This is a genomic window from Burkholderia sp. LFS061, assembly GCF_047978125.1.
Taxonomy (GTDB): Bacteria; Pseudomonadota; Gammaproteobacteria; order Burkholderiales; family Burkholderiaceae; genus Burkholderia; species Burkholderia pyrrocinia_C.
Genome location: NZ_JBFPFS010000027.1, coordinates 1 through 55,524 on the forward strand (window position 1 = coordinate 1; position 55,524 = coordinate 55,524).

General features: G+C 67.2%; 55 protein-coding genes and 2 tRNA genes (1 of these 57 only partly in view). 18 read left to right on the forward strand and 39 right to left on the reverse strand.

The window, feature by feature from the left end:
* A partial coding sequence (locus ACNQQL_RS22345) for an integrase core domain-containing protein (protein WP_416392691.1) occupies positions 1 to 428 on the forward strand: 428 nt, incomplete at its 5' end.
* 189 nt (positions 429 to 617) lie between these two features.
* Here the strand turns inward: ACNQQL_RS22345 and ACNQQL_RS22350 are convergent.
* Together ACNQQL_RS22350 and ACNQQL_RS22355 are read right to left on the reverse strand one after the other, a co-directional pair.
* Positions 618 to 694 (reverse strand) — tRNA-Arg (locus ACNQQL_RS22350).
* A 158-nt stretch (positions 695 to 852) separates the two neighbouring features.
* Entirely contained in the window at positions 853 to 1,683 is an 831-nt protein-coding gene (locus ACNQQL_RS22355) for an undecaprenyl-diphosphate phosphatase (protein WP_021157259.1), read from the reverse strand.
* A gap of 479 nt (positions 1,684 to 2,162) precedes the next feature.
* On the opposite strand from ACNQQL_RS22355, the gene ACNQQL_RS22360 reads away from it, so the two are divergent.
* From ACNQQL_RS22360 to ACNQQL_RS22380, 5 genes are all read left to right on the forward strand, one after another.
* Positions 2,163 to 3,074: an aldose epimerase gene (locus ACNQQL_RS22360; protein ID WP_347065741.1), complete on the forward strand. Its 912-nt coding sequence runs from the start codon at positions 2,163 to 2,165 to the stop codon at positions 3,072 to 3,074.
* Between the two features lie 133 nt (positions 3,075 to 3,207).
* Positions 3,208 to 3,909: a peptidoglycan DD-metalloendopeptidase family protein gene (locus ACNQQL_RS22365; protein WP_072435852.1), complete on the forward strand. Its 702-nt coding sequence runs from the start codon at positions 3,208 to 3,210 to the stop codon at positions 3,907 to 3,909.
* A 367-nt stretch (positions 3,910 to 4,276) separates the two neighbouring features.
* Entirely contained in the window at positions 4,277 to 5,896 is a 1,620-nt protein-coding gene (locus ACNQQL_RS22370; RefSeq protein ID WP_347065743.1) for an acyl-CoA synthetase, read from the forward strand.
* A 71-nt stretch (positions 5,897 to 5,967) separates the two neighbouring features.
* Entirely contained in the window at positions 5,968 to 6,291 is a 324-nt protein-coding gene (locus ACNQQL_RS22375) for a DUF2288 domain-containing protein (protein WP_034183291.1), read from the forward strand.
* Positions 6,292 to 6,301: 10 nt separating this feature from the next.
* A complete protein-coding gene (locus ACNQQL_RS22380; RefSeq protein ID WP_072435855.1) occupies positions 6,302 to 7,681 on the forward strand; it encodes an MATE family efflux transporter in 1,380 nt (459 codons plus the stop codon).
* A gap of 19 nt (positions 7,682 to 7,700) precedes the next feature.
* Here the strand turns inward: ACNQQL_RS22380 and ACNQQL_RS22385 are convergent, their stop codons facing one another.
* Entirely contained in the window at positions 7,701 to 7,877 is a 177-nt protein-coding gene (locus ACNQQL_RS22385; protein ID WP_347065746.1) for a hypothetical protein, read from the reverse strand.
* A gap of 136 nt (positions 7,878 to 8,013) precedes the next feature.
* On the opposite strand from ACNQQL_RS22385, the gene ACNQQL_RS22390 reads away from it, so the two are divergent.
* Positions 8,014 to 8,184 carry a hypothetical protein gene (locus ACNQQL_RS22390; RefSeq protein ID WP_174419115.1) on the forward strand — a complete coding sequence of 57 codons (171 nt, stop codon included), beginning with the start codon at positions 8,014 to 8,016 and terminating at the stop codon, positions 8,182 to 8,184.
* Positions 8,185 to 8,395: 211 nt separating this feature from the next.
* On the opposite strand, the gene ACNQQL_RS22395 is transcribed toward ACNQQL_RS22390, so the two are convergent.
* Positions 8,396 to 9,202 (reverse strand): GNAT family N-acetyltransferase, encoded by an 807-nt coding sequence (locus ACNQQL_RS22395; protein WP_072435856.1) that lies wholly within the window; start codon positions 9,200 to 9,202, stop codon positions 8,396 to 8,398.
* A 170-nt stretch (positions 9,203 to 9,372) separates the two neighbouring features.
* Positions 9,373 to 9,834 carry a phosphohistidine phosphatase SixA gene (gene sixA / locus ACNQQL_RS22400; protein WP_347065749.1) on the reverse strand — a complete coding sequence of 154 codons (462 nt, stop codon included), beginning with the start codon at positions 9,832 to 9,834 and terminating at the stop codon, positions 9,373 to 9,375.
* A 161-nt stretch (positions 9,835 to 9,995) separates the two neighbouring features.
* Here sixA and ACNQQL_RS22405 point away from each other — a divergent pair.
* Together ACNQQL_RS22405 and ACNQQL_RS22410 are read left to right on the forward strand one after the other, a co-directional pair.
* Positions 9,996 to 10,072: transfer RNA gene (locus ACNQQL_RS22405), tRNA-Pro, on the forward strand.
* A 293-nt stretch (positions 10,073 to 10,365) separates the two neighbouring features.
* Positions 10,366 to 10,800: a hypothetical protein gene (locus tag ACNQQL_RS22410; RefSeq protein ID WP_347065751.1), complete on the forward strand. Its 435-nt coding sequence runs from the start codon at positions 10,366 to 10,368 to the stop codon at positions 10,798 to 10,800.
* A gap of 86 nt (positions 10,801 to 10,886) precedes the next feature.
* Here the strand turns inward: ACNQQL_RS22410 and ppx are convergent, their stop codons facing one another.
* Complete coding sequence (ppx, locus tag ACNQQL_RS22415; protein ID WP_347065753.1) at positions 10,887 to 12,401, reverse strand: exopolyphosphatase; 1,515 nt, start codon at positions 12,399 to 12,401, stop codon at positions 10,887 to 10,889.
* Between the two features lie 279 nt (positions 12,402 to 12,680).
* Here ppx and ppk1 point away from each other — a divergent pair, with 279 nt between their 5' ends.
* On the forward strand, positions 12,681 to 14,744 hold the full coding sequence (gene ppk1 / locus ACNQQL_RS22420) for a polyphosphate kinase 1 (protein WP_347065755.1): 2,064 nt from the start codon (positions 12,681 to 12,683) through the stop codon (positions 14,742 to 14,744).
* Between the two features lie 129 nt (positions 14,745 to 14,873).
* On the opposite strand, the gene phoR is transcribed toward ppk1, so the two are convergent.
* From phoR to ACNQQL_RS22475, 11 genes are all read right to left on the reverse strand, one after another.
* Positions 14,874 to 16,193: a phosphate regulon sensor histidine kinase PhoR gene (phoR, locus tag ACNQQL_RS22425; RefSeq protein ID WP_072435859.1), complete on the reverse strand. Its 1,320-nt coding sequence runs from the start codon at positions 16,191 to 16,193 to the stop codon at positions 14,874 to 14,876.
* 57 nt (positions 16,194 to 16,250) lie between these two features.
* Complete coding sequence (phoB, locus tag ACNQQL_RS22430) at positions 16,251 to 16,952, reverse strand: phosphate regulon transcriptional regulator PhoB (RefSeq protein WP_027787869.1); 702 nt, start codon at positions 16,950 to 16,952, stop codon at positions 16,251 to 16,253.
* A gap of 32 nt (positions 16,953 to 16,984) precedes the next feature.
* On the reverse strand, positions 16,985 to 17,689 hold the full coding sequence (gene phoU / locus ACNQQL_RS22435; protein WP_034183285.1) for a phosphate signaling complex protein PhoU: 705 nt from the start codon (positions 17,687 to 17,689) through the stop codon (positions 16,985 to 16,987).
* 18 nt (positions 17,690 to 17,707) lie between these two features.
* Positions 17,708 to 18,556: a phosphate ABC transporter ATP-binding protein PstB gene (gene pstB / locus ACNQQL_RS22440; RefSeq protein WP_072435860.1), complete on the reverse strand. Its 849-nt coding sequence runs from the start codon at positions 18,554 to 18,556 to the stop codon at positions 17,708 to 17,710.
* 15 nt (positions 18,557 to 18,571) lie between these two features.
* Positions 18,572 to 19,465, reverse strand: a complete 894-nt coding sequence (gene pstA, locus ACNQQL_RS22445; RefSeq protein WP_347065759.1) for a phosphate ABC transporter permease PstA — start codon at positions 19,463 to 19,465, stop codon at positions 18,572 to 18,574.
* Positions 19,462 to 20,448, reverse strand: coding sequence for a phosphate ABC transporter permease PstC (gene pstC / locus ACNQQL_RS22450; protein WP_347065761.1), 987 nt, complete (start codon positions 20,446 to 20,448; stop codon positions 19,462 to 19,464). The genes pstA and pstC overlap by 4 nt, the downstream gene beginning before the upstream one ends.
* A gap of 94 nt (positions 20,449 to 20,542) precedes the next feature.
* A complete protein-coding gene (pstS, locus tag ACNQQL_RS22455; RefSeq protein ID WP_347065763.1) occupies positions 20,543 to 21,577 on the reverse strand; it encodes a phosphate ABC transporter substrate-binding protein PstS in 1,035 nt (344 codons plus the stop codon).
* 452 nt (positions 21,578 to 22,029) lie between these two features.
* Complete coding sequence (gene glmM, locus ACNQQL_RS22460) at positions 22,030 to 23,385, reverse strand: phosphoglucosamine mutase (RefSeq protein WP_347065765.1); 1,356 nt, start codon at positions 23,383 to 23,385, stop codon at positions 22,030 to 22,032.
* Positions 23,386 to 23,413: 28 nt separating this feature from the next.
* On the reverse strand, positions 23,414 to 24,355 hold the full coding sequence (gene folP / locus ACNQQL_RS22465; protein WP_347065767.1) for a dihydropteroate synthase: 942 nt from the start codon (positions 24,353 to 24,355) through the stop codon (positions 23,414 to 23,416).
* Positions 24,356 to 24,383: 28 nt separating this feature from the next.
* Positions 24,384 to 26,282, reverse strand: coding sequence for an ATP-dependent zinc metalloprotease FtsH (gene ftsH, locus ACNQQL_RS22470; protein ID WP_347065769.1), 1,899 nt, complete (start codon positions 26,280 to 26,282; stop codon positions 24,384 to 24,386).
* A 166-nt stretch (positions 26,283 to 26,448) separates the two neighbouring features.
* Positions 26,449 to 27,111, reverse strand: a complete 663-nt coding sequence (locus ACNQQL_RS22475) for an RlmE family RNA methyltransferase (RefSeq protein WP_034183277.1) — start codon at positions 27,109 to 27,111, stop codon at positions 26,449 to 26,451.
* A gap of 193 nt (positions 27,112 to 27,304) precedes the next feature.
* Between ACNQQL_RS22475 and ACNQQL_RS22480 the strand changes: the two genes are divergently transcribed.
* A complete protein-coding gene (locus ACNQQL_RS22480; RefSeq protein WP_204426107.1) occupies positions 27,305 to 27,832 on the forward strand; it encodes a YhbY family RNA-binding protein in 528 nt (175 codons plus the stop codon).
* A gap of 40 nt (positions 27,833 to 27,872) precedes the next feature.
* Here the strand turns inward: ACNQQL_RS22480 and ACNQQL_RS22485 are convergent, their stop codons facing one another.
* From ACNQQL_RS22485 to gloB, 8 genes are all read right to left on the reverse strand, one after another.
* A complete protein-coding gene (locus tag ACNQQL_RS22485) occupies positions 27,873 to 28,331 on the reverse strand; it encodes a DUF4149 domain-containing protein (protein WP_006497614.1) in 459 nt (152 codons plus the stop codon).
* A gap of 14 nt (positions 28,332 to 28,345) precedes the next feature.
* Positions 28,346 to 28,822, reverse strand: a complete 477-nt coding sequence (gene greA / locus ACNQQL_RS22490) for a transcription elongation factor GreA (protein ID WP_021163362.1) — start codon at positions 28,820 to 28,822, stop codon at positions 28,346 to 28,348.
* Between the two features lie 118 nt (positions 28,823 to 28,940).
* A complete protein-coding gene (gene carB / locus ACNQQL_RS22495; RefSeq protein ID WP_347065773.1) occupies positions 28,941 to 32,195 on the reverse strand; it encodes a carbamoyl-phosphate synthase large subunit in 3,255 nt (1,084 codons plus the stop codon).
* Between the two features lie 49 nt (positions 32,196 to 32,244).
* Positions 32,245 to 32,904 (reverse strand): leucine efflux protein LeuE, encoded by a 660-nt coding sequence (gene leuE, locus ACNQQL_RS22500; RefSeq protein WP_072435870.1) that lies wholly within the window; start codon positions 32,902 to 32,904, stop codon positions 32,245 to 32,247.
* 37 nt (positions 32,905 to 32,941) lie between these two features.
* Complete coding sequence (carA, locus tag ACNQQL_RS22505; RefSeq protein WP_072435871.1) at positions 32,942 to 34,087, reverse strand: glutamine-hydrolyzing carbamoyl-phosphate synthase small subunit; 1,146 nt, start codon at positions 34,085 to 34,087, stop codon at positions 32,942 to 32,944.
* Between the two features lie 390 nt (positions 34,088 to 34,477).
* Positions 34,478 to 35,695 carry an MFS transporter gene (locus ACNQQL_RS22510; RefSeq protein ID WP_347065776.1) on the reverse strand — a complete coding sequence of 406 codons (1,218 nt, stop codon included), beginning with the start codon at positions 35,693 to 35,695 and terminating at the stop codon, positions 34,478 to 34,480.
* Positions 35,696 to 35,858: 163 nt separating this feature from the next.
* Positions 35,859 to 37,427 (reverse strand): transglycosylase SLT domain-containing protein, encoded by a 1,569-nt coding sequence (locus ACNQQL_RS22515; protein ID WP_347065778.1) that lies wholly within the window; start codon positions 37,425 to 37,427, stop codon positions 35,859 to 35,861.
* Positions 37,428 to 37,578: 151 nt separating this feature from the next.
* Positions 37,579 to 38,385: a hydroxyacylglutathione hydrolase gene (gene gloB / locus ACNQQL_RS22520; protein ID WP_105392996.1), complete on the reverse strand. Its 807-nt coding sequence runs from the start codon at positions 38,383 to 38,385 to the stop codon at positions 37,579 to 37,581.
* A gap of 18 nt (positions 38,386 to 38,403) precedes the next feature.
* Here gloB and ACNQQL_RS22525 point away from each other — a divergent pair, with 18 nt between their 5' ends.
* Genes ACNQQL_RS22525 through dnaQ form a run of 3 tightly spaced genes read left to right on the forward strand, consistent with a single transcriptional unit; the run spans position 38,404 to position 40,429 of the window.
* A complete protein-coding gene (locus ACNQQL_RS22525; RefSeq protein WP_152855224.1) occupies positions 38,404 to 39,216 on the forward strand; it encodes a class I SAM-dependent methyltransferase in 813 nt (270 codons plus the stop codon).
* Positions 39,213 to 39,656: a ribonuclease HI gene (rnhA, locus tag ACNQQL_RS22530; RefSeq protein WP_072435875.1), complete on the forward strand. Its 444-nt coding sequence runs from the start codon at positions 39,213 to 39,215 to the stop codon at positions 39,654 to 39,656. Before ACNQQL_RS22525 ends, rnhA begins: the two co-directional genes overlap by 4 nt.
* 38 nt (positions 39,657 to 39,694) lie before the next feature.
* Positions 39,695 to 40,429: a DNA polymerase III subunit epsilon gene (dnaQ, locus tag ACNQQL_RS22535; protein WP_152855225.1), complete on the forward strand. Its 735-nt coding sequence runs from the start codon at positions 39,695 to 39,697 to the stop codon at positions 40,427 to 40,429.
* Between the two features lie 27 nt (positions 40,430 to 40,456).
* Here the strand turns inward: dnaQ and ACNQQL_RS22540 are convergent, their stop codons facing one another.
* Positions 40,457 to 40,789: a YnfA family protein gene (locus tag ACNQQL_RS22540; protein ID WP_034183266.1), complete on the reverse strand. Its 333-nt coding sequence runs from the start codon at positions 40,787 to 40,789 to the stop codon at positions 40,457 to 40,459.
* A 542-nt stretch (positions 40,790 to 41,331) separates the two neighbouring features.
* Here ACNQQL_RS22540 and proP point away from each other — a divergent pair.
* Positions 41,332 to 42,816 (forward strand): glycine betaine/L-proline transporter ProP, encoded by a 1,485-nt coding sequence (gene proP / locus ACNQQL_RS22545; protein ID WP_347065782.1) that lies wholly within the window; start codon positions 41,332 to 41,334, stop codon positions 42,814 to 42,816.
* A gap of 109 nt (positions 42,817 to 42,925) precedes the next feature.
* Here proP and ACNQQL_RS22550 read toward each other — a convergent pair whose 3' ends face one another.
* Together ACNQQL_RS22550 and ACNQQL_RS22555 are read right to left on the reverse strand one after the other, a co-directional pair.
* Complete coding sequence (locus ACNQQL_RS22550; protein WP_347065783.1) at positions 42,926 to 43,120, reverse strand: hypothetical protein; 195 nt, start codon at positions 43,118 to 43,120, stop codon at positions 42,926 to 42,928.
* Positions 43,121 to 43,315: 195 nt separating this feature from the next.
* A complete protein-coding gene (locus ACNQQL_RS22555) occupies positions 43,316 to 43,945 on the reverse strand; it encodes a glutathione S-transferase (RefSeq protein ID WP_347065785.1) in 630 nt (209 codons plus the stop codon).
* A 182-nt stretch (positions 43,946 to 44,127) separates the two neighbouring features.
* On the opposite strand from ACNQQL_RS22555, the gene ACNQQL_RS22560 reads away from it, so the two are divergent.
* Positions 44,128 to 45,351 (forward strand): polyhydroxyalkanoate depolymerase, encoded by a 1,224-nt coding sequence (locus tag ACNQQL_RS22560; RefSeq protein ID WP_347065787.1) that lies wholly within the window; start codon positions 44,128 to 44,130, stop codon positions 45,349 to 45,351.
* Here ACNQQL_RS22560 and ACNQQL_RS22565 read toward each other — a convergent pair.
* The 11 genes from ACNQQL_RS22565 to madL form a co-directional block, all read right to left on the reverse strand.
* A complete protein-coding gene (locus ACNQQL_RS22565) occupies positions 45,338 to 46,003 on the reverse strand; it encodes a phosphoribosyltransferase (RefSeq protein ID WP_347065789.1) in 666 nt (221 codons plus the stop codon). The two genes, ACNQQL_RS22560 and ACNQQL_RS22565, sit on opposite strands and share 14 nt — an antisense overlap.
* 125 nt (positions 46,004 to 46,128) lie before the next feature.
* The gene (locus ACNQQL_RS22570; RefSeq protein WP_072435882.1) at positions 46,129 to 46,650 is read right to left on the reverse strand and encodes a phospholipase D-like domain-containing protein; all 522 of its coding nucleotides are present in this window, start codon (positions 46,648 to 46,650) and stop codon (positions 46,129 to 46,131) included.
* A 117-nt stretch (positions 46,651 to 46,767) separates the two neighbouring features.
* The gene (locus ACNQQL_RS22575; RefSeq protein WP_347065791.1) at positions 46,768 to 47,700 is read right to left on the reverse strand and encodes an acyltransferase domain-containing protein; all 933 of its coding nucleotides are present in this window, start codon (positions 47,698 to 47,700) and stop codon (positions 46,768 to 46,770) included.
* Positions 47,697 to 48,563, reverse strand: a complete 867-nt coding sequence (gene mdcB / locus ACNQQL_RS22580; RefSeq protein WP_347065793.1) for a triphosphoribosyl-dephospho-CoA synthase MdcB — start codon at positions 48,561 to 48,563, stop codon at positions 47,697 to 47,699. Before mdcB ends, ACNQQL_RS22575 begins: the two co-directional genes overlap by 4 nt.
* A complete protein-coding gene (gene mdcG, locus ACNQQL_RS22585) occupies positions 48,560 to 49,228 on the reverse strand; it encodes a malonate decarboxylase holo-[acyl-carrier-protein] synthase (RefSeq protein ID WP_347065794.1) in 669 nt (222 codons plus the stop codon). Before mdcG ends, mdcB begins: the two co-directional genes overlap by 4 nt.
* Entirely contained in the window at positions 49,215 to 49,922 is a 708-nt protein-coding gene (gene mdcE / locus ACNQQL_RS22590) for a biotin-independent malonate decarboxylase subunit gamma (protein ID WP_347065796.1), read from the reverse strand. Before mdcE ends, mdcG begins: the two co-directional genes overlap by 14 nt.
* The gene (locus ACNQQL_RS22595; RefSeq protein WP_347065798.1) at positions 49,909 to 50,844 is read right to left on the reverse strand and encodes a biotin-independent malonate decarboxylase subunit beta; all 936 of its coding nucleotides are present in this window, start codon (positions 50,842 to 50,844) and stop codon (positions 49,909 to 49,911) included. The genes mdcE and ACNQQL_RS22595 overlap by 14 nt, the downstream gene beginning before the upstream one ends.
* A complete protein-coding gene (gene mdcC / locus ACNQQL_RS22600; protein WP_034183256.1) occupies positions 50,841 to 51,155 on the reverse strand; it encodes a malonate decarboxylase acyl carrier protein in 315 nt (104 codons plus the stop codon). The genes ACNQQL_RS22595 and mdcC overlap by 4 nt, the downstream gene beginning before the upstream one ends.
* Before the next feature lie 10 nt (positions 51,156 to 51,165).
* The gene (mdcA, locus tag ACNQQL_RS22605; RefSeq protein ID WP_347065801.1) at positions 51,166 to 52,812 is read right to left on the reverse strand and encodes a malonate decarboxylase subunit alpha; all 1,647 of its coding nucleotides are present in this window, start codon (positions 52,810 to 52,812) and stop codon (positions 51,166 to 51,168) included.
* Positions 52,813 to 52,943: 131 nt separating this feature from the next.
* Positions 52,944 to 53,711, reverse strand: a complete 768-nt coding sequence (gene madM / locus ACNQQL_RS22610; RefSeq protein WP_347065803.1) for a malonate transporter subunit MadM — start codon at positions 53,709 to 53,711, stop codon at positions 52,944 to 52,946.
* Between the two features lie 11 nt (positions 53,712 to 53,722).
* The gene (madL, locus tag ACNQQL_RS22615) at positions 53,723 to 54,118 is read right to left on the reverse strand and encodes a malonate transporter subunit MadL (RefSeq protein WP_034183253.1); all 396 of its coding nucleotides are present in this window, start codon (positions 54,116 to 54,118) and stop codon (positions 53,723 to 53,725) included.
* 328 nt (positions 54,119 to 54,446) lie between these two features.
* Here madL and ACNQQL_RS22620 point away from each other — a divergent pair, with 328 nt between their 5' ends.
* Positions 54,447 to 55,295: a LysR substrate-binding domain-containing protein gene (locus tag ACNQQL_RS22620; protein ID WP_072435890.1), complete on the forward strand. Its 849-nt coding sequence runs from the start codon at positions 54,447 to 54,449 to the stop codon at positions 55,293 to 55,295.
* Between the two features lie 175 nt (positions 55,296 to 55,470).
* A protein-coding gene (locus ACNQQL_RS22625) for a DUF4148 domain-containing protein (RefSeq protein ID WP_347065806.1) crosses the window boundary here: on the forward strand, positions 55,471 to 55,524 show its 5' end (the start). The gene runs 225 nt beyond the window's last position; the window shows 54 of its 279 coding nt (coding positions 1-54); it begins with the start codon at positions 55,471 to 55,473; its stop codon lies beyond the right edge, outside the window.

The following is a 55,524-nucleotide window of genomic DNA, read 5'->3' on the forward strand; positions in this document are numbered from 1 at the left end:
ACCTGAAAGCCTACGAGTCGGTCAGCCATGCCCGGCGTTCCATCGGCGAATACATTGAGCTGTACAACCGGAAACGACCTCATTCGAGCTTGGCGGATCAGACGCCGGATGGAGGCATACTCCGCGACGCTGCCTGCGATCAAGTCGGCAGCATGATTGCCTCGGACATTCCACTTAAAAATATCGAAAACCTGTCCGAGCGAGCGAGGCCACCTCTGACGTCGATGAATTCGATGAATGGGAGGCGTTCGCGCCGTACCCTGATCACGTTGTCCACGCCGCACATGAAGCCAGCGCCGACTCGGTCAATAGCTATCCGCCGTTCGGCCGGCGCGGTTCAGAATTCGATACGCTTTGTGACGAGATCACTCGTGAACTTCAGAAAGTGCCGTACTCGGAGCTGCTGGCAAGTGACTCAGTCACATTGACGGCGCCCAAACTGTCCAAGCTGCACGGGGCGCGAAAGCCGGGGAACGCACCCGGGTGCACCAAAGGCAAGCACAAGAATAGCTCACGGCGGTAGAATCCGTTCACACTCCATTCACACCGAACAGCGAATGGGGCCAACTTAACCGCAGTCGCTCTCGTGGATAAGTGCTTGAATAAGCGAAGAATTCTGGCCCGCCCTACACGATTCGAACGTGTGACCTACGGCTTAGAAGGCCGTTGCTCTATCCAACTGAGCTAAGGGCGGTCGGGGAGAAAAGACACGGCCTGACGCGGACCGCATTCGGCACGAGGCGTTGAGTAACGGCAACAGCGCAACAGCACCACCCAACGCCCCGAAACAAAACGAGCCCGAAATTATACCCGATCATCGCGTCACATCACGCGAAACCGGCCATCGCGGCATCAAACCGGCTGCGGATGCAGCATGAACCAGCCGAGACAGAACACACCGGCGATCACGCAATACACGCCGAACGAAGCCAGCCGGCCGCGCCCTTCGAAATAGCGCATCAGGAACCGAACGCTCAGGTACGCGGCGATCGCCGTCAGCACGCCGCCGAGCAGCGCATCGGCGAGCTGGTCGCGCGCATGGAACAGCTTCGGCAGTTCGAGCACACCCGCCGCGAAGATGATCGGCGTGCCGAGCAGGAACGAGAACTCCGCCGCCTTCTCGGCCGTCAACCCGGCGGCATTGCCGGCGATCATCGTCAGCCCGCTGCGCGAGAAGCCCGGAATCAGCGCGCCGATCTGCGCGAGGCCCACAAAGAACGCCTGCTTGAACGTCATCTTCTCGGGCGCCTGATGCGCGCGGCTGCGCTGGATGCGATCGCCGAGCCACAGCAGCACGCCATTCACGATCAGCGCGATCGCGACGATCCGCAGGTCGTGAAACACGCGTTCGATGCGCTTCTCGAGGAGCAGCCCGACGATGCCGGTCGGGATCGTCCCGATGATCAGCGCCCACATCAGGTGCCCGTCGTCGTTCTTGCGGCCGCCGAGCTGCGCGAAGAAGCCGCCGATCAGCGCGATCCAGCGCGCACGGAAGTACCACAGCAGCGCCAGCGCAGTGCCGAGATGGAGCGCGACGAGGAACGGCAGCAGTTGCGGCGCGTGCTTGTCGATATGCATGCCGAACAGCGCCGGCACGAGCAGCGTATGGCCAAGGCTGCTGACGGGGAAGAGTTCGGTGACGCCCTGCAGGACGCTCAGGAATACCAGAAACCAGAGACTCACGCGTCGGTCCTTTTAGTGGAGATTAAGCGGGAAGAAAGACGGACGACGCAATGCGCGTCCGAAAAAACGCGCCCCGATTATGCCGAGCCAGGATTACTGCGCCAAGGCATTTGGCCGGATATTGCGGCAATGCACACAAACGCTTGCAATTTGTAAGCGCACAGAAAGCAAAAAGCCCGCCATTTGCATGGCGGGCCTTTCGACTTCGGCAGGAATTGCCGTCAGCGGCCGAGCTGATAGAAAAATAATACCGTGCTGCCGGTGAACATGCCGAACAGTGCGATACCCATTGCCATTGCCAGATCCATGGCCCCCTCCACGAAGTGTCATGACCCGGCAACATCACCGGTTTAGAGGCATTATCCAGACCGTTGGCAGTGTTAAAAACTCGCAATTTCCCGAGAAGGGTTTTCCCCGACCCGCCGCGGCCCGATAATGGAGCGCGCCGTGTCCCGTCCACCCGCCCAACCCGATTCGCCATGCCGATCTTCCAGCAACACGACATTCACGAACTTCACGCCGGCCCGTCGCTCGTCCGGGTCGCCCCGCAATTCGGCGGCCGCCTGCTGTCATGGCACGTCGACGGCGAACCGGTCATCTTCTGGCCGGAAACGGCCGACTGGAGCAACCTCGCGCGCGTGCGCGGCGGCAATCCGCTGCTGTTCCCGTTCCTCGGCCGCCACCGCGTCGACGGCGAACTCGGGCGCTGGCGCGATGCCGCCGGCGTGGTCCGCGACTTGCCGATGCACGGCTTCGCGCGCGACCTGCCGTTCGCCGCGCACCCGTCGGCCGACGGCGCCGCCTTGTCGATGACGCTCGACGCGAACGACACGCTGCGCGCGAGCTACCCGTTCGATTTCCGGTTCGAAACGACCTACCGGCTGGCCGACGCGCATACGCTCGAAGTCGCGCTCACGACGACCAATCGCGGCGATACGCCGCTGCCCTACTACGCGGGCCACCACTTCTATTTCGCGTTGCCGCACGGCGAACGTGCCGACACGACACTCGAGCTACCGCCGACTCGCATCTGCCAGCAACGTGCAGACGGCTCGATCAGCCCGCTCGAACCCGGTGAAGCACGCTACAGCCTCGACGATCCGAACATCCTCGATCGCTTCCACTGCCTCGACGGCGAGCCGTCCGCACCGGTGCGCATCGTGATGCCGGGCCGCCGCCGCACGATCGAGATCGCGCTCGACGTGCCGGGCTCGATCCCGTGGTACGCGGTCACGACCTGGACCGAAAAGCCGGATTCGGACTTCTACTGCGTCGAGCCGTGGCTCGGCCTGCCGGATGCGATCCACAACGGCCTCGGGCTGCGCATGCTCGCACCCGGCGCGACCGAAACGGCCACGCTGCGAATTCGCGTAATCCCGCTCGCAGGCTGACAACGGGCGCGCCGAAACGGCGCGCGATGACCTCGACCAAGGCCCCAAACTGCGGTGCGCAGGTCGAACCCGTTAAAATCGGACGTTTTGTATTGCCTGCCGCGTCGTGCGCGGCAGGGTCTTGCGAGGTTCAATGTTCGGAACAACAACGAAGCGACTCTTCGCAGCCGCCTGCGCCGCCCTGCTCGTCGCGTGCGGCTCCGCGCCTGTCGGCCCCGGGTTCTACCGCGTCGAGCGCGGCGATACGCTCTACAAGATCGCGCGCGACAACCGCACGTCGGTACCAAACATCGTGCGCTGGAACCAGATGGCGAACCCCGACGCGATCGAAGTCGGCCAGGTGCTGCGCGTCGCGCCGCCGCCCGGCACGACGACGGCATCGACGCCGTCGACCACCGGTACCGGCAGCGCGGGCCGCGCCCGCCCCGCGCCTTCGGCGCCGGTCGAATCGGCCGTCAAGCCGGCCACGAGCATTTCGCTGGTCTGGCCGGCAGCCGGCAATGTGGTCCGCACGTTCGACGGCTCGAAATCCAAGGGTATCGATATCGCGAACTCGCCGGGAACGCCGGTGGTCGCGGCCTCGCCGGGCGTCGTGGTCTATGCGGGTAACGGGCTGCGCGGCTACGGCAACCTGATCATCCTGAAGCACAACGCCGACTACCTCACCGCATACGCGCACAACCGCGCGCTGCTGGTGAAGGAAGGCCAGTCAGTCACGCAGGGGCAGTCGATCGCGGAGATGGGCAACAGCGACAGCGATCGCGTCGCGCTGCATTTCGAATTGCGCTACGGCGGCCGCTCGATCGATCCGTCACGCTACCTGCCCGCGCGCTGAGCGCGCGACAGCCGGCGCGCGATGCCGGTGTGCATCGCGTGCCGTCTCGGGCAAAATCGGGAAGGTTGAATCAGCGCTTGCGCAGACGGCCGGTAAACCGGCCGGACAGCGGATCGACGTGGCGGGCAAACGCCACCAGCACGCCGATTCCGATCAGGCTGAACCCCGCAGCAATCAGAAACAAATCCATGGTCCTATCACTGTTGTGTCGTGATCTTATGCGTCATTGTGGAATCGTGCACTGAGCCGTGGCCATTGGACGAGTCCGAACATTCCCTATCAGCAGTCACCATTGTCGATTCGTCTGCATGAAACCCTGATGTAAGCCGTTCGCCCGACGCCACGTTCGACACCCAGGAGACCCGCGATGCTGCCCGCCGCCGACCGCTACGACGACCTGCTCTCCCGCTTCGGCTGGGCCGTTCCGGCCCGCTACAACATCGGCGTGGATGTCTGCGACAAATGGGCCGACGGCAGCGGGCGCCTCGCGCTGATCCACGAAACCGCGCAAGGCGACGTGATTCGACTCACGTTCGACGACCTGAGGAATGCTTCTAACCGGCTCGCGAACAGCTTCGTGCGCGCCGGCCTGCGACGCGGCGACCGGATCGGCGTCTTCCTCGCGCAGGGCCCGGAAACGGCCATTGCGCATCTCGCCGCGTACAAACTCGGCGCGATCGCGGTGCCGCTCTTCACGCTGTTCGGCGTCGATGCGCTCGAATACCGGCTCGCGAACAGCGAAGCATCCGCGCTCGTCACCGACGCGGCCGGCTACGCGAAAATCGCGCCGCTGCGCGCGCAACTGCCGGCACTGCATACCGTCTACTGCATCGGCGACGATGCGCCCGACGCGCCGGGCGTGCTGCGCTACGATGCGGCGCTGGCCGCCGAAACGCCCGACTTCGTGCCGGCCGATACGGCCGCCGACGATCCGGCGGTGATCATCTATACGTCCGGCACAACCGGCAAACCGAAAGGCGCGCTGCACGCGCATCGCGTGCTGCTTGGCCACCTGCCGGGCGTCGAGATGTCGCAGCAATGCTTCCCGCGCGACGCACGCCTGTTCTGGACGCCCGCCGACTGGGCGTGGATCGGCGGCCTGCTCGACGTGCTGCTGCCGTCCTGGCATCACGGCGTGCCCGTGCTCGCTCGCCGCTTCGAGAAATTCGACGGCGACGCGGCGTTCGCGCTGATGGCACGGCACGGCGTGACCCACGCGTTCCTGCCGCCCACCGCGCTGAAGCTCATGCGTACCGTCGCGGCACCGCGCGAACGCTACGCGCTGTCGCTGAAATCGGTCGCGAGCGGCGGGGAATCGCTCGGCACCGAGCTGACGGCCTGGGGACGCGACGCGCTCGGCGTGACGATCAACGAGTTCTACGGGCAGACCGAATGCAACATGGTGCTGTCGTCGTGCGCGGCGCTGTTCGATGCGCAGCCGGGCGCGATCGGCAAGGCGGTGCCCGGTCACGTGGTCGCGATCGTCGACGCGGACGGCACGCCGCTGCCGCCCGGCGTCGAAGGCCGCATCGCAGTGCGCCGCCCCGACCCGGTGATGTTCCTCGAATACTGGCGCAATCCCGGCGCGACACGCGACAAGTTCGCGGGCGACTACCTGCTCACCGGCGATACGGGCACGATCGACGCCGACGGCTTCGTGCGCTTCGTCGGCCGCGACGACGACGTGATCACGAGCGCCGGATACAGGATCGGCCCGGGCCCGATCGAGGACTGCCTGCTCACGCATCCGGCGGTGCGGATGGCGGCCGTCGTGGGCGTACCCGACGCGACGCGCACCGAGATCGTCAAGGCGTTCATCGTGCTGAACCCCGGCCACGTCGGCGACGATGCGCTCGTCAGCGCACTGCAGGCACACGTACGCACACGCCTCGCCGCGCACGAGTATCCGCGCGAGATCGCGTTCGTCGACAGCCTGCCGATGACCGCGACCGGCAAGATCGTGCGCCGCGCGCTGCGCGACGCGTAGCCGTCCGCCGCCCGCTCGGGCCGCCGGCCGGATGGTTTATAGTGGCGCCACGCAGTCTTTCCAAAAAACCGATGTCCTCTGAACGCCAATCCGCCGCGGGTGCGTCGCACAGCCCGCTCTACGCCAAACTCCTCGGCGAGACCGCCAAGATCGACTGGTGCGATCTCGAGCGCTTCTTCGCGCAGGGCAAGCTGCTGTCCGTCGCGCGCGACCTCGATCTCGTCAGCGTCGCGGAAGCGATCGCCGGCGACGAAGCCGAACAGGTCACGCGCTGGCTGTCTGCCGGCCTCGTCGCGCGCATGCCGGCCGAAACCGCGGCCGACTACGCGGCGCGCAACCCGGAGCTGTGGGCGGTCGTCGTGTCGCCATGGGTCTGCGTGCAGGAACGCGCCTGACGCGTCCGCCATGTCCGAATCCGCGTTACCTCACGGGGCCGGCACTGATTCGGCCACCGTCACGCATCGGCGCGTCCTCGCGCTCGCCTTCCCGATCGTCCTGGCGAACCTGACCCAGCCGATCCTCGGCGCCGTCGACACGGCCGTCGCCGGCCACCTCGACGGCGCGCAGTATCTCGGCGGCGTCGCGCTCGGCGGGCTGTTCTTCAATTTCGTGTTCTGGGGCTTCGGCTTCCTGCGGATGGGGACGACCGGCCTCGTCGCGCAGGCGCACGGTGCCGGCGATGATGCCGGCATCCGCCTGAACCTGCTGCGCGCGTTGATCGTCGCATTCGCGCTCGGTGCCGCGGTGCTCGCGCTGCAGGTACCCCTGCTGTCGTTCGCGCTGACCGCGCTCGGCGGCAGCGATGCCGTCCGCGCGACGGCGCTCGCGTACAGCCACGCACGGATCTGGAGCGCACCGTTCGCGCTCGCGAACTACGTCGTGCTCGGTTACCTGCTCGGCGTGCAGCGCGTCCGGCTTGCGCTGGTCGCGCAGGTGTTCATCAATGCGGTGAACATCGGCGCCGTGCTGCTCTACGTGTACGGCTTCGGCTGGGGCATCGCCGGCATCGGCGCCGCGACCGCCACCGCGGACGCGTGCGGCTTCGCGCTCGGCGCGTGGATGCTGTGGCGGCTACGGCCGCGCGGTCTCGTGCCAATCGCCGCGCGTGCGCTCGCCGACCGCGTGGCGCTCAAGCGGCTGATCGCGCTCAATCGCGACATCTTCCTGCGCACGCTGTGCCTGCTCGGCGCATTCGGCTGGTTCGCGCACCTCGGCGCGAAGCAGGGCGACGCGACGCTCGCGGCGAACGCGCTGCTGCTGAATTTCCAGACCTTCATGGCGTACGGCCTCGACGGCTTCGCGCATGCGGCCGAGGCGCTCGTCGGCGCGGCGGCCGGCGCGCGCGACCGCCGCGCATTCCGGCAAGCCGTGCGCGTCACGCTGTTCTGGTCCGCGCTCGGCGCGCTGCTGTTCGCGCTCGCTTACTGGGCCGGCGGCGGCTGGATCGTCGCGCGGCTGACCGATCAGGCCGAGATCCGTGCAGTCGCGCTGCGCTACCTGCCGTGGGCCGCGATCTCGCCGATCGTGTCCGTCTGGGGCTTTCTGCTCGACGGCGTGTTCATCGGCGCCACGCAGACGCAATCGCTGATGCGCGCGATGGTCGTGTCGTTCTCGATCTTCATCGCGGCCACGCTCGCCGCCGTCGGCACGTTCGGCAATCACGGCCTCTGGTTCGCGCTGCTGCTGTTCATGGCCGCGCGCGGCGCGACGCTCGCGCGCTACCTGCCGGGACTGTTACGGCGCATCGGCGCCGACGCGCACGCCGCACCCGCGGCCCGCGCCTGACGGCCGGCCAGGCCGACCGTTATTGCACGGGCTTCGGCGGCGGTGCGTCGAGCATCGACGGCGGCGTCATGTCGGTCGGCACGCCGTGATAGTCGGCCGGATCTTCCGGCGGGTGGCCGCGGCGGGCCTGACGAGGATCGCTGGCGCAGCCCGCGAGAAGCGCTGCGGCCAGCACGGCCAGCATGAAACGGGTCATCGGGTATGGCTCCGGAAATCGGCGCGCCCATCGCGCGCCAGGACCGCGCCGAGTCTAGCGGAAATCCGGTTTCGGGGTCGCGCCGCGCATGTCCTACTATGTACGCATGGCGCTGTGCCGTGGAAAGGAGGCTGCCATGTCGTCTGAGGAAATTGCGGGCCTGATCGGCCTGTTCATCGGCCTGATGGTGCTGGCCGCGCTGTCGTACTTCGAGGCGCGCGAATACAAGCGCAGCCATGACGGCGAAGGGATGATCCACCACTGGATGGCGGAACACCACCTGCTCGACTGGCGCCGCAAGCACTGAGCGAGCCGCCCTGCCGTCCGGCCCGCGTCGAACCCGGGCCGTTCGCGAACGTGCCATCCGGTGGCACGGCAGGAACCGTGCATCGTCGAAATTAACAGGGCGGGATACACGCACACTGTCCGAATACACGAACGCCGTCGCGCGGCAGGCTGCCGCACGACGGCGTTTGCTTGCGTGCGCCCGGAACCGGGCGCGCCGCGATTCGGACGGCTCAGCCCAGGAAGTGGCGGGCGTAGCGCGCGTTGATGTCGGACAGACGGAACAGCGTCAGGAAATCCGCGCAATTGAAATCGGGATCCCAGGCCGGCGCGCCGCAGATCTTCGCGCCGAGACGCAGGTAGCCCTTGATCAGCGGCGGCGGCGCCACGGCGACGCCCGTCTGCAGTTCGTCGACCGGCAGTGCCGTATGCGGGAACGCACGGTACTCGGGCGCCGTCAGCGAGCTCGCCGACAGCGACTGGTACAGGTTTGCAGCATAGTGGCCGCCGTCGGCCATCGACACGCTTGCGCAGCCGAGCATCGTCTCGTAGCCGTTCTGCATCATGTACGCGCCGAGGCCACCCCACAGCGCCATGATGACGGCGCCGCTGCGGTAGTCGCTGTGCACGCACGAGCGGCCGACCTCGACCATCTTGCCGCGCAGGTGCGTCAGGCGCGACAGGTCGAATTCGCCCTCGGCGTACAGGCGGCCGACACGCGCCGCCTCGTGCGGCGGCAGCACGCGATACGTGCCGACCACCTTCAGCGTATCGAGATCGCGAACCAGCAGGTGGTCGCAGTACGCATCGAACGGATCGACGTCGAGACCGGAGGGGCCGCTGACCTGCGCGCCCATCTCTTCGGCGAACACGCTGTAACGCAGGCGCTGCGCTTCGCGCAATTCGTCTTCCGTGCGGGCCCACGCGGCACGCAGGCGGTACTCCGATGTAACGGTTTCAGCAGCGCGCGGCAGATGGCGCCGCGACGTGTCGAGGGGCAGCGAGGCAAAGGGGAGCGTAGGCGTCGGCAGTTCTCGCATTAGGCTTTCCTGGTCGTAAGGAATAAGGCGACATGCCCGCCAATGTAGTAATCGGCCGTGACCGTTATGTGGCACGACCGTGTCCTTTCAATGACGTGTCGCCGAATTGACTTTAGCAGAAAGCTTGCGAAGCCGTATGATGAATCCCGTTAACCCCCGTCAGGCCTGCTTTACACCAGTTCCGGCGTCAATACTGCCCGCAGCACAGCCTGCCGGCCGCCGTCACGCGTGCGGCTCGCGAGCCACACGATTCCGCCCTTCTTGACGCTCCAGCTGTCGTCGCTGCCGGCGATCAGTTGCGCGGCGACGCTGCCGAGCGTCGGCTGGTGCCCGACGATCACGACCGTCGGCGCGATGCCTTCCGGCCAGCCGGCCGCCGCCAGCACGTCGTCAACATCGCCTCCCGGCGCGAGCGCATCGACGGTCCGGTACTGGTCGGTCAGCGCCTCGACGGTCTGCACGGTGCGGGCCGCCGGGCTCGCGAGGATCACGGCGTTCGACTCGAGCCGGCCACGCAGCCATTTGGCCATCGCCTGCGCGTCCTTGCGGCCACGAACGGTCAACTGGCGCGCGAGATCGCTCGCCGCGTAGTCTTCGGCTTCGGCGTGGCGCCACAGAATCAGGTTCATCATGATGTTCTCCTTGCTTCGGCGAGCGGCCGCGCACACGTGTATCCGGGCCGGCCGATCATCGTGCGAATTGTCGCAAATCGCGGCCGGTTCACCGCCGCGGCATTTACCCGCATATCGTGATTGACCGGATCAGTAATTAGACGATACAATCTTTGGCTCGTCGGAGCGTAGCGCAGCCTGGTAGCGCATCTGATTTGGGATCAGAGGGTCGTAGGTTCGAATCCTATCGCTCCGACCAAAGGAATCAAGGGGTTACGGTGATCACCGTAACCCCTTTTTCCGTTTCCGGATCCTTGAACCGGTCGCCGGGCTTCCCGGCTCGCGGTAATCCGGTTCATTGCAGGGATCAATTGAGGGGCCAGGCGACAACGCATCGGCCTCTGCCGCATCCCGGCGCCCATGACGCATCGCTTCAACCGCAGGCAGCTGATCGCGGCCACAAGTCAGCAGGCTGCCGACACGCACGCCGCAGCCCGCGCGCGACACTTCCGGGAACACGCGATAATGCGCGTGAACAACCCGCATCCGCGCATGAAAAACAACATTCTCAAGACCGCCCTCTGCGCATCGCTGCTCGCGCTCGCGACCACCGGCACCGCGTCCGCCAAGGCGCTCGACGACGCGCTCGACTGCCATTCGACCGGCCACAAGTTCGTCGCGCCGCTGCTCGCCGCCGGCGACATCCAGTCGGAGCCGATGCACGTCGAATCGAACTCGGTCAACGCGTTCCGGACGAACCGCTCGCTGACGGCGTACGGCTTCGGCGTCTATGTCGTGCTCGGTTACCAGGCGAACGACCCGATCTTCCGTCCGGGCGACAGCACGCCGATCGGCGATTGGGCCTACGGCGTCGTGGTGCGCGGCACGAAGGGCGCGGTGGAGGAAGCCGTGCGCAAGGCCGGCAGCGACGCAACCGTCAAGCAGGCGTTTCCGTTCCTGACCGCGATCGTCTGCTCGTCGGACTGAGCAATCGTCAGGACGATCATGCGTCACGCCTGAGCCACAACCGCACGCCCCGCCCGCGAGCCCGTCCGGGCCCCGCTATCGGCCTGTTACGCGCCGGTATACACCACGCGATACGGGATACCGACCTTCTCCCACTCGGCAGCCTCCTGGCTGAGGCTGTAGTCGGTCAGCGGGTTCTGCTCGACCCACGCGCTCGGCAAGCGCACTTCATACCCGCCCTTCTTCATCTGCGAAATGGAAATGTCCGGCAACCCCGCATCGGTCCGGCGCCGGCACAGCAGCGCCGCGAGCCGCAGGCAGAACAGCAGCGGCCACTCGACCTCGCGCGCCTGCGACAGCTTGCCGAGCTTGCCCGCGTGACCGAGCACGAGCGCGGCGAGCCGCGCCTGGTCCGTGCGCGAAAAGCCCGGCATGTCCGCGTTGCTCGCGATATAGGCCGAATGCTTGTGATACGCGCTGTGCGAGATCGACAGGCCGATCTCGTGCAACGCGGCCGCCCAGCCGAGGAACATCCGGCCTTCCTCGCGCGCTTCCTCGTCGGCTTCGTCGAGTTCGTCGTAGAAACGCGCCGCGAGCGCACCGATCCGCTCGGCCTGCGCACGATCGACGCCGTAGCGGCGCGTAAAGCCCTCGACGGTCACCGCGCGCATGTCTTCGTGCTGCGTCCGGCCGAGCAGGTCGTACAGCACGCCGAGACGCAGCGCGCCGTCGGTCGTATCGACATAATCGACGCCGAGTTCCTCGAACACCGCGAGCATGATCGCGAGCCCGCCCGCGAGCACCGGCACGCGGTCGGGCTTCAGCGCGACCAGCTTCAGCCGGTTGACGTTCTCCGACTTGATCAGCGCGCGCTTCAGCCGCTCGAGGCCGCCGCGCGAAATGCCGTGCGTGATGCCCGGATCGTTGAAGCCATTCGCCTCGACGAGCTCCGCCAGCGCACGCGCGGTGCCGGACGAACCGATCGCCTGGTCCCACCCGGCCTTCTTGTACTCGCTCGAAATGATCTGGATCTCGCGCTTGGCCGCGAGTTCGGCTTGCCGCATCGTGTATTCGTCGACGTTGCCGGCCGGAAAGAAGGCGCGGCTGTGGCTCACGCAGCCGATATAGAGGCTCTCCATCACGATCGGCGTGTAGTGCGCGCCGATGATGAATTCGGTCGAGCCGCCGCCGATGTCGACGACGAGCCGCTTGCCGGCGCTCGCCGGCACCGAGTGCGCGGCGCCCGCATAGATCAGCCGCGCTTCTTCGCGGCCCGCGATCACTTCGATCGGGAAACCGAGCGCCGCTTCGGCCTCGCCGAGAAATTCGGCCGCGTTCTTCGCGACGCGCAGCGTGTTGGTCGCCACCGCGCGCACACGATCCGGATGGAAATCGCGCAAGCGCTCGCCGAACCGCTTGAGCGCCTCCCAGCCACGCTCCTGCGACGCGCGATCGAGCATCTTGTCGCTCGACAGGCCCGCGGCCAGCCGAACGGGCTCGCGCAACGCGTCGACGGGATAGATCTGGCTGCCCGCCGACGTTTCCTCGACGCGACCGACGATCAGCCGGAAGCTGTTCGAGCCGAGATCCACGGCAGCCAGCAAGTGGGGAGTTGTAACCATCAGATTGGGGCTCCGTGCGCGTTCGCCCTGGGTAGCCGGTCCGGCAACCCAGGGCGATCAATCAAAGGCGACATTTTAAGCGTGGAACGCTTGCCATTGCCACGCTTCACGGGCATGCATACTGCTCAAGTGTATATGGCCGAAACATTTATGCGACGAATCGGTTAGGGCGTAGAATTTGCCGATATAAAACCATTACTGTCATCAGCACGTCATCGTACCGTGAGAGTTTCCGAGCGTCCTTTCGAATCATCGCCAGAATCACCCCCTACTCCGCCGATGTCCGTCCGCTACCCGCTTCTCAATCGTGAACTCGGCATCCTCGGTTTCAACGAGCGCGTGCTGGCCCAGGCAGCCGATCCGCAAGTTCCATTGCTCGAGCGCCTTCGCTTCATCTGCATCACCAGCAGCAACCTCGACGAATTCTTCGAAGTCCGGATGGCCGGCCTTCAGGAGCAGATCCGCGACAACCCCGGCGCGCTGACGCCCGACGGCATGTCGTTACAGCATGCTTACGATCTCGTCGTCGAACGCGCGCAACGGCTCGTCCATCGACAGTACACGATGCTGCACGAAACCGTGCTGCCCGCGCTCGAACAGGAAGGCATCTACTTCCATGCGACCGACTCGTGGAACGACGAGCAGCTCGAATGGGCACGACACTACTTCCTCGACGAACTGCTGCCCGTGCTGACGCCGATCGGCCTCGATCCGGCCCACCCGTTCCCGCGCGTGCTGAACAAGAGCCTGAACTTCGTCGTCGAGCTCGAAGGCCGCGACGCGTTCGGCCGCCAGGCCGTGATGGGCATCGTGCAGGCGCCGCGCGCGCTGCCGCGCGTCGTGCGCATGCCGCACGCGCTGTCGGGCTTCGAGCACGGCTTCGTGCTGTTGAGCTCGTTCATGCAGCGCTTCGTCGGCGAACTCTTCCCGCAACTCGTCGTGAAGAGCTGCAACCAGTTCCGCATCACGCGCAACAGCGAGCTGTTCGTCGACGAGGACGAAATCACGAACCTGCGCGTCGCGCTGCAGGGCGAACTGCCCGCGCGCCATCTCGGCAACGCGGTGCGCCTCGAGGTGTCGGCCGATACGCCGCAGCACATCGTGCGGCGGCTGCTCGAGGAAAGCGAACTCCGCGACAAGGACTGCTATCGCGTGGCCGGTTCCGTGAACCTCGTGCGCCTGATGCAGATTCCCGATCTCGTCGACCGCCCCGACCTGAAGTTCGCGCCGTTTACCGCGTCGACCCCGCCCGCGATCGCGAACGCGCCGACGATGTTCGATGCGATCGACGACGGCGACATCCTGCTGCATCATCCGTACGAGAGCTTCCAGCCCGTGCTCGAACTGCTGCAGCAGGCCGCGAAGGATCCGAGCGTCGTCGCGATCAAGCAGACGATCTACCGCACCGGCACCGATTCGCCGCTGATGGACGCGCTGATGGAAGCCGCGCGCAACGGCAAGGAAGTGACCGTCGTCGTCGAACTGCTCGCGCGCTTCGACGAGGAAACCAACATCAACTGGGCATCGCAGCTCGAAGCCGTCGGCGCGCACGTCGTGTACGGCGTGGTCGGTCACAAGTGCCACGCGAAGATGATGCTGATCGTGCGGCGCGTCGTGCAGGCCGGCAAGGCGACGCTGCGCCGCTACGTGCACCTCGGCACCGGCAACTACCACCCGCGCACGGCGCGCCTCTACACCGACTTCGGGCTGATGACGGCCGACCAGAAGATCTGCGAGGACGTCCATCACGTATTCCAGCAACTGACCGGGATCGGCGGCGAACTCACGCTGCACGAGCTGTGGCAGTCGCCGTTCACGCTGCATCCGCGCATCGTCGAATCGATCCGCGCGGAGATCGACAATGCGCGTGCCGGCAAGCGCGCACGCATCGTCGCGAAAATGAACGCGCTGCTGGAGCCGACAGTGATAGCCGCGCTGTACGAAGCGTCGCAGGCCGGCGTGAAGGTCGACCTGATCGTGCGCGGCGTCTGCGCGCTGCAGCCCGGCGTGCCGGGGCTGTCGGAAAACATCACGGTGCGCTCGATCGTCGGCCGCTTCCTCGAGCACCACCGGATCTACTATTTCCACGCGGGCGGTGCCGAGGACGTCTATCTGTCGAGCGCCGACTGGATGGACCGCAACCTGTTCCGCCGCGTCGAAGTCGCGTTCCCGATCCGCGAGCGCAAGCTCAAGCGGCGCGTGATCGCCGAAGGCCTGTCGGTGTGCCTCGGCGACAACCAGTCGGCCTGGCAGATGCTCAGCGACGGTCACTACCGCCGGCGCCGCGCAGGCAAGACGGTCCGCAACGCGCAGCTCGGGCTGCTCGCGATGTTCTGCTCGTGAACCTGCCGTGCGGCGCGATTCGCGCGCCGCACGGCCAATGAAAAAGCGCAGCTCACATACGCGGGCTGCGCTTTTTTCTTGCCTGGCGTGCCGCCGCTCGCCGAACGAGCGACGGATGCCGTTACGCGATCATGCCTCGTACGCGGCCGGCCGGATCGCGATGATGCGCGAACCCGGGAACCGCGCGGTGAACGTGCTGCCGCGCCCTTCCTCGCTTTGCACGTACAGGTGCGCATCGTGCCGCTGCAGCACATGCTTGACGATCGCGAGCCCGAGCCCCGTGCCGCCCGTATCGCGCGAGCGGCTGCGGTCGACGCGATAGAAGCGCTCGGTCAGCCGCGGCAAGTCGGCGGCCGGAATGCCGAAGCCGCTGTCCGTGACGGAAAACACGCCCTGCGCACCCTCGCGCCGCCACGACACGACGATCTTGCCGCCATCCGGCGTATAGCGGATCGCGTTCGTGACGAGATTCGCGAACGCGCTGAACAACTCCGTCTGCGCGCCCGTGACGCCGAGCGTCTCGTCGATCGAGAACGCGATGTCGTGATGCCCGTTCGACAGCGTCTGCGCGTCCTCCTTCAGATGGTCGAACACGGCGCGCATGTCGATCGCATGATCGACCGGCGGCTTGCTCTCGCCCTCCAGCTTCGCGAGCACCAGCAGATCGGTAACGATGTGCCGCATCCGCGACGCCTGCTGCTCCATCATCTCGAGATAGCGAGCGCGGTCTTCCTCGTTCAGCGGCAGCTCGCGCATCGTCTCGAGGAAGCCGGACAGCACGGTGAGCGGCGTCTTCAATTCGTGCGACACGTTCGCGACGAAGTCGCGCCGCATCGCGTCGGTACGCTCGAGCTCGGTGATGTCTTGCGTGAGCAGCAGCTTGCGGTTCTCGCCGTACGGAAACACCTGCACGGCCAGCACGTTCTGCCGCGCACCGCCCATACCGCGCATCACGAGCGTCTCGTCGTAATGCTGCGCATTCAGGTAGCGGACGAACTCGGGATGACGCACCAGGTTCGTGATGTGCTGGCGCAGGTCGCGCTTCGCATCGAGACCGAAATGGACCTCGGCGATCGCGTTGCACCACTCGATCTGGTCGTGGTCGTCGAGCATCGCGACGCCGTTCGGCGAGGCCTGGATCGCCTGGATGAAGCGCGAATGCTGCTGTTCGACCTGCCGCACCTGCGCATGCCACTGCTTCGCGAGCTTGTGCAAACGGTAGTAAATCTCGCCCCAGATGCCCGGCGCGCTCGGCACTTCGCCGTAGACGGGCGCATCGAGCAACCGCCACAGACGCTGCGTATGGAAGGTGCTGAAAAAGCCCTGCGCGATCAGCATCACGGCCACGAACACGAGGCCCGCGGTCGGGCCGGCAAAGACGCCGACCAATACGCCGATCAGCACGAGCAGCACGAGCGACACCAGAAAGCGCGCCCAGATGATGTTCATGATTCAGCGTCCGAAAGAATGAACGGCATGCCGTGGCACACGGCATGTCCGGATACGTTACGCGTGCTTGGCGAGCCGGTAGCCGCTGCCGCGCACGGTCTCGATCATCGCATCGCAGCCGGCCGGTTTCAAGGCCGCGCGCAATCGTTTGATGTGCACGTCGACGGTTCGCTCTTCGACGAACACGTGGTCGCCCCACACCTGGTCGAGCAATTGCGTGCGGCTGTGCACGCGCTCCGGATGCGTCATGAAGAAATGCAGCAGGCGGAATTCGGTCGGGCCGAGATCGAGCTTGATCTCGCTGCCCTCCGCATGCGCGGCGACGCGATGCGTGGCCGGGTCGAGGCGCAGCCCGTTGATCGACACGACGTCCTCGGTCAGCTGCGGCGCACGACGGCGCAGCACGGCCTTGATGCGCGCCATCAGTTCCTTCGGCGAGAACGGCTTCGTCACGTAGTCGTCCGCGCCGATCTCGAGGCCGAGCACCTTGTCCTGCTCGTCGCCGCGCGCGGTCAGCATGATGATCGGGATGTGTTTGGTCCGTTCGTTGTTGCGCAGGTCGCGCGCGAACGCGATACCGGACTTGCCCGGCAGCATCCAGTCGAGCAGCACGAGATCGGGCAGCACGTCGCTGATCAGGTTCTGCGCCTGTTCGGCGTTGTACGCGCGGATCGGGCAATGACCGGCGTGCTGGAGATTCACCGAGATCAGTTCGGAAATCGCGGGCTCATCTTCAACGACGAGAATGTTGCTGGGCATCGGCACCTCTTTTCTTCCTGTACGTTGTCGCGTTAACTGTTGGCTTCGCGGTCGAGCGTGTCGCGCGGCTGGTGCCGCACGTCCGTGCCCTTCACGATGTAGATGATGAATTCGGCGATGTTCTTCGCGTGGTCGCCGATCCGTTCGATCGCCTTCGCGATGAACAGGTAATCGAGGCCGACCGAGATCGTGCGCGGATCTTCCTGCATGTACGACACGAGCTTGCGCACGAACGCGCGGAATTCCATGTCGATCTCCTTGTCGTCCTTGACGATCTGCGCGGCCGCCACCGTATCGAGACGCGCAAACGCGTCGAGCGCGCGGCGCAGGATCGTCACGGCCATCTCGCCCGACACCTTGATCTCGGCGATGTTGACCGCGCGCGCGGCCGGCTCGTCGACCAGGCGGCGCACGCGCTTCGCGATCTTCTCTGCCTCGTCGCCGGCGCGCTCGAGGTTCGTAATCGTTTTCGAAATCGACATCAAAAGACGCAGGTCGCGCGCGGCAGGCTGCCTCCGCGCGATGATGTTGCCGCATTCCTGGTCGATGTCGACTTCCATCGCGTTCAGCGTTTCCTCGGCCGCGATCACCTTCTCGGCCGCATCGCGATCGAATTCGTTGAGTGCGTGCATCGCGCCGACGATCTGCGACTCGACGAGCCCGCCCATTTCCAGCACTTTCGACGACACGGCATTCAGGTCCGCGTCGAACTGGCTCGACAGATGTTTATCCGACATGGCTGTTGTTCTCCGTCATCAGCCGAAGCGGCCGGTGATGTAGTCTTCCGTTTCCTTGCGCACCGGCTTGATGAAGATCTTCTCGGTTTCACCGAACTCGATCAGCTCGCCCAGGTACATGTAGGCCGTGTAATCCGAGCAGCGCGCTGCCTGCTGCATGTTGTGCGTGACGATCACGACCGTGTAGTCGCTCTTCAGCTCCGCGATCAGCTCCTCGATGCGGCCCGTCGAGATCGGGTCGAGCGCCGAGCACGGCTCGTCGAGCAGCAGCACTTCCGGACGGATCGCGATGCCGCGCGCGATGCACAGACGCTGCTGCTGGCCGCCCGACAGGCCGTAGCCGCTCTGGCCAAGCTTGTCCTTCACTTCGTTCCACAGCGCGGCCTTCGTGAGCGCCCACTCGACGCGGTCGTCCATTTCCGAGCGCGTGAGCTTTTCGAACATCTTCACGCCGAACGCGATGTTGTCGTAGATCGACATCGGGAACGGGGTCGGCTTCTGGAACACCATGCCGATGCGCGCGCGCAGCAGCGAGATGTCGCGCTTCGTCGTCAGCAGGTTCTCGCCGTCCATCAGGATTTCGCCTTCGGCGCGCTGCTCCGGATAGAGCGCGAACATCTTGTTGAACGTGCGCAGCAGCGTCGACTTGCCGCAGCCCGACGGGCCGATGAACGCCGTCACCTTCCCTTCGGGAATGCGCAGGTTGATGTTCTTCAGCGCATGGAACTTGCTGTAGAAGAAGTTGAGGTTGTTGACCTCGATCTTCGCGTTCAGCGGCGCGAGCGGGCGATCGTTCGCCGCGTCGTGCGTGCCGGCGGGCGCTGCGGTGCGCTCGACGGGATTCAGGTGGCTCTCTGCCATATTCATCGGATTGCTCCGCCGTTACTTTTTCGAGAAGACCGAGCGCGCCAGGATGTTGAGTCCGAGCACCCCGAGCGTAATCAGGAACACGCCCGCCCATGCGAGCGACTGCCATTCCGCGAACGGGCTCATCGCGAACTTGTAGATCGTCACGGGCAGGTTCGCCATCGGCTGGCTCATGTCCCACGAGAAGAACTGGTTCGACAGCGCGGTGAACAGCAGCGGCGCCGTTTCGCCGGCGATCCGCGCGACCGCGAGCAGCACGCCCGTGATGATGCCGCCCACCGATGCGCGCAGCGTGATCTTCAGCACCATTCGCCACTTCGGCGTGCCGAGCGCGAAGGCTGCTTCGCGCAGCGCGTTCGGCACGAGCTTCAGCATGTTCTCGGTCGTGCGGATCACGATCGGGATCTGCAGCAGCGCGAGCGCGATCACGCCGGCCCAGCCCGAGAAGCGCCCCGACTTCGCGACGACGAGCGCGTACACGAACAGGCCGATGACAATCGACGGCGCGGACAGCAGGATGTCGTTGATGAAGCGGATCGTGCTCGCCAGCAGGTTCTTCTGGCCGTATTCGGCGAGATAAACGCCCGCGAGGATGCCGATCGGCGTGCCGACCAGCGTGCCGAAACCGCACAGCAGCAGGCTGCCGACGATCGCGTTCGCGAGACCGCCGCCTTCGGTGTTCGGTGCCGGCGTCGATTCGGTGAACAGCTGCAGCGACAGGCCGCCGATACCGAGATGCAGCGTCGTGTACAGGATCCACACGAGCCACAGCAGGCCGAACGCCATTGCGCCGAGCGATGCGGCGAGCGCGACCGCGTTGACGGCCTTGCGCTTGCGCTGCAGGCGCTCGCGCATCGCTTCGAGCACGGCGCCGTCCGGCCCCGGGAAATTCATGATGGGCTCGCTCATTTCTTGCCCTCTCCCTTCTCGAGACGAAGCAGCAGCAGTTTGGAGATGGACAGCACGATGAACGTGATCACGAACAGGATCAGGCCCAGTTCCATCAGCGCGGACGTATGCAGGCCCGGCTGCGCCTCCGCGAATTCGTTCGCGAGCGCCGACGTGATGCTGTTGCCCGGCGCGAACAGCGACACGCTGTCGAGCAGGTTCGTGTTGCCGATCACGAACGTCACGGCCATCGTCTCGCCGAGTGCGCGGCCGAGGCCGAGCATCACGCCGCCGATCACGCCGGTCTTCGTATAGGGCAGCACGACCTTCCACATCACTTCCCAGGTCGTGCAGCCGATCCCGTATGCCGATTCCTTCAGCAGCACGGGCGTGACCTCGAACACGTCGCGCATCACCGACGCGATGTACGGGATGATCATGATCGCGAGAATCACGCCGGCCGCGAGGATGCCGATGCCGATCGGCGGGCCGGACGTCAGCGGCCCGAGCACCCACACGTCCTTGAGCAGATGGCCGAGCGGCTTCTGGAAGTATTCGGCGAAGATCGGCGCGAACACGAGCAGCCCCCACATGCCGTATACGATCGACGGAATCGCGGCGAGCAGCTCGATCGCGATGCCCAGCGGGCGGCGCAGCCACACGGGCGACAGCTCGGTGAGGAACAGTGCGATGCCGAAACTGACGGGCACCGCGATGACGAGCGCAATGACCGACGTCACGATCGTGCCGTAGATCGGCACGAGTGCGCCGTAGATGTCCGAGTTGGGATCCCACTCGGATTGCCACAGGAAGCCGAGGCCGAACTTCTGGATGGTCGGCATCGACGCAATGATCAGGGAAACGATGATCCCGCCCAGCAGCAGCAGGGTCACGATCGCGGCGAGCCGTGCGAGGCCGCCGAACAGGACGTCGCCGAGGCGGCTCGGCGCGCGCTGCTGCGCACTGTCGGGCGATCGGGAGGACGTGTATGAAATATCAGACATGGGTGCCTGCTTTTGATCGCCGGGCGCCGTAACGCCCGGCTTTACCGCACACGCTGCCCGACCGGCGCGGCCGGGCAGCGAACCGCTGCAATGCTTACTCGGCGGCGACCGGCTTGCCCGATGCGTCCGTCACTTTCGTCTTCCACTGCTTGCGGATTTCCATCTCGACCGTTGCCGGCAGCGAGATGTAGTCGAGGTTGTCCGCAGCCTTCTCGCCGTTCTTGAACGCCCAGCTGAAGAACTTCAGCGTTTCCGCGCCCTGCTCCGGCTTGTCCTGCTTCGCGTGCAGCAGCACGAACGTCGCGCCGACGACCGGCCATGCTTCCTTGCCCGGCTGGTTCGTCAGGATCTGGTAGAACGACTTCGACCAGTTCGCGCCGGCGGCAGCGGCCTTGAACGTTTCCGTCTTCGGCTCGACCACCGTGCCCGTCGAGTTCTTCAGCGCGGTGTAGGTCATGTTGTTCTTCTTCGCGTACGCCCACTCGACGTAGCCGATCGCGCCCGGCAGGCGCTGCACGAAGGCCGCGACGCCGTCGTTGCCCTTGCCGCCCGTGCCCGTCGGCCAGTTGACCGTCGTGCCTTCGCCGATCTTCGACTTCCACTCGTCGTTGACCTTCGACAGGTAGTTCGTCCAGATGAAGCTCGTGCCCGAGCCGTCAGCACGGCGAACGACGGCGATGTCCGTATCCGGCAGCTTGACCTTCGGGTTCAGCGCGGCGATCGCCGGATCGTTCCACTTCTTGATCTTGCCGAGGTAGATGTCGCCGAGCACCGGGCCCGACAGCGTCAGTTCACCGGCCTTCACGCCCGGCACGTTGATGACCGGCACCACGCCGCCGACCACCGTCGGGAACTGGAACAGGCCTTCCTTAGCGAGCTCTTCATCCTTCAGCGGAGCGTCCGAACCGGCAAAATCGACCGTCTTCGCGACGATCTGCTTCAGGCCGCCCGACGAACCGATACCCTGGTAGTTGACCTTCGCGCCGCCGGACTGCTGGTAGTCGGCAGCCCATTTCGTATAGATCGGCATCGCGAACGTGCTGCCTGCGCCCGTGATGTCGGCAGCTTGCGCGGCAACGGCGAAAAGCGCGCCAGCCAGGCCGGCAATCGCGGTTTGCATCAATTTCATGAGACCTCCAGTGTGTGAGCGGATGACTACGGCACCGCGAAGGTTAGGGGCTCCTCATGACGGTAATGTGACAATCGATGAAACTGGCGTGACAGTAACATGACTGGTTGAAAGGGAGTATCGGGTGCGGCGCGGGCGGCGCCTGCAGGCACCGGAATGGCAGAGGCAGCAAGAATTGCCTGCCTGGCAAGGACGGGGTGGACACCCGTTTTTCGGGTGCGCCGGCGGATCGTAGCGCAGCGTCGGCGGTACGGGAAGCCCCTGCCCGCGGTGGGCGCGATATCAGGGGTCGGAAGTTATCTTCAGTCAGGCGATGCGTTGATCGACGCGACACACTATAGGTAGCGCAAACCTTTGCGTCTGACGAAATTGCGGCGCCCGAAGGCGCCGCATGCCGATTTACCGGAGAACCGGCGCGCGGACGGCAGGCCGCCCCGCGCCGATATCGTGCGTCAGGTCGTCGCCGCGCGCACCGCGTCGGCAATCGTCTCCGCATGGCGGACCGCATCGGCCGCCTGCTGCGCTTCGACCATCACGCGCAGCACGGGCTCGGTGCCCGATGCGCGGATCAGCACGCGGCCGCTGCCGGCGAGTGCAGCTTCGGCCGCGTCGATCGCGGCGCGAATCGACGCGCTGCCCTTCCAGTCGGCGCCCGGCTTCATCCGCACGTTGATCAGCTTCTGCGGAAACAGCGTGACGCCATCGAGCATCTGCGCGAGCGTTCGGCCGCTGCGCTTCAGCGCGGCCAGCACGAGCAGCGCCGACACGATGCCGTCGCCGGTCGAATGCCGGTCGAGCGACAGGATGTGGCCCGAGCCTTCCGCGCCGAGCTGCCAGCCGTGCTCGCGCAATTGCTCGAGCACATAGCGGTCGCCGACCGCCGCGCGGACGAATTTCACGCCCTCGCGCTGCAGCGCGACTTCGACGGCGAGGTTCGTCATCAGCGTGCCGACCGCACCTTCGACCTTGCCGTCGGTCGCGATCCGGTCCTTCACGAGCACGTAGAGGAGTTCGTCGCCGTTGTACAGGCGCCCGGTCGCATCGACGACCTGCAGGCGGTCCGCATCGCCGTCGAGCGCAATGCCGAGATCGGCGTGGTTCGCCCGCACCGCGCGCACCAGCGCGTCGGGCGCGGTCGCGCCGACGCCGTCGTTGATGTTGAAGCCGTTCGGCGCGACACCGATCGGAATCACGTCAGCGCCGAGCTCGTGGAACACATGCGGCGCGACCTGGTACGCGGCACCGTGCGCGCAATCGACCACGAGCTTCAACCCGCGCAGGTCGAACGTAGCCGGGAACGTGCTCTTGCAGAACTCGATGTAGCGACCGGCCGCGTCGTCGAGGCGGCGCGCCTTGCCGAGGCCGTCGGACGACGCGCACTCGAGCGGCTTGTCGAGCCACGCTTCGATCGCGGCTTCGGTGTCGTCGGGCAGCTTGTTGCCGTCAGCGGAGAAAAACTTGATCCCGTTGTCGTGATACGGGTTATGCGACGCGCTGATCACGACGCCGGCCGACAGGCGCAGCGCACGCGTCAGATATGCGACGCCCGGCGTCGGCATCGGGCCGGCCAGCATCACGTCGACGCCGGCCGCCGAAAAACCGGCCTCGAGCGCAGCTTCGAGCATGTAGCCCGACACGCGCGTGTCCTTGCCGATCAGCACCGTCGGCCGCGAGCCTGCCGCGACGTCGGCCGAGCTGGCCAGCACCTTGCCGGCCGCGTAGCCAAGGCGCAATACGAAATCCGGCGTGATGGGCGCCTCGCCCACCGTGCCGCGAATGCCGTCCGTGCCGAAATATCGACGTCCCATGGCGAATCTTCCTCCTTCGTCTTCTGACTTATCGTTGCCGCGCGGCTTCGCGCACGGCATTCCAGACTTTCAGCGCATCGACCGTCGCCGCGACGTCGTGCACGCGCACGATCGCCGCACCGCGCTCGACCGCGCACAACGCGGCCGCCACGCTCGCCGCGACGCGCTCCATCGGCGGCTTGCCGCCGATCACCGCGCCGAGCATCGACTTGCGCGACATGCCCGCGAGAATCGGATAAGCGCGCCCGTCGGGCCGCACGGGCGCCGTGTCCGGCAACGCGGCCAGCAGCGCATAGTTGTCGTCGACGACCGCCTTGCCGAACCCGAAGCCGGGATCCACGCAGATCCGCTCCGGCGCAATGCCCGCGTCGCGCAGCGCCTGCGCGCGCGCGGCGAGAAACTCGCGCACGTCGGTCACGACGTCGCCGTAGTCTGGCTCGCCGACCTGCATCGTCTGCGGCTCGCCGAGCATGTGCATCGCGCACAGCCCGCAGTTGCCGTCGCGCACCGCGTCGATCGCACCCGGCTGGCGGAATCCCCAGATGTCGTTGATCAGGTCCGCGCCGGCGGTCAGCGCCGCGCGCATCACGGCCGGCTTGTAGGTGTCGACCGACAGCGGCACGTTCAGCGGCCGCAGCGCCTCGACGAGCGGGATCACGCGCGCGAGTTCCTCGTCGAGCGGTACGGGCGGCGCGCCGGGGCGCGTCGATTCGCCGCCGATATCGAGGAGATCCGCGCCTTCGGCGATCATGCGCTCGGCCTGGCGCAGCGCATCGTCGCGCGCGAGGAAGCGGCCGCCGTCGGAGAACGAATCGGGCGTGGCGTTGAGAATGCCCATCACGAGCGGGCGCTCGAACGTCAGTGCGAAGCGGCCGCACTGGAGCGGCGCGGGAACGGATGGAGTAACAGCGGAATCGGACACGAGCGACTGGCGTGGTTGAATGCAAAACGGGCCGGTGTGAAGCCACACCAGCCCGTGAACGGTGCTAAAGCGGAGGTTATGCCGCCGGCGAAGCAGGCGCCGGCGCGTTGCCGGGCTTGACCTCGGCGCTGCTGCCACCGCCCGACGAATCGCCGCCGACGGCCGGCGAGTTCTTCGGCGAGCGCGGCGGACGGCCTTCCATGATGTCGTTGATCTGATCGGCGTCGATCGTCTCCCACTCCATCAGCGCGGCCGTCATCGCTTCGACCTTGTCGCGGTTCTCTTCGAGCAGGCGGCGCGCAAGGGTGTACTGATCGTCGAGCACGCGGCGGATTTCCGAATCGACCTTCTGCTGCGTCGCTTCCGAGATCGTGCGCGTGAAGCCGCGGCCGAACGGCGACGCATCGTTCTCGTCGTCGACGTAGACCATCGGTCCGAGCGCGTCGGTCATGCCGAAACGGGCCACCATCGCACGTGCCGTCTGCGTTGCCTTGTTGAAGTCGTCCGATGCGCCGGTGCTGACGAGATTCATGAACAGCTCTTCCGCCACCCGGCCACCGAACAGGATCGCGAGGCGGTCCAGCAGGTAGTCCTTCGAGTACGTCTCGTTGTCATGCTCCGGCAACTGCCACGTGACGCCAAGCGCACGGCCGCGCGGGATGATCGTGACCTTGTGCACCGGGTCGGCCTTCGGCAGCAGCTTCGCGACCACCGCGTGGCCCGACTCGTGGTAAGCGGTCGCGCGCTTCGCTTCCTCGCGGATCACGGCCGACTTGCGCTCCGGACCCATGAAGATCTTGTCCTTCGCGTCCTCGAAATCCTGCATCTCGACGATGCGCTTGCCGCGGCGTGCCGCGAACAGCGCAGCCTCGTTCACGAGGTTCGCGAGATCGGCGCCCGAGAAGCCCGGCGTGCCGCGTGCGATGACTGCCGCATCGACGTCGTTCGCGATCGGCACCTTGCGCAGGTGCACGCGCATGATCTGCTCGCGGCCGCGGATGTCCGGCAGACCGACGTAGACCTGACGGTCGAAACGGCCCGGACGCAGCAGCGCCTTGTCGAGCACGTCGGAACGGTTGGTCGCGGCGATCACGATCACGCCCGAGTTCGCCTCGAAGCCGTCCATCTCGACCAGCATCTGGTTCAGCGTCTGTTCGCGTTCGTCGTTGCCGCCGCCCATGCCGGCGCCGCGATGACGGCCGACCGCGTCGATTTCGTCGATGAACACGATGCACGGCGCATGCTTCTTCGCCTGCTCGAACATGTCGCGCACACGGGCCGCGCCGACGCCGACGAACATTTCGACGAAGTCCGAACCCGAGATGCTGAAGAACGGCACCTTCGCTTCACCCGCGATCGCGCGGGCGAGCAGCGTCTTGCCGGTACCCGGCGGGCCGACGAGCAGCACGCCGCGCGGAATGCGACCGCCCAGCTTCTGGAATTTCTGCGGATCGCGCAGGAAGTCGACGAGCTCGGACACTTCTTCCTTCGCTTCGTCGCAGCCCGCGACGTCGGAGAAGTTCACCGCGTTGTTGTTCTCGTCGATCAGCCGCGCTCGCGACTTGCCGAACGAGAAGGCGCCGCCTTTGCCGCCCCCCTGCATCTGCCTCATCATGTAGAACCAGAACACGATGATCAGGATCGTCGGCCCGAGGTAGTACAGCGCGGACATCAGCGCATTCGGCTCGTCGTCGGCCTTGCCGCTGACCTGCACGCCGTACTTCATCAGATCGCCGACCATCCAGATGTCGCCGGGCGACACGATCTGGTATTTCTGGCCATCAGCCGGAGTGACGGTGAGGTTGCGCCCCTGAACGATGACGTTCTTGACCTTGCCGTTCTTGGCGTCGTCCATGAACTGCGAATAGGACACGCCTTCCTGGACGCGGGGCTTGTCGAACTGCTTGAACACCGTAAACAGCACCAGTGCGATCACTAACCACACCGCTGCCTTCGAAAACATATTGTTGTTCAAAGCACCACTCCTTCACTCGTAGACGAGCGCCTACATTTTCCTTGCGGCGCCCCTCGGTCATTCTAATCCAGTCCGACCACCCTCGCCATAAGCATTGACAACCGCCGCGATAGCGCTTCGCTTGTCTGGCAAGGGCCGGAGCCCGTTTGCGGCACCCCGCTACACATCAGCGCGGATGCTTCAGATGCCGACCCAAAATGAACGTTTCGGACGATTTGTCGCGGGACGCCTTGGGCTTGCGCGGCGCGACGGTCTTAAACTGCTGTTTGAATTTCTCGACGATCTGGCTGTAGCCGCTGCCGTGAAAGCATTTCACGAGCAGCGCACCGTCCGGCTTCAGATGGTTCTGCGCGAATTCGAGCGCCAGATCGCAGAGATGCTCGATGCGCGCCGCGTCCGCCGAGGCCACACCGGAGAGGTTGGGGGCCATGTCCGAAATAACAAGGTCCACCGCGCGGCCTTCGAGCACTTCCTCGAGCTGGTGGAGCACTTCGTCCTCGCGGAAGTCGCCCTGGATGAAGTGGACGTCGGCGATCGGCTCCATCGGCAGCAGGTCGAGCGCGATGATCGTGCCGTCGATGCCGCCTTCGCGCTCGGTATCGCGCTTCTTGCCCTGCGCGAGCTTGTTGCGGGCATACTGGCTCCAGCTGCCCGGCGTCGCGCCGAGATCGACGATCACCTGGCCCGGACGGACCAGCTTGTCCTGCTCGTCGATTTCCTTCAGCTTGTACGCGGCACGCGCGCGATAGCCCTCCCGCTGCGCCATTTTGACGTACGGGTCGTTGATGTGGTCGTGCAGCCAGTGCTGGTTAAAGCGGTTTTTTGCCATTCGAGAGAGAGATTGCTGCCATTTGCTTCGTGAAGCCGCGCTTTTAGCGGATAATACGCGTCTTCTTCGCGCGGCTGCGGCCCCTTTTCAGGCCCAAGCCGCGATTTTACGTGGTTTCGGCGCACGGCTGACGCGGTAACTTCCCGCGATCGTTTTTCAGGCCGCGTGCCCCTATTTAGATTTCGACATTTCCATGCCCGCCCTTTCGCTTTCTCCCGCCGAGCGCTCCGCGCTGCGCTCCCAGGCCCATGCGCTCAAGCCCGTCGTGCTGATCGGCGCCGAAGGGCTGACCGACGCCGTGCTGAAGGAAATCAAGGTGCACCTCGCCGCGCACCAGCTGATCAAGATCCGCGTGTTCGGCGACGAGCGCGACGAACGCATCGCGATCTACGACGAGATCTGCGACCGCCTGAGCGCGGCACCGATCCAGCACATCGGCAAGCTGCTGGTGATCTGGAAACCCGAGGCCGCCGCAGCGGCCCCGGCCCGCGGCCGTCGCGCCGGCACGCTGCCGAGCGCGGCCGAAGCCGCCGACGACAGGAAAGGCCGCGCACCGCGCACGGTCAAGGTCGTCAAGGTATCGCCGAACGCGAGCCCCGTGCGTCGTCCGAAGCCGACGAAGGTCGTCGTGCGCGGCAACGAGCGCGTGACGGCAGGCGGCAACGTGAAGCGCGCGAAAAAGCGCCAGGCAAGCACCAAGCGGCCGCACCAGGACAAGTAAAACGCGTACGCGGCACGGGTCACGCCGTGCCGCGCTGCGCTCAGGCGTCGCGCGCCGGCAGACGCCAGATCAGCATCAGCCCCAGCACGCTCTCGACGAGATAGAACACGCTCGAGACGCCGTGCAGCATCCCGAAGCGACTCGCGTACGGCGAATTCGCGATATCGGTGCCCGCGTCCATCGCGGCCACGCGCAGCGCGTTCATGAACGGCTGCAGCGCGAAATACCCGACCAGCACGCACACGACCATCGCGGCGACGATCCAGCGCACGCGGCGATATTCGCTGCTGCCGCGCCGCACCTGCTGGTTCGACAACGCGAGCAGCAGCACGCCGCACACGACACCGAGGATCGCCTCGATACGGAACAGCTGGGCGGCGACCGAACCGGCCGTCATCCGCTCCAGCGTCTTGAACAGCACGGGCGCGACCGCATACCCGATCGTCAGCAGGCTGCCGACCCACACGGCCGACAGCAGACGGAACACGCGATGCGGCATTACGTCGCCCCGCTTCAGATGTAGCTGACCGAGATGATTTCGTATTCGCGCACGCCGCTCGGCGCCTGCACGGCCGCGACGTCGCCTTCGGACTTGCCGATCAGCGCACGCGCGATCGGCGAGCTGACCGAGATCAGGCCGTGATCGATATCGGCTTCGTCGTCGCCGACGATCTGGTATTTGACGGTGTCGCCCGACTCGAGATCCTCGAGCTCGACCGTCGATGCGAAGACCACGCGGCCTTCGGCATCGAGCACGGTGGGATCGATGACCTGCGCGGCCGACAGCTTCGATTCGATTTCCGCGATACGACCCTCGATGAAGCCCTGCTTTTCCTTCGCGGCATCGTATTCGGCGTTTTCGGACAGATCGCCCTGTGCGCGGGCCTCCGCGATCGCGTTGATCACGGCCGGCCGCTCGACGGATTTGAGGCGCTGCAATTCATCGCGCAGTTGCTCTGCGCCACGCTTTGTCAACGGAATGGTGCTCATAAACGGCTCAATCGCTAAAAACGGCTTTAAAAAAAATCACCGCGATTAAGCGCGTTTCCGATGAACCGGAAACACCGCTTAACCGCGGCACGTATTGCTTCGACAGGTAACTGACTGCTTAGTTTAGGCGAGCGTGAAGACCTTGTAAATCATAGACTTCCAGATCCTTCAGGTAGCGCAAGCCTTCAACGGCCGCGCGCGCGCCCGACATCGTCGTGTAGTACGTGACCTTGTGCGCCTGCGCGCTCATGCGGATCGAACGCGAATCGGCGATCGCCTGGCGCGTCTCGTCGACCGTCGTGAACACGAGGGCGATCTCGCCGTTCTTGATCATGTCGACGATGTGCGGGCGGCCGTCCTTCACCTTGTTCACAACCTTCACCGGCACGCCGGCCGCCTCGATCGCGGCAGCCGTGCCCTTGGTCGCGACGATCGGGTAGCCGAGGTCGTGCAGCATGCGCGCGACTTCGACGGCCTTCGGCTTGTCGGCGTCCATCACGGTCAGCAGCACCGTGCCCGACTCCGGCAGGCGCGAACCGGCCGCGAGCTGCGACTTGAACAGCGCTTCGCCGAACGTCTGGCCGACGCCCATCACTTCGCCGGTCGAACGCATTTCAGGCCCGAGGACCGGATCGACGGTCGGGAACTTCACGAACGGGAACACGGCTTCCTTCACGCTGAAGTACGGCGGCTCGACTTCCTTCGTCACGCCCTGCTGCGCGAGCTTCTGGCCGACCATCGCGCGCGCCGCGATCTTCGCGAGCGGCAGGCTGGTGGCCTTCGACACGTACGGCACCGTGCGCGACGCGCGCGGGTTCACTTCGAGCACGTAGATGATGTCCTGCTTCGAACCGTCCGCCTGCGGCACCTGCTGGATCGCGAACTGCACGTTCATCAGGCCGACCACGTTCAGCGCCTTCGCCATCGCGCCCGTCTGGCGCTTCAGCTCGGCCACGGTTTCCTTCGACAGCGAGTACGGCGGCAGCGAGCATGCCGAGTCGCCCGAGTGGACGCCCGCCTGCTCGATGTGCTCCATCACGCCGCCGATGAACACGGCTTCGCCGTCGCAGATGCAGTCGACGTCGCACTCGATCGCGTCGTTCAGGAAGCGGTCGAGCAGCACCGGCGAATCGTTCGACACCTTCACGGCCTCGCGCATGTAGCGCTCGAGGTCGCGCGGCTCGTGGACGATTTCCATCGCGCGGCCGCCCAGCACGTACGACGGACGCACGACCAGCGGGTAGCCGATTTCCTCGGCAAGCTTGAGCGCTTCGTCTTCCGCGCGCGCGGTGCGGTTCGGCGGCTGGCGCAGGCCGAGATCCTGCAGCAGCTTCTGGAAGCGTTCGCGGTCTTCGGCGGCGTCGATCATGTCCGGCGACGTGCCGACGATCGGCACGCCGTGCGCCTCGAGGTCGAGCGCGAGCTTCAGCGGCGTCTGGCCGCCGTACTGGACGATCACGCCGACCGGCTTTTCCTTGTCGACGATCTCGAGCACGTCTTCGAGCGTCAGCGGCTCGAAGTACAGGCGGTCGGACGTGTCGTAGTCGGTCGACACCGTTTCCGGGTTGCAGTTGACCATGATCGTTTCGTAGCCGTCCTCGCGCATCGCGAGCGCCGCGTGCACGCAGCAGTAGTCGAACTCGATGCCCTGGCCGATCCGGTTCGGGCCGCCGCCCAGCACCATGATCTTCTTGTTCGTGGTCGGTTGCGCCTCGCACTCTTCCTCGTAGGTCGAGTACATGTACGCGGTTTTCGTCGCGAATTCGGCCGCGCAGGTGTCGACGCGCTTGTAGACCGGGCGCACGTTCAGCTCGACGCGGCGGCGGCGGACGTCTTCCGGCGTCGCGCCGAGCAGCTTCGCGAGGCGGCGGTCGGAGAAACCGCTCTGCTTCAGGTAGCGCAGCTCGTCGAACGTCAGCGACGCGAGCGTGCGGCCGGCGAGCGCCTTTTCCTTCAGGATGATCTGCTCGATCTGATGGAGGAACCACGGGTCGATCGCGGTTTCCGCGAAAATTTCCTCGGCCGTCATGCCGATGCGGAACGCGTCGCCGACATACCAGATGCGGTCCGGGCCCGGCTCGTGGATCTCGATCGCGATCTCGTCGCGGTCGGTCGACTTCTCGTCGAGACCGTCGACGCCGACTTCGAGGCCGCGCAGCGCCTTCTGGAACGATTCCTGGAACGTGCGGCCGATCGCCATCACTTCGCCGACCGACTTCATCTGCGTCGTCAGGCGCGAATCGGCTTCACGGAACTTCTCGAACGCGAAACGCGGGATCTTCGTGACGACGTAGTCGATCGTCGGCTCGAACGACGCCGGCGTCTGGCCGCCGGTGATTTCGTTCTTCAGCTCGTCGAGCGTGTAGCCGACCGCCAGCTTCGCGGCGACCTTCGCGATCGGGAAGCCGGTCGCCTTCGATGCGAGCGCCGACGAACGCGACACGCGCGGGTTCATTTCGATGACGACCATGCGGCCGTCCTTCGGGTTGATCGAGAACTGCACGTTCGAACCGCCCGTGTCGACGCCGATCTCGCGCAGCACCGCGAGCGATGCATTACGCAGGATCTGGTATTCCTTGTCGGTGAGCGTCTGCGCCGGCGCGACCGTGATCGAGTCGCCGGTGTGCACGCCCATCGGGTCGAGGTTTTCGATCGAGCAGACGATGATGCAGTTGTCGGCGCGGTCGCGCACGACTTCCATCTCGTATTCCTTCCAGCCGAGCAGCGATTCCTCGATCAGCAGTTCGCGCGTAGGCGACAGGTCGAGACCGCGCCTGCAGATTTCCTCGAACTCTTCGCGGTTGTACGCGATGCCGCCGCCCGAGCCGCCGAGCGTGAACGACGGACGGATCACGACCGGATAGCCGCTGCCGCCGGTGCCCGCCATGATCTCGGCGTGCACCTTGGTCGCTTCTTCCATCGAGTGCGCGATGCCCGACTTCGCGGAGCCGAGACCGATCTTGGTCATCGCTTCCTTGAACTTCTGGCGGTCTTCCGCCTTGTCGATCGCTTCCGGCGACGCGCCGATCAGTTCGACGCCGAACTTCTCGAGCACGCCGTGGTGGTGCAGGTCGAGCGCGCAGTTCAGCGCGGTCTGGCCGCCCATCGTCGGCAGGATCGCGTCCGGGCGCTCCTTCTCGATGATGCGCGCGACGACTTCCCACGTGATCGGCTCGATGTAGGTCACGTCGGCCGTGTTCGGGTCGGTCATGATCGTCGCCGGGTTGCTGTTGACGAGAACGACCTTGTAGCCCTCCTCACGCAACGCCTTGCAAGCCTGCGCGCCCGAATAGTCGAACTCGCACGCCTGGCCGATGATGATCGGGCCGGCGCCGATGATGAGGATGCTTTTGATGTCTGTGCGTTTTGGCATGGCTTGTGAATTCAATAAGTAATCGTTGTCGTGGGTCGGCCGGCAGCGCTCAGCTCATGGTCGCGAGCGCGAGCTTCACCGAGAAACCGATGAACAGGCCGCCCACGCTGCTCGCCGCGCCTGCCGCGAGCTTGCGGCGGCGGCGGAAGTGCTCGGCGAGCCGCGCACCCGCGAAGATCAGCGTGCTCAGGTACAGGAAGCTCGCGCATTGCGCGATCGCCCCGAGCACGACGAACGACAGCGCGGGATGCGGGAATGCCGGGTCGACGAACTGGATGAAGAACGAAATGAAGAACAGGATCGCCTTGGGATTCAGCAGGCTCACGATCAGCGCCTTGCGAAACGGCCGCTCGCCGTCGACCGCCTGCGGTGCCTCGGCGGGCTCGCCCGCCGGCGCGCGCAGCTTGCGCCACGCGCTGCGCAGCATGCCGGTGCCGATGTAGAGCAGATACGCGGCGCCGCCGTACTTGACGACGGAGAACAGCAGCGGATTCGCCTTCAGCAGCGAAGCGACGCCCGCGGCGGACAGCACCATCAGCACCGTGTCGCCGACGAACACGCCGCAGGCCGCGCGATAGCCGGCCTTCACGCCGCGCTGCGCCGCGAGCGACAGCACGTACATCGAGTTCGGCCCCGGCAGCAGGATGATGAAGATCACGCCGAACACGTAGGTCCAGATATCCGTGATGCCGAGTGCGTGGCCGAACATGATGCGAATCTCCCGTCCTTCGGTTGCGTCGGTTGCGTTAGGCGTTGCGCTGCTTCGCCGCGTCCATCAGCGCGGTGAAACGGTCGAACAGATAGCCGATGTCGTGCGGGCCCGGCGACGCTTCCGGGTGGCCCTGGAAGCAGAACGCCGGCTTGTCGGTCAGCTCGAAGCCCTGCAGCGTGCCGTCGAACAGCGACACGTGCGTCACACGCGCGTTGGCCGGCAGCGAATCCGCATCGACCGCGAAGCCATGGTTCTGCGACGTGATCACGACTCGACCGTCGCCGAGATCCTTCACCGGGTGGTTCGCGCCGTGGTGGCCCGTCTTCATCTTCAGCGTCTTCGCGCCGACCGCGAGGCCCATGATCTGGTGGCCGAGGCAGATGCCGAAGGTCGGCACGCCGCGCTCGATGAATTCCTTCGTGGCCGCGATCGCGTAATCGCACGGCTCCGGATCGCCGGGGCCGTTCGACAGGAAGATGCCGTCCGGATTCAGCGCGAGCGCATCGGCCGCGCTCGCCTGTGCGGGCAGCACCGTGACCTGGCAGCCGCGTTCCGCGAGCATGCGCAGGATGTTGTACTTGACGCCGAAATCGTACGCGACGACGCGGTACTTCGGCGCTTCCTGCATGCCGTAGCCGCTGCCGAGGCGCCATTCCGTCTGCTTCCACTCGAACGGCTTCGTGGTCGACACGACCTTCGCGAGATCCATGCCGGCGAGGCCCGGGAACGAGCGCGCGAGCTCGATCGCCTTCGCCTCGTCGTCCGAGCCGGCGAGAATGCAGCCGTTCTGCGCGCCCTTGTCGCGCAGGATGCGGGTCAGCTTGCGGGTATCGATGCCGGCGATCGCGACGACGCCTTCGTCGCGCAGGTAATCGCCGAGCGTGCGGTCCATGCGGAAGTTCGATGCGAGCGTGGGCAGATCACGGATGATCAGGCCGGCGGCATGGACTTTCGTGGCTTCGACGTCTTCGGCGTTGACGCCGACGTTGCCGATATGCGGGTAGGTGAGCGTGACGATCTGGCGCGCGTAGCTCGGATCAGTCAGGATTTCCTGATAGCCGGTGATCGCGGTATTGAACACGACTTCGCCGATCGTATGGCCTTCGGCCCCGATCGAATAACCACGAAAGACCGTGCCGTCGGCGAGTGCAAGCAAGGCGGGAGAAAAAGACGGCAACACGGGAGGCTCCTTGGGGAACACCCTGCTGCCGACCTGTTTACCCTGCCGCGCGAGCGCCGCGCTGCGTGGGCGCGCGTAGTCGCTAGCTGGACGCGGCCTGCGTTGTCGAGACGCGAACCCGGCGCGTGGCGCACGAGGCTTCGCGGCATCGCCCGGCAGGCGGCGTGCGGCGGATGAACGGGATGAATGAGGTAGGCGCTAGGGTGCGAGGTTGATCAGCACAAACTTTCAAATTATAGCCCGAAAATGGCCCTATCTTCAATCGATATGGCCGTCCGATCATGCGCGCGCCGCCACCGGCAGCGCGGTACGGCGTACGCGCAACGGCGCACGCTCGACGTGCTGCGGCCCCGTTTCCGCAGCCGCCCCACCTACCAGCGTACCGCCGGATCAGTGCGCTTGGCCAGCGCCGCGCGCGGGCCACACGTACCAGACCGCGCTCGCGAGCTGCAGCGCGAGCAGCACGCCCCATGCGGTGAGGTGCGCGGCGGCCGGATAACGGCCGTCGACCGCGGGCCAGTGCGACAGCACCGCGCCGACACCGATCTGGAACGCAAAGATCAGCAGGAAGATCACCAGTGTGAGCGTCGTGTTCGCGCGGCCGATCAGGTGGGCGGGAAAGTGCCCGGCCATCACCGCATAGGTCAGGATGCCGACGCCGCCGAACATCCCGTATGCAGCCCACAGCACGGCCGGCGGCAACGGCATGCGCGCGACGATCGCGACCTGCGTCGCGACGAACAGCGCCATGCCGACCCCGCAGAATACGTAGACGGACACGCCGCGCCGCTCGAGCACGCGCGCCGCGGCGCCGAAGCCGACGCAGCCGGCCATCATCGCGAAGCCGAGCACCGACACGAGGCGCGCGGCATGCGGCGCATCGAACCCCGCGACGTCGCGCAGGTACGGCCCGACCCACAGCGACTGCATCGCGTAAAACACGCCCTGCGTGACGACCGAGAACGACGAGATCTTCCAGAACGCGCGGCTGCTCAGGATGTGCCACGTGCCCTTGAACTGGCTGACGAGCCCGCCCTGGTGGCGCACCTGCTTCGCTTCGGGCGCGCCGAGGCCGATCGAGGCCGCGACGATCACCGTCAGCACCGCGAGGCCGAAACAGATCGCGCGCCAGTTCGTCCAGCCGAGCAGCCAGGTCAGCGGCGAACCGACCACGACGCCGCCGAGGCCGCCAACCGCCATCACGAGGCCGTTGACGAGCGGCAGCCGGCCGACCGGGAAATGCTGCGCGAGCGCCTTGAACGCCGCGCCGAGACACACCGACACGCCGACGCCGATCAGCAGCCGGCCGATCATCATCGTGCCGATGCCATGCGCGGCGCCGAACACGGCGGCGCCGGCCGCGGCGAACATCAGCATGCCGGCCGTCACGCGGCGCGGGCCGAAGTGGTCGAGCATCACGCCGGCCGGAATCTGCGCGCCCGCGAAACCAAGAAAATAGAGACTGGTGAGCAGGCCGAGATCGGCGGCCGACAACCCGAGCTCATGCGTGACGAACGGCGCGAAGCCCAGATTGACGCCACGAAACACATACGACACGAAATACCCGATCGAAAACAGCGCGAGCACCCTCACCTGCACCGACGACATCGCTCCCCCTCGTTATATGAAGACTGTCGAAACGGCGCGGCGCCCTCGCACCGCGCGCAAACGAAAACGCCGTCACCTCGGTGACGGCGTTTCGTTGCAATTCGTCGGATGATAGCGCAATCGCGCGGCCCGGACCGGCCGCCCACCGCGCTTCGCAGCCGCGTTACTTCTTCTTGCCCTTGGCCGGCGCGGCCTTCGCGGGTGCAGCTTTCGCAGATTTGACCGATTTAGCCGCCGGCTTTGCCGCGCCGCGCTTCGCGCCGTGCGACTTGCCGCCCACCGCCAGGCTCGCGCGCTCGATGCGCGCACCGCCGACCGACGTCGCGATCCGCTCCGGACCGGGTTCCGCCGGCACCGAGCGGCCGACCGGCACGTGCAGCACGAGCGCCTGGCCCGGCATCGCGAGATCGCGGTGCGTGCGGTTCCACGCCTTGAGCTGGCCGACCGACACGCCGTAGCGGCCGGCGATCGCCGCCATCGACTGCTTGCGGCGCACGCGGATCAGCATCTTGCGCGTGTCGGGTACGTCGGGCTCCATCGCGAGCGCGCCGTTTTCGGCGACGTCGGCACTGATGTCCTCGTCGTCGTCATCGCCGCGCGGCACGACGATCGTCGAACCCGGCTTCAAGCGCATACCGGCCGGAATCTTGTTGACCGACATCAGCGTATCGGCGTCCACGCCGATCTTCTCGGCGATCGCGGCCGGCCGCGCACGTTCGCTGACCGTATAGGTGGTCCACGTCGAAAGCTGGCCGTTGTATGACTTCAGGTTCTTCTCGAACGCGGACGCGTTGTCGAACGGCAGCAGGATCTGCGGTTCGGTCGCGCCGAGGATCACCGGCTTCGCGAACGACGGGTTCAGCGAGCGGAATTCGTCGAGCGACAGGTTCGCGAGCTTCGCGGCGACCGCGACGTCGATGTCGCGCGACGTCGTGACCGTCACGAAATACGGGTGGTTCGGGATGTCCGGCAGCGTCAGGCCGTACTGCTTCGGGCTCGCGATGATGTTCTTCACCGCCTGCAGCTTCGGCACGTAGTTGCGCGTCTCGTTCGGCATCCGCAGGCTCTGGTAGTCGGTCGGCAGGCCGGCCGCCTGATTGCGCGCGATCGCGCGCTGCACGTTGCCCTCGCCCCAGTTGTACGCGGCCAGCGCCAGATACCAGTCGCCGAACATGTCATGCAGGCGCGACAGGTAGTCGAGCGCGGCGCTCGTCGACGCGAGCACGTCGCGCCGTTCGTCCTGCCACATGTTGCGCTTCAGGTTGTACGTGCGGCCCGTGCCGGGCATGAACTGCCACATGCCGGCCGCCTTCGCGACCGACAGCGCCTGCGGGTTGAACGCGGACTCGATGAACGGCAGCAGCGCGAGCTCGGTCGGCATGTGACGCGCCTCGAGTTCCTCGACGATGTGATACAGGTACTTCTGCGAGCGCTCGGTCATGCGCTGCACGTAATCGGGACGCTGCGTGTACCAGGTCGTCTGCATGTCGACGAGGTCGCTCTGCAGGTCGGGCATCTGGAAGCCGCGACGGATGCGGCCCCAGAGATCGGAGTCCGCACTGGTCAGGTCGCCGACGGATTGCTTGTCGACGTCGACAGTTTCTTTGGCGGTGGCTGATTTACGGAGGTAGTTGGACGCCGCCTGCGGATCGGCGGCGTTGTTGGCGACAGGAGCCTGGCTCGCACAAGCGGCGAGTAGCAGGACCACCATCGCACTCAATATAAGTCGCATGAAAATCTCGGCTTCCGACGGCTGGAAATTGCTGGCGATACTACGGAAGTGCGTGCTTCACGTCAATAAAAACACCGAAAACTCAGCGAAATCCTACATTTGGAGCAATTTTTACAGACACCGCTTGAGCTTTGGAGTCCTCCGAAAATGATCATCTGAACCGGTTTTTCCACTCGCGCATCAGCGTGAACGCCGCCAGACGATCCGGCACCGTTTCGTGAAGCTCGGCCTCGAGCGTCGCATGGATGGCGGCGCTGTCCGCGCGCATGAACGGGTTCACCGCGCGCTCGTGCGCGATCGTCGTCGGCAGCGTCGGCACGCCGCGCGCGCGCAGCGCCTGCGCGTCGTCGCGCCACGCGGCGAGCGCCGCATTGCCGGGCTCGCACGCGAGCGCAAAGCGGATGTTCGACAGCGTGTATTCGTGTGCGCAATGCACGCGCGTGTCGCCCGGCAGCGCCGCGAGCGCATCGAGCGACGCCAGCATCTGCGCGGGCGTGCCCTCGAACAGGCGGCCGCAGCCGCACGAGAACAGCGTGTCGCCGCAGAACACGTGCGGCACCGCGGCGCCCTGCCCGGCCGCCTGGAAATAGGCAATGTGGCCGCGCGTATGGCCGGGCACGTCGAGCACGTCGAACGCGACGGCCGGTGCGTCGAGCGTCACGCGATCGCCGCCCGAAAGCGGCCGCGTGACCACGCCGATCGCCTCGGCCGCGGGGCCGTAAACGGTGAGCGGCACATCGGCCGGTTGGCTATTGCGCAGCGCCTCGACACCGCCGACATGGTCGGCGTGATGGTGCGTGAGTAAAATAGCGGTCAACCGCCAGCCTCGTTCGGCAAGAACCCGGCGCACCGGCGCGGCTTCACCCGGATCGACGGCGATCGCATCGCGGCCGTCCGAGACGAGCCAGATATAGTTGTCTTCGAATGCCGGGACCGGCACGTATTCCAGCTCGTTCATGGGCGCGCAACCATCGTTATGCCTGATCGTCAAATTATAGACTGGCCCGCCTGGACCGACTCGCCTCCCGGCCGCTACGTGCTGGACTGGGAGCAGGCGCAGCTCGACCGGATCGTGTCCGACGTCTTCGGGTTCCACGCGCTGCAGCTCGGCCTGCCGCAGCTCGACGCGCTGCGCGAGAACCGCATGCCGTATCGCGGCCTCGTGCTCGATCCGGCGAGCGGCGCGAGCGCGCCGTACCAGTATCCGTGGGCGCGCGAAGCGCACGCGCCGGAGCACGCGCCCGCCGATCGCAGCACGACGTGGTGCGACCTGCTCGACCTGCCGTTCGAGTCGCAGAGCGTCGACCTGATCGTGATGCCGCACACGCTCGAATTCACGTCCGACCCGCACCGCCTGCTGCGCGAGGCCGAGCGCGTGCTGATGCCGGAAGGCCAGCTCGTGATCACCGGCTTCAATTCGCTCAGCCTGTGGGGCATGCGGCAATCGTTCGGGCGCATGGCGAACCACCCGTTCGTGCCGGCCACGCGCGACCAGATCGCGTTCATCCGGCTCAAGGACTGGATCAAGCTGCTCGGTTTCGACCTCGAACGCGGCCGCTTCGGCTGCTACCGGCCGCCGCTCGTCACCGACAAGTGGCTGGCCCGCTACGGCTTCATGGAAGCCGCGGGCGACCGCTGGTGGCCGATCTTCGGCGCCGTCTACATGGTGACGGCCGTCAAGCGCGTGCGCGGCATGCGCCTCGTCGGCCAGATCAAGATGAAAAAACCCGTGCTCGCGCCAGGCCTGACGCCCGCGGCCTCCCCGACCACCCATCAAGAACATTCATGACAATCGATACGATCGACATCTATACCGACGGCGCCTGCAAGGGCAACCCCGGCCCCGGCGGCTGGGGCGCGCTGATGCGCTACGGCGACCGCGAAAAGGAGCTGTTCGGCGGCGAGCCCAACACGACCAACAACCGCATGGAGCTGATGGGCGTGATCGCCGCGCTCGAGGCGCTGAAGCGGCCATGCCAGGTGATCGTGCACACCGATTCGCAATACGTGCAGAAAGGCATCAGCGAGTGGATCCACGGCTGGAAGAAGAAAGGCTGGGTCACCGCGGCAAAGACGCCCGTGAAGAACGCCGACCTGTGGAAGCGGCTCGACGCGCTCGTCGCGCAGCACGAGGTCGAGTGGCGCTGGGTCAAGGGTCACGCGGGCCATCCCGAAAACGAGCGCGCGGACGCGCTCGCGAATCGCGGCGTCGAATCGCTCACGGCCTGAACGCCGGCCACTCCCCTGTTTCCTTCGTTTTTCCCGACATGCGCCAGATCATTCTCGATACCGAAACCACCGGCCTGAACGCCCGCACGGGCGACCGTCTCATCGAAATCGGCTGCGTCGAGCTGCTGAACCGGCGGCTCACCGGCAACAACCTGCACTTCTACGTGAACCCCGAGCGCGACAGCGATCCGGGCGCACTGGCCGTGCACGGCCTCACGACCGAATTCCTCAGCGACAAGCCGAAGTTCGCGGAAGTCGCCAGCCAGATCCTCGACTTCGTGAAGGACGCCGAGCTGATCATCCACAACGCACCGTTCGACCTTGGCTTCCTCGACGCCGAATTCGCGCGCCTCGACCTGCCGCCGTTCACCGAACATTGCGGCGGCGTGATCGACACGCTCGTGCAGGCCAAGCAGATGTTCCCCGGCAAGCGCAACTCGCTCGACGCGCTGTGCGACCGCTTCGGCATCAGCAACGCGCACCGTACGCTGCACGGCGCACTGCTCGACTCGGAGCTGCTCGCCGAGGTGTATCTCGCGATGACGCGCGGCCAGGACAGCCTCGTGATCGACATGCTCGACGACGCGGGCGCCGACGGCGGCGCGGCGAACGGCCAGCGCGTATCGCTCGCCGCGCTCGACTTGGCAGTGGTGGCCGCGAGCGACGACGAGCTCGCCGCGCACCAGGCGCAACTCGACGAGCTCGACAAGTCGGTCAAGGGCGCATGCGTGTGGCGCAAGTCCGCCGACGCGGGCGCCGCCGAAACGGCCTGACGCACGCGGCACGCACTGCGGCCGCGCTTACGCGCGCGGCTGCAGCGCGATGACCGCCATCCCGCCGAGCGCGAGCACCGCGCCGGCCACATCCCAGCGGGTCAACGCGATGCCGTCGACCACCCGCAACCAGACCAGCGCTACCGCGATATACACGCCGCCGTACGCGGCATAGGTACGCCCGGCCGCGCTCGGGTGCAGCGTCAGCAGCCACGCGAACAGCGCGAGCGACAGCGCGGCCGGCACCAGCAGCCAGGCCGGCCGGCTGCCCTTCAGTACGAGCCACGGCAGGTAACAGCCGACGATTTCGGCCAGCGCGGTGGCGGCGAACAGCGCCGCGATCCTCATCAGTTCGGTCATCCGGTTCCTCGTGAATTCGGCCCCGTCGCCGGGGAGCCGCACGGCCCCGCCGCGCGCCGCCGATCATACCCGAGCAGGCCGTGCCGGACGCCCCGCCAGACGGGCGTCTCCCGGCAATTTGCACGATCATCCGTCATCGTGCTATCATGTCGCCTGTTTCAACATTCAATCTCTGTCTATTCGATTTCGAGAGAAGTCCGTCCGCGCGTTGCGGGCCGGCGCTTCGACCGAAATTGCACCCACAGGAAAGCCCGCCCGACAGGCCCGCTTTTCTCGTTTCGTTGCCCCTTTCGGGGCGCTTGCCGGAACGCCGGACCTCCGTCCGCACCGGCATCTGCCGCCAGCATCACGCGGCCCATTCTTCATGAGCGCACTGTCGCGACGGCCCATCGGGCCCGCGTCGAAGCAGCCCCTTACGGCCCTTTGCTGCCCGTTGCGCAGTAAGTGCTTAATGGCCTGCCCCGACGCGCCGCGCACGACACCGCGCTTGCAGGCAAACCGTGTCGGACGGCCCGCCCGTTCCGGCGCAGTCAAAGGAGTGCATGGCCTTGACCGCAACACACGTCAGCCCGACCGCTGCTTCTTCCTCCACTTCGTCCGGCGACGCTCCGCTCGCCGCGGACGACATCACCGTCGTCGACCAGAGCCTGCTCAAACGCGCCGTCAGCGCGATGGCCATCGGCAATGCGATGGAATGGTTCGACTTCGGCGTGTACAGCTATATCGCCGTCACGCTCGGCAAGGTGTTCTTCCCGTCCAGCAGCCCGTCCGCGCAGTTGCTCGCGACCTTCGGCACGTTCGCGGCCGCATTCCTCGTGCGTCCGCTCGGCGGCATGGTGTTCGGCCCGCTCGGCGATCGCATCGGCCGCCAGCGCGTGCTTGCCGCGACGATGATCATGATGGCCGCCGGCACCTTCGCGATCGGCCTGATCCCGAGCTATGCATCGATCGGCATCATGGCGCCCGTGCTGCTGCTCGTCGCCCGCCTCGTGCAGGGCTTCTCGACCGGCGGCGAATACGGCGGCGCGGCCACCTTCATCGCCGAATTCTCGACCGACAAGCGCCGCGGCTTCATGGGCAGCTTCCTCGAATTCGGCACGCTGATCGGCTATGTGATGGGTGCGGGCGTCGTCGCGCTGCTGACCGCGTCGCTGTCGCAGGAAGCGCTGCTGTCGTGGGGCTGGCGTGTGCCGTTCCTGATCGCCGGCCCGCTCGGCCTGATCGGTCTCTATATCCGGATGAAGCTCGAGGAAACGCCCGCGTTCAAGCGCCAGGCCGAAGAGCGCGAAGCGCAGGACAAGGCCGTGCCGAAGGCGCGCTTCCGCAAAACGCTGATGCGCAACTGGCGTGCGCTGCTGCTGTGCGTCGGCCTCGTGCTGATCTTCAACGTGACCGACTACATGGTGCTGTCGTACCTGCCGAGCTTCATGTCGTCGACGCTGCACTTCGACGAATCGCACAGCCTCGTGCTGGTGCTGCTCGTGATGGTGCTGATGATGCCGATGACGCTCTTCGCCGGCCGCCTGTCCGACCGGATCGGCCGCAAGCCGGTGATGCTCGCCGGCTGTGTCGGGCTGCTCGTGCTGTCGATCCCGTCGATGATGCTGATCCATGCGGGCACCACGGCATCGGTGTTCGGCGGCCTGCTGGTCCTCGGCGTGCTGCTGTCCTGCTTCACCGGCGTGATGCCGTCGGCGCTGCCGGCGCTGTTCCCGACCGAGATCCGCTATGGCGCTCTCGCGATCGGCTTCAACGTGTCGGTATCGCTGTTCGGCGGCACGACACCGCTCGTTACCGCATGGCTCGTCGACGTGACGCACAACCTGATGATGCCGGCGTACTACATGATGGGCGCCGCCGTGATCGGCATCGTGTCGGTCGTCGCGCTCGCGGAAACCGCGCGCCAGCCGCTCAAGGGCTCGCCGCCGGCCGTCGCGACGCGCCGCGAGGCGCACCAGCTCGTGCGCCAGCTGCGCGAGGACGACGACTCGGAGATGTACGGCGTCGTGTCGCCCGCACGCGCCTGAGCGTCGCCCATGAAAAAGCCCCGGCCGAAGCCGGGGCCCGATCGAATCCGATCCGCCCGACCGGCTTGCGCCGGCCGGGCTTTTTTTCATCCGTTAGCCGTGAGCGCCATCATGCGTGCGCGTCGCCGTGACGGCTGAAGATCAGCGCACGCGAGCGAGATACCGCCGCCTGCGCGCCGCGTGCCGCGACGATCAGCCCGACCTGGCCGAGATTGAAATCGCGCTCGACCATCAACTGCGTCAGCGCGGCAAGCGGCAACACGACGGACGGGTGGTACAGGCTTGATTCGAGCAGGGCTTTCATCATCGGCTCCATCTGGCAATGCGTGATTCGATGGAGTGGATTCTAGGGACCGGCCGCTTCCGGATAAACGGCGCGAATGCGAAGTCACTTGTCGGCCACCGAGAACAATCGGCGGCGGCTTGCCTGGCAGCGTCAAGCGGCCGGCAGGCAACGGCGCGGGGCAGCCTCGCGCCCCGCCGCCAAGGGCCGCCAGGCCTAGACGAGCGGCGTTTCGACGAACGCCGGCAGCGCTTCCGCGCGCGCCGAATGCGCGGCGAGCGCCGGATAGCGGGCCGGATCGATCCGCGCGAGCACCGGGTAGTCGGCCGACATGAACTGCGTGAAGCGCCACGCCACCGCAACCGTCACGTCGGACTGCAGCAGGCGCGCGCCGCCAAACCAGCCGTTCGCGGCCGCGACGAGCGGCTCCAGCTCGCCGTACGCGCCCTCGAGCTGGCTCAGCACGCGCTCGATCCACGGCGCGTGCTGCTTGTCGGACGGGCGCAGCGCCTGCTCGTAGATGACCTGCACGGTCTTCTCGGCCGCCGCCAGTGCGAAACCGACCGACACGAGCGCGCGCAGCCGTGCATCGGCGGTGTCGGGCAGCAGGCGCCGCTCCGGCGCGACCAGGTGATCGAGATAGTCGACGATCAGCGACGAATCGATCAGCGTCGCGCCATCGTCGGTTATGAGCGTCGGCGCCTTGACGACCGGGTTGACCGCCCTGAACTGCTCGAAATGACGGAACACCGAGATCGACTCGTGTTCGAACGGCAGGTCGAGCAGCTTCGCCGAAATGGCGACACGGCGCACGAACGGGGAATCCAGCATGCCGATCAGCTTCATCGCAAACGCTCCGCTTGAGGGGAATGGGACCGACGACTGTAGCAGCGTCGCGAGCCGCCGGCTAGCGTGCTCGCGCGCGTCCGCTTGATACTACGCATCGGCCGGCAGCGCACCAAGCCCCCCGCTACCGGGCCGCAGTGGCCATAATGCAGATTCACGCCTCTTCCGCCCCAAGGTCCACCATGTGGTATGCCCTCGTCGAGCAGCAGCGGGAATGGATGCGCGCCTGGCGCGCGGCGACGCGGCACGCGTTCGATGCGTGGCCCGCGGCGACGCTGCCGCACGCCGCGTCGTCGTGTTATGACGACCTGTTCGAGCCGCTGCTCGGGCAGCCGGCCCGGCCGCCGAGCTTCGACATCGAGCGCCCAACCATCGGCGAGCGGATCGCCGCGCGCACGCCGTTCTGCGACCTGCGGCGCTTCACGCGCGCCGACGCGCAGCGCACGGTGCTGCTGTGCGCGCCGCTCGCCGGACACGCGGCCGTGATCATGCGGGAAACCGTCGAGACGCTGCTCGCCGACGGCGACGTGTGCGTGACCGACTGGCGCAATGCGCGCGACGTGCCGCTCGCATCGGGCCGCTTCGGGCTCGACGAGTATGTCGCGACGCTCGACGGCTTCATCGACGGGCTCGCGCTCGACGATCGGCCGCTGCACGTCGTCGCCGTGTGCCAGGCGACCGTGCCGGCGCTCGGCGCGCTCGCACTGCGCGCGGCCCGCGGCCTCGCGCCGCCCGCGAGCATCACGCTGATCGGCGGCCCGCTCGACGCGCGCCTGAATCCGAGCGCGCTCGGCACCGCGGCAGCCGCCCGCTCGCTCGGCTGGTGCCGCCGCCATCTGATCGACATCGTGCCGCCCGGCTTCGCGGGGCACGGCCGCCAGGTGTTCCCGACCTATCTCCAGCAGGGCGAGATCGCGCTGATGTACCCGCAGCGTTTCATGTCGCTGGTCGAGGCGTACGCGCTGGCCGCGTCGCGCTTCGACATGGCCGCGCTCGCCGGCGCGCGGCGCGCGCTGCTCGAATACACGGCGCTGCTCGACATGCCGGCCGAGTATTTCCTCGATACGGTCGACATCGTGTTCCAGCGCATGTGCCTCGCGAACGGCACGTGGGACGTGGGCGGCCGGCACGTCGAGCCGGGCGCGCTGCGCGGCGTCGCGCTGCTGACCGTCGAAGGCCGATGCGACGCGGTCACGGGCGCCGGCCAGACTCACGCGGCACTCGACATGTGCAGCGGCCTCGCGGCCAACGAGCGCTATCGCGTCGATGTCGACGATTGCGATCACTACGGGCTGTTCACCGGCGCGCGCTGGCTCGGCAATGTCCATCCGATGCTGCAGCGCGTGTTCGCGCTGGCCGAGGCCGGCCGCCCTCGCCCGCGCTCGCGCCGGATCAGGCGGACGTGATGCCGCGTTGCATGCGGGCCGCGTCGAGCAACGTACGCACCTCGTCGTCGCTCGTTTGCCCGAAGCGCGCGTAGAACTGGCTGATCCCGAAGAACGGTTGCGGCTGCGATACCGCGACGAACGCGTCGGCCAGACCGTCGAACGCATGCTGCGCGCCCGCCGGCGCGACCGGCGCGGCCGCCACGATCCGCACCGGGTGGCGTTCGCGCAGCGCCTGCAGCGCGGCACGCATCGACGCGCCGGTCGCGACGCCGTCGTCGACGACGATGACGATGCGCCCGTCGACCGGCAGCGGCGGCGCAGCGCCGCGATACAGCGCTTCGCGGCGATGCAGTTCGGCCGTCTCGCGCACGATCACGTCGGCGAGCTGCGCGTCGGTCACGCCCATCGAGCGGATCACGGAACGCTGCAGATGCATCGCGCCACCCGTTGCGATCGCGCCCATCGCGAGTTCGGGCTCGCACGGCACGCCGAGCTTGCGCACGACCAGCACGTCGAGCGGCGCGCGCAGCGCGCAGGCAACCGGATACGCGACGGGCACGCCGCCGCGCGGCAACGCGAGCACGACGACGTCGCTACGCCCCGCATAGTCGCTCAGCGCGCCGGCCAGTTGGCGGCCCGCATCGGCGCGATCGGCAAAACACTCGGTCACGATCGGCTCCCTGCCGTTGCGCCGGATGCGCGAAACGCGCGCCGGCGCCTGTCAACGAGCATGGTTCATCGGCAGCGCCGATGCAAGCGGGGTCACACCGGCGTGCACGACACCGAAGGAAAGGGTCAGAGGCCGCCGGCCTGCCGGTATAGCCGCCAGAACGACTGCGCGTAGGATTGCGCGAGCTCGGGCGCGCGCTGGAACACGTTGACCGTCTCGGCGTGCGCGGCCGCGCCGTCGGACAGCGTCGTCAGCGCGACGCTGTCGTCGACGATCACGAAGCGCGGCGCGGGATCGCCGTGCCGCGAATCGATCGCCACGTCGATGCCCGCGGATTTCAGATAGCCAGCGCCGCTGTACCTGCCCGCGCGCGGCGAGCGCACGAGCACGACGCGCACCTCGATCCCGCGCGCACGGGCCGCGCGCAGCGCGCTCGCGACGGCGGGCGGCACATGCGCGTAGCCGGCCAGCAGTACGCGGCGCTGCGCCTGTTCGATCAGGTCGACGGTCGCGTCGGCCGCCGCGTTGTCATACGAAAAGTACGTGCCGACCGAAGCGGCATCGGACGGGATCCGGCTGGCGTGGGCGCTCGCCGCACAGCAAAGCGCGGCGAAAAAGAAGGCGGCTGGTCTCATGGCGGGCGCCATTGTAGCGACGCCAATTCGCGTGGCAAGCGCCGGCTGCGGCGCTGCTGCGCCGGCGCAACACACAGTGCGAAACCGGGGCGCGGCGGGGATGTTGCAGGCCGGTTTTCGGGCCGCCGGTCAGCCAGCCGCGACGCGCGCGAGCCAGTTCGTCACGCCGTCGACGGAACGGAAATCCGCGAGGCTGCGCGCCGGCAGCGCGGGATACGCGCCGCCTGCCATCTCGGCCAGCGCGCGCCCGGGGCCGAGTTCGAGAAACGCGGTCGCACCGGCCTCCACGCAGGCGGCGAGACAGGCCGCCCACTCGACCGGCTCCGCGATCTGCCGCGCGAGCTTGTCGAGGCCCGCGTCGACGTCGAGCACCGACGCGCCGTCGATGCCCGAAAACAATCGCGTGCCGGGCAGCGGCCGGCGCACGCGCACGTCGGCAAGCGACGCGCGAAATACCGGCACGGCCGCTGCGAGCCGGCGCGTATGCGACGCGATCCGCACGCACACGGGCGCGACGCGCAGCGCACCGGCGCGCGCGGCGCCGTCGGCCACCGCATCGACATCGGCCTGCCGCCCCGCGACCACGAATGCGTCGCCGGGGTTTGCGATCGCGATCGCCGCGTCGCGACCGGCGCACAACTGCGCAAGCTGCGCGCGCGTCAGGCCGCGCACGAACGCCATCCACTCGTCGCCGCCGCTCGCCGCATCCATCGCGCGCGCGCGTGCGTCGGCCAGGTCGAGCGCGTCATGCGGATCGATCATTCCCGCGACGCTCCACGACGCGACCTCGCCGACGCTGTAGCCCGCGACGCAGCGCCGGCGCGGCCACGCCGCGTCGAGAAGCGCAGCCGCCGCAAGCGCCTGGACGGTGCAGAGGATCTGCGCGGCGCGGTTCTCGCGCAGCGCGTCCGGTCCGGCCTGCCGGACCCCCGCGCGCGGATCGTCGCCCAGGAGCCGGCCGGCATGCGCGAACAACGCATCGGCCTGCGGCGCCGTGCCCGTCAGGTCGAACATGTCGGCGCGCTGCGCGCCTTGTCCCGAACAGAGGATCGCCAGCGTCATCGCGCGTCCCCGTCGGCTTCGAGCGCATCGACGAATACGCTCATCGCGAGCAGGTCGGCCGCGCCGCCCGGGCTCAGCCGGCGCGCAACGAACGCACGATGCGCGGCCACCGCGCGCAGCCGCCAGTCGCGCGCGCGCACGCCGCCGCGTGCGACGAACGCACGTGCGGTCGCCCGCGCGAAATCGAGGCCGGCCTGCCCGCCCCGGTGCAGCAGGTTCGTATCGTCGAGCGCGGCGATCAGCGCGAAGCACGCAGCGACGCGCGCGGCTTCCGGATCGTCGGGCAGGTCGCGCTTCGCACGGCGCAGCGCGGGCAGCCCGATCGCGTACACGGTCGTGAAACCTTCGGCCGCTTCGCGACGCGCGCCGCCGACGCCGTAGCGTCGGCTCGCGCGCTCGCCGTGGCTGTCCGGCAAGCGCGGGCCGCCGAGAATATCGGTGCCCCAGCGGCGGGAGACGAACGCGCCGAGCGTCATTCCGCCCGGCACTCCCCCCGGCATCGCACGCCGGCCCGCGGCCGCGCACAGCAGCCCGAGCCCGAAGATCGCGCCGCGATGCGTATTGACGCCGCCGGTCGCCGCGAGCATCGCATGCTCGGCACGCAGACCGATCTTGCGCAGCACGGCCATGTCCGCATCGCGCGCGCCCGCGTCGGCGAGTTCCGCGAAGTACGGCCGCAGCACGGCGGCGCTGCGCGCGAACGTCGCGGCATCCATATCCGAATGACTGCCGGTGTCGACGTGGCTGACGAGCCCCGGCTTCGGATAGGTGTCGATCTCGAGCACGAGGCTGCGCTCGGCCAGCTCGGCGATGTGCTCGGCAGCGGACGGCGCCGGTACGCGGCAGGCGGCCCATGCGCTCATCGCGCGTCTCCTGTGAAGGCGCCGGCAGGCATCAATTCGACGGCGATCGCGGTCTTGACCGCGACTTCGGGCAGCCGCGCGTGCAGTTCGCGCCAGTTGACGCCCGCGCCGTCGGCGCGCAGCAGTTCGCCGTCGATGCGCATCGGCGCGCGCGCGTCGATCGCCGCGAGGCCGTCGAGCAGCGGTGCGAGCGACGCGGCCTCCGGCAGCGGAAACACGATGTCGAGATCGGAAGACTCGCTCAGGTAGCGCTCGCCCGTCAGCGCCTGCCACGCGAGGCTGCCGAACACGCGGCCCTGCACGCCGCAGCGCGCGCCGAGCGCATCGAGCTCGCGCAACGATGCGTGCCACGCATCGGGCGCGGCGGAAAGCACGTCGGCCAACGCGGGCAGCGGGCCGACCGTCGCGAGCGCGTCGGCAGCGACATTCAGCGCGATGCGCCGCTTGCCCGCGGCAGGCGGCAGCGGCAGGCCGAGCGGCACGCGGCCGGCATCGGCCTCGTCGGGCGACGCGCGGCGCACGATCAGCGGCCAGCCGCGTTCGGCCCACGCGCGCACGAGCGGATCGGCCTCGAGCGCGGGATCGCGCACGCATGCCGCGCCCCACCCCGCCGCCGTCAGCGTGACGAGCGTGTGGCGGCGCAGCGGCATCTCAGCGTGCGGCACGCGCGAGTTCCTCGACGCGCCGCGCGACGTCGGCCGCCACCGGCCGGCCGCGCGCCGCGCGCCGGTCGATGCGGTCGACCGGCTTGCCGAGCCATTCGCCGACCTGCCCGTCGAGCGCGCGGGACGGATCGAGCACGGCATCGACGGCGCCCATCTTCACGAGATTGTCGAGCCCGGGCGCGAACACGGGTGTCGAGCGCGCCATCTCCTTCAGCACGTCGATCGGCAGCTTGGTCACGCGCGACATCGACGGCAGGTCCATCACCTCCGGCTCGGCGCCCGGCACCGCGAGCAGCGTGCGCGTCGCGAGCGCGGTCGCGATGAATGCGCCCGCAGCCGTGTGGCCGTATAGCACACCGATCGTCCGGTGCCCGGCGAGATCCGCGTGCATCAGGCACTTCGCGAGATGCGACAGCCCTTCGTTCAGGCCGAGCAGTTCGTCGCGCTTGCTCATCCGCTGGCTGTCGCTGTCGACGAGCACGAGGATCGGCGTGCCGCCGCCACGCGCGATCGTGTCGAGCACGCGCGACGCGAGCGTCAGCGCCTCGTCGATGCCGAACGGCAAACGGTCGGCAACGCCGATCACGTCGACGCGCGTGCCGGCCAGTTCCGCGTGGCCCGTCAGCAGGCCACCGGTGCGCTCGATCGAATGGCCTTTCGGAAACAGCGAGTTCAGGACTTCATCGAGCGTCATGCTGCGGCTCCTGCAGTTGGTCGGCGAGTTTCGCGAACGCCTCGTCGGGCATCCCGGGAATCGCTTCGGGCGTGTCTGCGCCGAGCACACGCCATACGTCGAGCGCATCCTTGCACGCACCGAACCGTTCGACACGCGCTTCGAGGCGCGCCTGTTCCTCATGCAGCATCGCCGCATCGAACGTCGGCACACGGCCAATCAAGTCGAGCGCCGCCACGCGGAACGCATCGGGCGTATCGGCAACATAGCGGTCCGCACCGCCGATCAGCCGCCGGTGCTTGCCGCCCATCGTGCGCCAGATCAGCGCGCGGTCCTTCGCGTCGAATTCGTCGACGCCGCGATTCGTCTCGATCACTTCGGGGCCCGATACGCTGATGCGCCCCTGCTCCGACACCGCGAGCGCCGAACAGCACGCGGCGAGCAACCCGCCGCCGCCGTAGCAGCCCGCGCGCCCGCCGATCAACCCGATCACCGGCACGCCGGCCGCGCGCGCATCGACGAGCGCACGCATGATCTCGGCGATCGCCAGCTCGCCCGCGTTCGCTTCCTGCAGCCGCACGCCGCCCGTATCGAACAGGATCAGCACCGGCTTACCGACTTCGCGCGCGGCGCGCAGCAAGCCGGTGAGCTTCGCGCCGTGCACTTCGCCGAACGCACCGCCCATGAAGCGGCCTTCCTGCGCGGCGATAAACACCAGCCGGCCGTCGAGCCGACCGTGGCCGACCACCATCCCGTCGTCGAACTGCTGCGGCAGGTCGAACAGCGGCAGGTGCGGGCTCGTCACGCGTTCGGCCGGCCCGAGGAATTCGCTGAAACTGCCCGCGTCGAGCAGCCCGTCGATGCGCTGCCGCGCCGACGCTTCGTACCAGCTCGCGCCGTTCACGACGAACGCGGGCGCGTCGTGGATCACGTCGGTCATCATGCGTCTCCCTCGATCGCGCGCACGGCCTGCGCGAGCCGCAGCGACACCATGTCGGGCCGTGCGCCGCCGTCGTTGATCGACAGCTTCAGGCCGCCCGGCGTACGCCGCTCGACGAAATCCGATACGACGGCCTGCCACACCGCGCCGAAGCCGACCGCCGCGGTGCGGATGTCGATCTCGCATTCGTTGCCCGGCAGCACGCGCTCGACGAGCACTTCGAGATTGCCGGACGCGACCACGCCGACGAGCGCCGCGGCCAGCTCGCCCTTCGCGCGCTCGCGCGCGGTGAAGCGATAGTTCAACTGTTCCATGCCCTCTTCCTCACCAGTTGCGGAACCGGGCCGGCGGCGCATAGAGCCCGCCGGACCAGTGCACGAGATCCTTGATCGAGCGCGCGGCGAGCCAGCGGCGGTCGGCGTCGAGCGGATCGATGCCGAGATCCTCCGGGCGGCGGATCACGCCGCGCTCGCGCAGCCGCTCGACCATCTTCCGGTCGCGGCCGCGGCCGACCTCCGTATAGCCGGCGACGCCGCGGATCGCGTGCTCGCGCTCGTCCTTGTCGCGGCACATCAGCAGGTTCGCGATCCCCTCCTCGGTGACGATGTGCGTGACGTCGTCGCCGTAGACCATGATCGGCGCGAGATCGAGCTGCAGCTTGTCGGCGAGCTTCAGCGCATCGAGCTTCTCGACGAACATCGGTACGTTCTTGTCGCCGAACGTCTCGCCGATCTGCACGACGAGCTTGCGGCCGCGCCGCAGCGCCGCCGGCGTGTCAGGGTCGGCTTCCGCGCCGGCCTTCAGCCACGGCTCGCTCGGATGGCGCCGCCCGCGCGCGTCGCTGCCCATGTTCGGCGCGCCGCCGAAGCCGGCGATCCGCTCGGCCGTGACCGTCGACGAATGGCCGGACAAATCGATCTGCAGCGTCGAGCCGATGAACATGTCGCACGCATAGAGGCCGGCCGTCTGGCAAAACGCGCGGTTCGAGCGCAGCGACCCGTCGGGGCCCGTGAACCACACGTCGGAGCGCGCGCGGATGTAGTCGTCCATCCCGACCTCGGAGCCGAAGCAGTGGACCTGCTCGACCCAGCCCGATTCGATCGCCGGAATCAGCGTCGGGTGCGGATTGAGCGCCCAGTGCGTGCAGACCTTGCCCTTCAGCCCGAGCTTCTCGCCATAGGTCGGCAGCAGCAGCTCGATCGCGGCGGTGTTGAAGCCGATCCCGTGGTTCAGGCGCTTGATGCCGTACGGCTCGTAGATGCCCTTGAGCGCGAGCATCGCGGTGAGGATCTGCGTTTCGGTGATCGCGGCCGGATCGCGCGTGAACAGCGGCTCGACGTAGAACGGCCGGCCGGCCTCGACGACGAAATGCACGCGGTCGCCGGGGATGTCGACGCGCGGCACCTTGTCGACGATGCGATCGACCTGCGCGATCACGATGCCGTCCTTGAACGCGGTGGCCTCGACGACGGTCGGCGTGTCCTCGGTGTTCGGGCCCGTGTACAGGTTGCCGTCGCGATCGGCGCTGACCGCGGCGATCAGCGCGACGTGCGGCGTGAGGTCGATGAAGTAGCGCGCGAACAGCTCGAGATAGGTGTGCACCGCGCCGAGCGCGATCTTGCCGCCGAACAGCAGCTTCGCGATCCGCTGCGACTGCGGGCCCGAATACGCGAAGTCGAGACGCTTCGCGATGCCGCGCTCGAACACGTCGAGATGCTCGGGCAGCACGACGCCCGACTGCACCATGTGCAGGTCGTGCACCTTCGCGCTGTCGACGTCGGCGAGCGCCGTCGCGAGCAGGTCGGCCTGCTTCTGGTTGTCGCCTTCGAGGCACACGCGGTCGCCGGGCCGCAGCACCGCTTCGAGCAACGCCACGGTGTCGCGCGCATCGACCCGCTTGCCCTGCGCGTAAACCGCGCCGGCCGCGAGGCGTGCATCGCGCGCCTGCCGCGCGTGATTCCATCCCGTCATGAACAGTTCTCCCGCTTCGATGGTTCAGCGGCATTCTAAGCCTGGCGCCGCCGCCGATTGATGATGTTGACGAATGCGACTCAGAGGACGCGGCGATGGATGCGGCCCGCGTGCGGGCAGCATCCATCGGCCTAGCCGCCGACCAGCGCGCGCGTCGTGAAGAACAGCACCGACGGGCCGAGCAAGCAGCCGACGCCGGTATGGAACGTCGCGACCAGCGCACCGTACGGGACGAGCCGGCGGTCGGTCGCGGCGAGCCCCGCGCTCACGCCGCTGACGGTGCCCGCGAGGCCGCCGAAGATCATCGCGGAACGCGGCGTCTTCAGGCCCATGAAGTTGGCAGCGACCGGCGTGCCGACCATCACGATGATCGCCTTCACGAGCCCCGTCGCGATGCTGAGCGCGATCACGTCGGAGCTCGCACCGATCGCCGCGCCCGTGACGGGCCCGACGATGTACGTGACGGCGCCCGCGCCGATGGTCGTCATGCTGACCGCGTCGGTATAGCCGAACGCGCGCGCGATGCACGCGCCGACGATGAACGGCAGCACGGTGCCGAGCAGCAGCGACACGACGCCGACGAGCCCGGCCTTGCGCGCCTCGGTCGGCTGCACTTCGAACGCGGTCGCGACGATCGCGAAATCGCGCAGCATCGCGCCGCCCATCAGGCCGACGCCCGCGAACAGCGGCACGTCGGCAAGTCCCTTCTCGCCGCCGGTGAACGCGCCGCCGACATACGCGAGCGCGAGACCGATCACGATCGCGATCGCGGAGCCGTGCACGCGGCCGAACGTGAGCTGGCGCGACGCGATCGACGACAGCCACATGATCAGGCCGACCAGCGCGAACGACGCGACGAGCCCGTTGTGGGCGACGACTTTTTCGAGCATCTGCAGCATGGCGGCCTCCGTTACTGTTCTTCGAATTGCGGCACGCCCGCGAAGGCCGTGTCGTCGCGCCCCATGCGCACGAGTACCGCGATGCAGCATGCGCAGATCGCGACGGCGCCGACAGCGGCCAGCAGCGCGACCGGGCCGCCCTTCAGCGCGGCGACGACGTTCTGGTTCGCGGCCATCGCGACGACGACCGGGATGTACATCGCGCCCCAGAAGCCGACGCCGGCCTCGGTCTCCTTCGGCAGCCAGCCGCGCCGGTGCAGCCACAGGCGCAGGCAGATCAGCAGCAGCATCGCGATGCCGACCCCGCCGACGTTGGTTTTCACGCCGATGGCCGTGCCCAGCAGGTCGCCGAGGAACAGTCCGGCCAGGTGGCAGAACGCCAGCAGCGCGGTTCCGTAGATGATCATGAGTCGTCTCCAGTCTCTTCGTGACGGGCGCCTGACGCATGCAGAAAGCGGGCCCGCACGTCGATCCCGTGCGCGGACTGTCTCCTGCGGCGGTGCGCCGCGGCCCGGCGGCCCGTCGTGCGGGCGCGTTCTCGGGCGGTCGATGGGATGATGCGGTTTCGGGCCGGACGCCGGATGCCGTAGACTGACCGAAGCAGCCGCCGGCACGACGCGGACCACGCGTCCGGTTCGTCCCGTTACACGGGCCGCACCGGGGCGTGATCCGATACTAGCGCCGCAATATCCGGCCATTTATGAAGTTGTCGAAACCGATTCAGTGGATTTAGCAATGCGCCCGTTACCGCCCGAGCTGCTGCGCAGCTTCGTCGCCGTCGCCCAGTCCGGCAGCTTCACCGCCGCGTCCGAGCGCGTGAACCTGTCGCAGTCGACCGTCAGCCAGCATATCCGCCGCCTCGAGGAGCTGCTCGACCGGCCACTCTTCGAGCGCGACACGCGCAACGTTCACCTGTCGCAGCACGGCGACGCGCTGTTCCGCTACGCGGTGCGCATCCTCGAACTGATGGACGAAGCCGTCACGTCGGTGTGCGGGCCGCCGCTGTCGGGCAAGGTGCGGCTTGCGATGTCAGAGGATTTCGCGTCGACGCACCTGACGTCTGCGCTCGCGAGCTTCGTGCAGCGCAATCCGGAAGTCGAGCTCGCGATCTCGACCGGGCTGTCGGGCGACCTGTTCGACGCGCTCGACGAAGGTCGGCACGATCTGGTGTTCGCGAAGCGCATCGCGGGCAGCCGGCGCGGCCGCGTGATCCGCAGCGAGCCGCTGTACTGGTGCACCGGCCCCGATTCGCGAATCACCGGCCACGAGGCCGTGCTGCCGCTCGCCCTGCATCCGGAGCCGAGCGTGTCGCGGCGCCGCGTGCTCGAAACGCTCGACGCGATCGGCCGACCCTACCGGATCGCGGTGGTGAGCAGCAGCATCGCGGTACTGCGCGCGGCCGCAAGCGCGGGGCTCGGCGTCAGCGCGTTCGCCGGCTACGTGATCCCGGCCGGGCTCGCGCGGCTCGACGCGGGGCTGCCCGAACTCGGCGAACTCGAATACGTGATCGACCGGCCGGCGGCCGCGTCGCGCTCGACGCTCGCGCTCGAAGCCACGCTGATCGCGGCAGCGGCGGAGTTGTAGCGGCAACGGCAGCGACGGCGGGCGACACGCATGCGCGGCCGTGCCCGCAACTGACAGCTTTGCCCGGAACACGTCATCGTCCGCGCAGCACCCGCTCGCGACAATGGGCCCCATCGGAACGCACGGCAAACCGCCGCGCGCATCCGGTGTCCTGTCCCCTTGATCGGAGCGCACCATGAACGTCTTGCGATTCGCCCTCGCGACCGCAGCCGCCGCCCTGCTTTCCCCC

Excerpts from the sequence above, each read along its gene's own strand:
- ACNQQL_RS22360 (WP_347065741.1), top strand. The coding sequence starts at position 2,163 with ATGCCGATCTTCCAGCAACACGACATTCACGAACTTCACGCCGGCCCG.
- ACNQQL_RS22365 (WP_072435852.1), top strand. The coding sequence starts at position 3,208 with ATGTTCGGAACAACAACGAAGCGACTCTTCGCAGCCGCCTGCGCCGCC.
- ACNQQL_RS22370 (WP_347065743.1), top strand. The coding sequence starts at position 4,277 with ATGCTGCCCGCCGCCGACCGCTACGACGACCTGCTCTCCCGCTTCGGC.
- ACNQQL_RS22375 (WP_034183291.1), top strand. The coding sequence starts at position 5,968 with ATGTCCTCTGAACGCCAATCCGCCGCGGGTGCGTCGCACAGCCCGCTC.
- ACNQQL_RS22380 (WP_072435855.1), top strand. The coding sequence starts at position 6,302 with ATGTCCGAATCCGCGTTACCTCACGGGGCCGGCACTGATTCGGCCACC.
- ACNQQL_RS22385 (WP_347065746.1), bottom strand. The coding sequence starts at position 7,877 with ATGACCCGTTTCATGCTGGCCGTGCTGGCCGCAGCGCTTCTCGCGGGC.
- ACNQQL_RS22390 (WP_174419115.1), top strand. The coding sequence starts at position 8,014 with ATGTCGTCTGAGGAAATTGCGGGCCTGATCGGCCTGTTCATCGGCCTG.
- ACNQQL_RS22395 (WP_072435856.1), bottom strand. The coding sequence starts at position 9,202 with ATGCGAGAACTGCCGACGCCTACGCTCCCCTTTGCCTCGCTGCCCCTC.
- sixA (WP_347065749.1), bottom strand. The coding sequence starts at position 9,834 with ATGATGAACCTGATTCTGTGGCGCCACGCCGAAGCCGAAGACTACGCG.
- ACNQQL_RS22410 (WP_347065751.1), top strand. The coding sequence starts at position 10,366 with ATGAAAAACAACATTCTCAAGACCGCCCTCTGCGCATCGCTGCTCGCG.
- ppx (WP_347065753.1), bottom strand. The coding sequence starts at position 12,401 with ATGGTTACAACTCCCCACTTGCTGGCTGCCGTGGATCTCGGCTCGAAC.
- ppk1 (WP_347065755.1), top strand. The coding sequence starts at position 12,681 with ATGTCCGTCCGCTACCCGCTTCTCAATCGTGAACTCGGCATCCTCGGT.
- phoR (WP_072435859.1), bottom strand. The coding sequence starts at position 16,193 with ATGAACATCATCTGGGCGCGCTTTCTGGTGTCGCTCGTGCTGCTCGTG.
- phoB (WP_027787869.1), bottom strand. The coding sequence starts at position 16,952 with ATGCCCAGCAACATTCTCGTCGTTGAAGATGAGCCCGCGATTTCCGAA.
- phoU (WP_034183285.1), bottom strand. The coding sequence starts at position 17,689 with ATGTCGGATAAACATCTGTCGAGCCAGTTCGACGCGGACCTGAATGCC.
- pstB (WP_072435860.1), bottom strand. The coding sequence starts at position 18,556 with ATGAATATGGCAGAGAGCCACCTGAATCCCGTCGAGCGCACCGCAGCG.
- pstA (WP_347065759.1), bottom strand. The coding sequence starts at position 19,465 with ATGAGCGAGCCCATCATGAATTTCCCGGGGCCGGACGGCGCCGTGCTC.
- pstC (WP_347065761.1), bottom strand. The coding sequence starts at position 20,448 with ATGTCTGATATTTCATACACGTCCTCCCGATCGCCCGACAGTGCGCAG.
- pstS (WP_347065763.1), bottom strand. The coding sequence starts at position 21,577 with ATGAAATTGATGCAAACCGCGATTGCCGGCCTGGCTGGCGCGCTTTTC.
- glmM (WP_347065765.1), bottom strand. The coding sequence starts at position 23,385 with ATGGGACGTCGATATTTCGGCACGGACGGCATTCGCGGCACGGTGGGC.
- ACNQQL_RS22475 (WP_034183277.1), bottom strand. The coding sequence starts at position 27,111 with ATGGCAAAAAACCGCTTTAACCAGCACTGGCTGCACGACCACATCAAC.
- ACNQQL_RS22480 (WP_204426107.1), top strand. The coding sequence starts at position 27,305 with ATGCCCGCCCTTTCGCTTTCTCCCGCCGAGCGCTCCGCGCTGCGCTCC.
- ACNQQL_RS22485 (WP_006497614.1), bottom strand. The coding sequence starts at position 28,331 with ATGCCGCATCGCGTGTTCCGTCTGCTGTCGGCCGTGTGGGTCGGCAGC.
- greA (WP_021163362.1), bottom strand. The coding sequence starts at position 28,822 with ATGAGCACCATTCCGTTGACAAAGCGTGGCGCAGAGCAACTGCGCGAT.
- carB (WP_347065773.1), bottom strand. The coding sequence starts at position 32,195 with ATGCCAAAACGCACAGACATCAAAAGCATCCTCATCATCGGCGCCGGC.
- leuE (WP_072435870.1), bottom strand. The coding sequence starts at position 32,904 with ATGTTCGGCCACGCACTCGGCATCACGGATATCTGGACCTACGTGTTC.
- ACNQQL_RS22510 (WP_347065776.1), bottom strand. The coding sequence starts at position 35,695 with ATGTCGTCGGTGCAGGTGAGGGTGCTCGCGCTGTTTTCGATCGGGTAT.
- ACNQQL_RS22515 (WP_347065778.1), bottom strand. The coding sequence starts at position 37,427 with ATGCGACTTATATTGAGTGCGATGGTGGTCCTGCTACTCGCCGCTTGT.
- gloB (WP_105392996.1), bottom strand. The coding sequence starts at position 38,385 with ATGAACGAGCTGGAATACGTGCCGGTCCCGGCATTCGAAGACAACTAT.
- ACNQQL_RS22525 (WP_152855224.1), top strand. The coding sequence starts at position 38,404 with ATGCCTGATCGTCAAATTATAGACTGGCCCGCCTGGACCGACTCGCCT.
- rnhA (WP_072435875.1), top strand. The coding sequence starts at position 39,213 with ATGACAATCGATACGATCGACATCTATACCGACGGCGCCTGCAAGGGC.
- dnaQ (WP_152855225.1), top strand. The coding sequence starts at position 39,695 with ATGCGCCAGATCATTCTCGATACCGAAACCACCGGCCTGAACGCCCGC.
- ACNQQL_RS22540 (WP_034183266.1), bottom strand. The coding sequence starts at position 40,789 with ATGACCGAACTGATGAGGATCGCGGCGCTGTTCGCCGCCACCGCGCTG.
- proP (WP_347065782.1), top strand. The coding sequence starts at position 41,332 with ATGGCCTTGACCGCAACACACGTCAGCCCGACCGCTGCTTCTTCCTCC.
- ACNQQL_RS22550 (WP_347065783.1), bottom strand. The coding sequence starts at position 43,120 with ATGAAAGCCCTGCTCGAATCAAGCCTGTACCACCCGTCCGTCGTGTTG.
- ACNQQL_RS22555 (WP_347065785.1), bottom strand. The coding sequence starts at position 43,945 with ATGAAGCTGATCGGCATGCTGGATTCCCCGTTCGTGCGCCGTGTCGCC.
- ACNQQL_RS22560 (WP_347065787.1), top strand. The coding sequence starts at position 44,128 with ATGTGGTATGCCCTCGTCGAGCAGCAGCGGGAATGGATGCGCGCCTGG.
- ACNQQL_RS22570 (WP_072435882.1), bottom strand. The coding sequence starts at position 46,650 with ATGGCGCCCGCCATGAGACCAGCCGCCTTCTTTTTCGCCGCGCTTTGC.
- ACNQQL_RS22575 (WP_347065791.1), bottom strand. The coding sequence starts at position 47,700 with ATGACGCTGGCGATCCTCTGTTCGGGACAAGGCGCGCAGCGCGCCGAC.
- mdcB (WP_347065793.1), bottom strand. The coding sequence starts at position 48,563 with ATGAGCGCATGGGCCGCCTGCCGCGTACCGGCGCCGTCCGCTGCCGAG.
- mdcE (WP_347065796.1), bottom strand. The coding sequence starts at position 49,922 with ATGACGCTCGATGAAGTCCTGAACTCGCTGTTTCCGAAAGGCCATTCG.
- ACNQQL_RS22595 (WP_347065798.1), bottom strand. The coding sequence starts at position 50,844 with ATGATGACCGACGTGATCCACGACGCGCCCGCGTTCGTCGTGAACGGC.
- mdcC (WP_034183256.1), bottom strand. The coding sequence starts at position 51,155 with ATGGAACAGTTGAACTATCGCTTCACCGCGCGCGAGCGCGCGAAGGGC.
- mdcA (WP_347065801.1), bottom strand. The coding sequence starts at position 52,812 with ATGACGGGATGGAATCACGCGCGGCAGGCGCGCGATGCACGCCTCGCG.
- madM (WP_347065803.1), bottom strand. The coding sequence starts at position 53,711 with ATGCTGCAGATGCTCGAAAAAGTCGTCGCCCACAACGGGCTCGTCGCG.
- madL (WP_034183253.1), bottom strand. The coding sequence starts at position 54,118 with ATGATCATCTACGGAACCGCGCTGCTGGCGTTCTGCCACCTGGCCGGA.
- ACNQQL_RS22620 (WP_072435890.1), top strand. The coding sequence starts at position 54,447 with ATGCGCCCGTTACCGCCCGAGCTGCTGCGCAGCTTCGTCGCCGTCGCC.